51 protein-coding genes and 1 riboswitch (2 of these 52 only partly in view) are annotated in these 55,166 nt (G+C 67.8%); of the genes, 22 read left to right on the top strand and 29 right to left on the bottom strand.

All coding sequences use genetic code 11. The features are described from left to right. The 6 genes from ACF8LI_RS15445 to ACF8LI_RS15420 all read left to right on the top strand — a co-directional run. Positions 1-141: the final stretch of a CaiB/BaiF CoA transferase family protein gene (locus tag ACF8LI_RS15445; protein ID WP_392413236.1), read on the top strand. The gene continues 1,074 nt to the left of window position 1, outside the view; only the last 141 of its 1,215 coding nucleotides appear in the window; the start codon falls outside the window, past its left edge; it ends in the stop codon at positions 139-141. A gap of 39 nt (positions 142-180) precedes the next feature. Continuing rightward, the gene (locus ACF8LI_RS15440; protein WP_016450240.1) at positions 181-1,545 is read left to right on the top strand and encodes an MmgE/PrpD family protein; all 1,365 of its coding nucleotides are present in this window, start codon (positions 181-183) and stop codon (positions 1,543-1,545) included. A 103-nt stretch (positions 1,546-1,648) separates the two neighbouring features. Next, positions 1,649-2,656 carry a tripartite tricarboxylate transporter substrate binding protein BugD gene (locus ACF8LI_RS15435; protein WP_154833075.1) on the top strand — a complete coding sequence of 336 codons (1,008 nt, stop codon included), beginning with the start codon at positions 1,649-1,651 and terminating at the stop codon, positions 2,654-2,656. Positions 2,657-2,679: 23 nt separating this feature from the next. Beyond that, entirely contained in the window at positions 2,680-3,552 is an 873-nt protein-coding gene (locus ACF8LI_RS15430) for a CoA ester lyase (protein ID WP_012202141.1), read from the top strand. A 187-nt stretch (positions 3,553-3,739) separates the two neighbouring features. Beyond that, positions 3,740-4,819: a Bug family tripartite tricarboxylate transporter substrate binding protein gene (locus ACF8LI_RS15425; RefSeq protein WP_392413233.1), complete on the top strand. Its 1,080-nt coding sequence runs from the start codon at positions 3,740-3,742 to the stop codon at positions 4,817-4,819. 138 nt (positions 4,820-4,957) lie between these two features. After that, positions 4,958-5,503 (top strand): hypothetical protein, encoded by a 546-nt coding sequence (locus ACF8LI_RS15420; protein ID WP_012202143.1) that lies wholly within the window; start codon positions 4,958-4,960, stop codon positions 5,501-5,503. A 58-nt stretch (positions 5,504-5,561) separates the two neighbouring features. Here ACF8LI_RS15420 and ACF8LI_RS15415 read toward each other — a convergent pair whose 3' ends face one another. The 5 genes from ACF8LI_RS15415 to ACF8LI_RS15395 form a co-directional block, all read right to left on the bottom strand. Then, the gene (locus ACF8LI_RS15415; RefSeq protein ID WP_047218582.1) at positions 5,562-6,014 is read right to left on the bottom strand and encodes a PaaI family thioesterase; all 453 of its coding nucleotides are present in this window, start codon (positions 6,012-6,014) and stop codon (positions 5,562-5,564) included. Positions 6,015-6,208: 194 nt separating this feature from the next. Continuing rightward, positions 6,209-7,198, bottom strand: a complete 990-nt coding sequence (locus tag ACF8LI_RS15410; RefSeq protein WP_392413399.1) for a tripartite tricarboxylate transporter substrate binding protein — start codon at positions 7,196-7,198, stop codon at positions 6,209-6,211. A gap of 20 nt (positions 7,199-7,218) precedes the next feature. Continuing rightward, positions 7,219-8,799 (bottom strand): class I adenylate-forming enzyme family protein, encoded by a 1,581-nt coding sequence (locus ACF8LI_RS15405; RefSeq protein ID WP_392413231.1) that lies wholly within the window; start codon positions 8,797-8,799, stop codon positions 7,219-7,221. 38 nt (positions 8,800-8,837) lie between these two features. Then, positions 8,838-9,806 carry a tripartite tricarboxylate transporter substrate binding protein gene (locus tag ACF8LI_RS15400; RefSeq protein ID WP_012202149.1) on the bottom strand — a complete coding sequence of 323 codons (969 nt, stop codon included), beginning with the start codon at positions 9,804-9,806 and terminating at the stop codon, positions 8,838-8,840. 324 nt (positions 9,807-10,130) lie between these two features. Continuing rightward, on the bottom strand, positions 10,131-11,435 hold the full coding sequence (locus tag ACF8LI_RS15395) for a Glu/Leu/Phe/Val dehydrogenase (protein ID WP_016450234.1): 1,305 nt from the start codon (positions 11,433-11,435) through the stop codon (positions 10,131-10,133). 176 nt (positions 11,436-11,611) lie between these two features. On the opposite strand from ACF8LI_RS15395, the gene ACF8LI_RS15390 reads away from it, so the two are divergent. Next, on the top strand, positions 11,612-12,430 hold the full coding sequence (locus ACF8LI_RS15390) for a fumarylacetoacetate hydrolase family protein (protein ID WP_392413228.1): 819 nt from the start codon (positions 11,612-11,614) through the stop codon (positions 12,428-12,430). 24 nt (positions 12,431-12,454) lie between these two features. Here ACF8LI_RS15390 and ACF8LI_RS15385 read toward each other — a convergent pair whose 3' ends face one another. From ACF8LI_RS15385 to ACF8LI_RS15370, 4 genes are all read right to left on the bottom strand, one after another. Beyond that, on the bottom strand, positions 12,455-13,333 hold the full coding sequence (locus ACF8LI_RS15385; protein WP_133072648.1) for a PPK2 family polyphosphate kinase: 879 nt from the start codon (positions 13,331-13,333) through the stop codon (positions 12,455-12,457). Positions 13,334-13,360: 27 nt separating this feature from the next. Further along, positions 13,361-13,765, bottom strand: a complete 405-nt coding sequence (locus tag ACF8LI_RS15380; RefSeq protein ID WP_061287487.1) for a hypothetical protein — start codon at positions 13,763-13,765, stop codon at positions 13,361-13,363. A 5-nt stretch (positions 13,766-13,770) separates the two neighbouring features. Further along, complete coding sequence (locus ACF8LI_RS15375) at positions 13,771-15,420, bottom strand: hemagglutinin (protein ID WP_154833090.1); 1,650 nt, start codon at positions 15,418-15,420, stop codon at positions 13,771-13,773. Positions 15,421-15,570: 150 nt separating this feature from the next. Continuing rightward, complete coding sequence (locus ACF8LI_RS15370; RefSeq protein WP_017404947.1) at positions 15,571-16,482, bottom strand: LysR family transcriptional regulator; 912 nt, start codon at positions 16,480-16,482, stop codon at positions 15,571-15,573. A gap of 74 nt (positions 16,483-16,556) precedes the next feature. Here ACF8LI_RS15370 and ACF8LI_RS15365 point away from each other — a divergent pair, with 74 nt between their 5' ends. Beyond that, positions 16,557-17,051, top strand: coding sequence for a PACE efflux transporter (locus ACF8LI_RS15365; RefSeq protein WP_016452173.1), 495 nt, complete (start codon positions 16,557-16,559; stop codon positions 17,049-17,051). On the opposite strand, the gene ACF8LI_RS15360 is transcribed toward ACF8LI_RS15365, so the two are convergent. Continuing rightward, positions 17,024-17,971 (bottom strand): response regulator, encoded by a 948-nt coding sequence (locus ACF8LI_RS15360; RefSeq protein WP_017404948.1) that lies wholly within the window; start codon positions 17,969-17,971, stop codon positions 17,024-17,026. The genes ACF8LI_RS15365 and ACF8LI_RS15360 overlap by 28 nt on opposite strands. Before the next feature lie 19 nt (positions 17,972-17,990). Next, on the bottom strand, positions 17,991-21,494 hold the full coding sequence (locus tag ACF8LI_RS15355) for an ATP-binding protein (RefSeq protein ID WP_392413225.1): 3,504 nt from the start codon (positions 21,492-21,494) through the stop codon (positions 17,991-17,993). Between the two features lie 214 nt (positions 21,495-21,708). Here ACF8LI_RS15355 and urtA point away from each other — a divergent pair, with 214 nt between their 5' ends. From urtA to ACF8LI_RS15320, 7 genes are all read left to right on the top strand, one after another. Next, a complete protein-coding gene (urtA, locus tag ACF8LI_RS15350; protein WP_012202159.1) occupies positions 21,709-22,974 on the top strand; it encodes an urea ABC transporter substrate-binding protein in 1,266 nt (421 codons plus the stop codon). Positions 22,975-23,084: 110 nt separating this feature from the next. After that, positions 23,085-23,999: an urea ABC transporter permease subunit UrtB gene (gene urtB / locus ACF8LI_RS15345; protein ID WP_016450224.1), complete on the top strand. Its 915-nt coding sequence runs from the start codon at positions 23,085-23,087 to the stop codon at positions 23,997-23,999. 72 nt (positions 24,000-24,071) lie between these two features. Then, positions 24,072-25,262 carry an urea ABC transporter permease subunit UrtC gene (gene urtC / locus ACF8LI_RS15340; protein WP_374006508.1) on the top strand — a complete coding sequence of 397 codons (1,191 nt, stop codon included), beginning with the start codon at positions 24,072-24,074 and terminating at the stop codon, positions 25,260-25,262. Between the two features lie 19 nt (positions 25,263-25,281). Next, complete coding sequence (gene urtD, locus ACF8LI_RS15335) at positions 25,282-26,025, top strand: urea ABC transporter ATP-binding protein UrtD (RefSeq protein ID WP_016450222.1); 744 nt, start codon at positions 25,282-25,284, stop codon at positions 26,023-26,025. A 20-nt stretch (positions 26,026-26,045) separates the two neighbouring features. Further along, positions 26,046-26,735: an urea ABC transporter ATP-binding subunit UrtE gene (urtE, locus tag ACF8LI_RS15330; RefSeq protein WP_392413222.1), complete on the top strand. Its 690-nt coding sequence runs from the start codon at positions 26,046-26,048 to the stop codon at positions 26,733-26,735. A 181-nt stretch (positions 26,736-26,916) separates the two neighbouring features. Next, on the top strand, positions 26,917-28,146 hold the full coding sequence (fmdA, locus tag ACF8LI_RS15325) for a formamidase (protein WP_392413220.1): 1,230 nt from the start codon (positions 26,917-26,919) through the stop codon (positions 28,144-28,146). A gap of 46 nt (positions 28,147-28,192) precedes the next feature. Next, the gene (locus ACF8LI_RS15320; RefSeq protein ID WP_016452169.1) at positions 28,193-28,552 is read left to right on the top strand and encodes a zinc ribbon domain-containing protein; all 360 of its coding nucleotides are present in this window, start codon (positions 28,193-28,195) and stop codon (positions 28,550-28,552) included. A 72-nt stretch (positions 28,553-28,624) separates the two neighbouring features. Here the strand turns inward: ACF8LI_RS15320 and ACF8LI_RS15315 are convergent, their stop codons facing one another. From ACF8LI_RS15315 to ACF8LI_RS15295, 5 genes are read right to left on the bottom strand one after another with little or no spacing between them, the layout of a single operon-like run. Next, a complete protein-coding gene (locus ACF8LI_RS15315) occupies positions 28,625-29,371 on the bottom strand; it encodes an amino acid ABC transporter ATP-binding protein (RefSeq protein ID WP_016448706.1) in 747 nt (248 codons plus the stop codon). Beyond that, the gene (locus ACF8LI_RS15310; protein ID WP_392413218.1) at positions 29,358-30,011 is read right to left on the bottom strand and encodes an amino acid ABC transporter permease; all 654 of its coding nucleotides are present in this window, start codon (positions 30,009-30,011) and stop codon (positions 29,358-29,360) included. Before ACF8LI_RS15310 ends, ACF8LI_RS15315 begins: the two co-directional genes overlap by 14 nt. Continuing rightward, on the bottom strand, positions 30,008-30,736 hold the full coding sequence (locus ACF8LI_RS15305) for an amino acid ABC transporter permease (protein ID WP_070080794.1): 729 nt from the start codon (positions 30,734-30,736) through the stop codon (positions 30,008-30,010). Before ACF8LI_RS15305 ends, ACF8LI_RS15310 begins: the two co-directional genes overlap by 4 nt. A gap of 31 nt (positions 30,737-30,767) precedes the next feature. After that, complete coding sequence (locus ACF8LI_RS15300) at positions 30,768-31,574, bottom strand: transporter substrate-binding domain-containing protein (RefSeq protein WP_088166526.1); 807 nt, start codon at positions 31,572-31,574, stop codon at positions 30,768-30,770. Then, positions 31,571-32,377, bottom strand: coding sequence for a FadR/GntR family transcriptional regulator (locus ACF8LI_RS15295; protein WP_070080795.1), 807 nt, complete (start codon positions 32,375-32,377; stop codon positions 31,571-31,573). Before ACF8LI_RS15295 ends, ACF8LI_RS15300 begins: the two co-directional genes overlap by 4 nt. Positions 32,378-32,654: 277 nt before the next feature. Beyond that, positions 32,655-32,781: riboswitch (S-adenosyl-L-homocysteine riboswitch) on the top strand. Positions 32,782-32,808: 27 nt separating this feature from the next. Between ACF8LI_RS15295 and metH the strand changes: the two genes are divergently transcribed. Further along, positions 32,809-35,565, top strand: a complete 2,757-nt coding sequence (gene metH / locus ACF8LI_RS15290) for a methionine synthase (protein WP_392413215.1) — start codon at positions 32,809-32,811, stop codon at positions 35,563-35,565. A 102-nt stretch (positions 35,566-35,667) separates the two neighbouring features. On the opposite strand, the gene ACF8LI_RS15285 is transcribed toward metH, so the two are convergent. The 4 genes from ACF8LI_RS15285 to ACF8LI_RS15270 form a co-directional block, all read right to left on the bottom strand. Beyond that, entirely contained in the window at positions 35,668-37,011 is a 1,344-nt protein-coding gene (locus ACF8LI_RS15285) for a glycerophosphodiester phosphodiesterase family protein (RefSeq protein WP_392413213.1), read from the bottom strand. Positions 37,012-37,182: 171 nt separating this feature from the next. Further along, positions 37,183-37,869 (bottom strand): GntR family transcriptional regulator, encoded by a 687-nt coding sequence (locus ACF8LI_RS15280; RefSeq protein WP_392413211.1) that lies wholly within the window; start codon positions 37,867-37,869, stop codon positions 37,183-37,185. Next, the gene (locus tag ACF8LI_RS15275) at positions 37,866-39,209 is read right to left on the bottom strand and encodes a C4-dicarboxylate transporter DctA (RefSeq protein ID WP_392413397.1); all 1,344 of its coding nucleotides are present in this window, start codon (positions 39,207-39,209) and stop codon (positions 37,866-37,868) included. The genes ACF8LI_RS15280 and ACF8LI_RS15275 overlap by 4 nt, the downstream gene beginning before the upstream one ends. Before the next feature lie 300 nt (positions 39,210-39,509). Beyond that, positions 39,510-40,823 (bottom strand): MFS transporter, encoded by a 1,314-nt coding sequence (locus ACF8LI_RS15270; protein ID WP_016448697.1) that lies wholly within the window; start codon positions 40,821-40,823, stop codon positions 39,510-39,512. Between the two features lie 164 nt (positions 40,824-40,987). Here ACF8LI_RS15270 and argE point away from each other — a divergent pair, with 164 nt between their 5' ends. Next, positions 40,988-42,151, top strand: coding sequence for an acetylornithine deacetylase (argE, locus tag ACF8LI_RS15265; protein ID WP_046984422.1), 1,164 nt, complete (start codon positions 40,988-40,990; stop codon positions 42,149-42,151). Positions 42,152-42,295: 144 nt separating this feature from the next. Here argE and ACF8LI_RS15260 read toward each other — a convergent pair whose 3' ends face one another. The 3 genes from ACF8LI_RS15260 to ACF8LI_RS15250 form a co-directional block, all read right to left on the bottom strand. Then, positions 42,296-43,327 (bottom strand): cyclase family protein, encoded by a 1,032-nt coding sequence (locus ACF8LI_RS15260; RefSeq protein WP_016448695.1) that lies wholly within the window; start codon positions 43,325-43,327, stop codon positions 42,296-42,298. Between the two features lie 92 nt (positions 43,328-43,419). Continuing rightward, complete coding sequence (locus ACF8LI_RS15255) at positions 43,420-44,142, bottom strand: DsbA family protein (protein ID WP_154833108.1); 723 nt, start codon at positions 44,140-44,142, stop codon at positions 43,420-43,422. A 94-nt stretch (positions 44,143-44,236) separates the two neighbouring features. Then, complete coding sequence (locus ACF8LI_RS15250) at positions 44,237-45,130, bottom strand: LysR family transcriptional regulator (RefSeq protein WP_392413209.1); 894 nt, start codon at positions 45,128-45,130, stop codon at positions 44,237-44,239. A gap of 139 nt (positions 45,131-45,269) precedes the next feature. Here ACF8LI_RS15250 and ACF8LI_RS15245 point away from each other — a divergent pair, with 139 nt between their 5' ends. Further along, positions 45,270-45,626, top strand: a complete 357-nt coding sequence (locus ACF8LI_RS15245) for a zinc ribbon domain-containing protein YjdM (RefSeq protein ID WP_016452161.1) — start codon at positions 45,270-45,272, stop codon at positions 45,624-45,626. A gap of 2 nt (positions 45,627-45,628) precedes the next feature. Further along, positions 45,629-46,651 carry a hypothetical protein gene (locus tag ACF8LI_RS15240; RefSeq protein WP_392413208.1) on the top strand — a complete coding sequence of 341 codons (1,023 nt, stop codon included), beginning with the start codon at positions 45,629-45,631 and terminating at the stop codon, positions 46,649-46,651. On the opposite strand, the gene ACF8LI_RS15235 is transcribed toward ACF8LI_RS15240, so the two are convergent. Both ACF8LI_RS15235 and ACF8LI_RS15230 read right to left on the bottom strand, forming a co-directional pair. Next, complete coding sequence (locus ACF8LI_RS15235) at positions 46,648-47,283, bottom strand: pseudouridine synthase (protein ID WP_192368641.1); 636 nt, start codon at positions 47,281-47,283, stop codon at positions 46,648-46,650. The two genes, ACF8LI_RS15240 and ACF8LI_RS15235, sit on opposite strands and share 4 nt — an antisense overlap. 4 nt (positions 47,284-47,287) lie before the next feature. After that, positions 47,288-48,196, bottom strand: coding sequence for a LysR family transcriptional regulator (locus tag ACF8LI_RS15230; RefSeq protein ID WP_123695008.1), 909 nt, complete (start codon positions 48,194-48,196; stop codon positions 47,288-47,290). 76 nt (positions 48,197-48,272) lie between these two features. Here ACF8LI_RS15230 and ACF8LI_RS15225 point away from each other — a divergent pair, with 76 nt between their 5' ends. The 3 genes from ACF8LI_RS15225 (at position 48,273) to ACF8LI_RS15215 (ending at position 50,637) form a co-directional block, all read left to right on the top strand. After that, positions 48,273-48,746 (top strand): CidA/LrgA family protein, encoded by a 474-nt coding sequence (locus ACF8LI_RS15225; RefSeq protein ID WP_012202183.1) that lies wholly within the window; start codon positions 48,273-48,275, stop codon positions 48,744-48,746. A 5-nt stretch (positions 48,747-48,751) separates the two neighbouring features. Next, positions 48,752-49,444 carry an LrgB family protein gene (locus tag ACF8LI_RS15220; RefSeq protein ID WP_013800125.1) on the top strand — a complete coding sequence of 231 codons (693 nt, stop codon included), beginning with the start codon at positions 48,752-48,754 and terminating at the stop codon, positions 49,442-49,444. Between the two features lie 878 nt (positions 49,445-50,322). Further along, complete coding sequence (locus ACF8LI_RS15215) at positions 50,323-50,637, top strand: hypothetical protein (protein WP_392413204.1); 315 nt, start codon at positions 50,323-50,325, stop codon at positions 50,635-50,637. A 924-nt stretch (positions 50,638-51,561) separates the two neighbouring features. On the opposite strand, the gene ACF8LI_RS15210 is transcribed toward ACF8LI_RS15215, so the two are convergent. The 4 genes from ACF8LI_RS15210 to ACF8LI_RS15195 form a co-directional block, all read right to left on the bottom strand. After that, a complete protein-coding gene (locus ACF8LI_RS15210) occupies positions 51,562-52,038 on the bottom strand; it encodes a hypothetical protein (RefSeq protein ID WP_392413203.1) in 477 nt (158 codons plus the stop codon). A gap of 226 nt (positions 52,039-52,264) precedes the next feature. Next, positions 52,265-53,713, bottom strand: coding sequence for an aldehyde dehydrogenase family protein (locus tag ACF8LI_RS15205; RefSeq protein ID WP_392413202.1), 1,449 nt, complete (start codon positions 53,711-53,713; stop codon positions 52,265-52,267). Between the two features lie 36 nt (positions 53,714-53,749). Next, the gene (locus tag ACF8LI_RS15200) at positions 53,750-55,087 is read right to left on the bottom strand and encodes an enolase C-terminal domain-like protein (RefSeq protein ID WP_034397726.1); all 1,338 of its coding nucleotides are present in this window, start codon (positions 55,085-55,087) and stop codon (positions 53,750-53,752) included. A 44-nt stretch (positions 55,088-55,131) separates the two neighbouring features. Beyond that, positions 55,132-55,166: the 3' portion of a 2-hydroxyacid dehydrogenase gene (locus tag ACF8LI_RS15195; protein WP_392413200.1), read on the bottom strand. The gene runs 952 nt beyond the window's last position; 35 of the gene's 987 nt are visible here — the last part of the coding sequence; the start codon falls outside the window, past its right edge; it ends in the stop codon at positions 55,132-55,134.

Genomic DNA, 55,166 nt, shown 5'->3' with positions numbered 1-55,166 from the left:
GGCGCCAACAGCGCCTTCGACTACCGCATGGAGGCCGTGCCCGCCGTGGGCGAGCACAGCGCCGCCATCCTGGCCGAGCTGGGCTGGAGCGCAGAGCGCATCCAGGCTTTGTGCCCGCAGTCTGGAAAACCCACTCCCTGAAACCTGGGCGCATGCGCAGAATGCGCCGGAGACCCCCTCATGAAACATGATCCGCAAGTGAGCATCCATCCGCTGGCCCAGTTCGCCGCCACGCTGCGCTGGGACGACGTTCCCGCCGCCGTGCAGCAGCGCGCCGAAGACCTCTGGGTGGACTGGTTCGGCTCCGTGCTGGCAGGCCAGGGCGCGCGCCCCGTGCAGAGCATCACGCGCTTTGCGCTGTCCCAGGGACCGGCGCAGGGGCCTAGCGAGATCCTGGGCAGTGCCGACACCACCTCGCCCATGATGGCGGCCCTGGCCAATGCCGCGGCCTCGCATGTGGCCGAGCAGGACGATGTGCACAACGGCTCGGTCTTCCACCCCGCCGCCGTGGTCTTCCCGCCCGCGCTGGCGGTGGCGCAGAGCATCGGTGCCAGCGGCGCCGAGCTCATGGCCGCCTGCGTGGCCGGCTATGAGGTCGGCATCCGCGTGGGCGAGTTCCTGGGCCGCAGCCACTACCGCATCTTCCACACCACGGCCACGGCCGGCACCCTGGCTGCAGCCGCTGCCGTGGGCCGGCTGCTGGGCCTCACGCCCGCGCAGATGCAGCATGCCTTCGGCTCGGCCGGCACGCAGTCGGCAGGGCTGTGGGAATTCCTGCGCACCGCGGCCGACAGCAAGCAGCTGCACACGGCCCATGCGGCCGCGGCGGGCCTGATGTCGGCCTACCTGGCCAAGGACGGATTCACGGGCGCGCAGGACATCTTCACGGGACCGCAGGGCCTGGCGGCAGGCATGTCCACGGATGCAGATCCCACGCGCCTCACGGACGGCCTGGGCACGCGCTGGGCCACGGCCGAGACCTCGTTCAAATGGCATGCCTCCTGCCGCCACACGCACCCGGCCGCCGACGCGCTGCTGCAGGTCATGCAGGACCACGGCCTGGCCCCCGCCGACCTGGCGCAGGTCACCTGCCACGTGCACCAGGGCGCCATCGACGTGCTGGGCCCCGTGGTCGATCCGGCCAGCGTGCACCAGAGCAAGTTCTCCATGGGCACGGTGCTGGCGCTGGCCGCACGCCACGGCCATGCGGGCCTGGACGAGTTCGACAACGAATACCTGGCCGCCACCACGGTGGCCCTGCGCGAGAAGGTGGGCATGGTGCTGGACCCCGAGGTCGATGCCGCCTACCCGCAGCGCTGGATCGGCAAGGTCACCGTGCTCACCACCGATGGCCGCACGCTGCATGGCCGTGTCGAGGAGCCCAAGGGCGATCCGGGCAACACGCTGTCGCGCGAGGAGATCACGGCCAAGGCGCTGCGACTGATCGCCTATGGCGGTGCCCTGCAGGACGACCCCGCCCAGGCCGCCGTAGCGCGGCTGTGGCAGATCGCGCACTGGCCGCGCGTGCAGCGCCTGCTTGACTGAGTTCTTGACTGAGTTTTCGCGCCGGCCCCGGCCGGCGAATCGATGGGAAAGGCGCCACCACAGAGCGCCTCCCGCTTCCACCCAAGTGCACAGGAGACAAACCATGCAACGCACCACTTCTTTCCGCCGCCGCCTCGTTTACGCAGCGGCCGCCGCCTGCGCCCTTGCCGCCGGCGGGACGACCACCGGCGCCCTGGCCGCGGCCTGGCCCGACAAGCCCGTCGTCCTCGTCGTGCCCTACAGCGCTGGCGGCCCCACCGATGTGGTGGCGCGCCTGCTGGCCGTGCCCATGGGCCAGGTGCTGGGCCAGAGCGTGCTGGTCGAGAACACCGTGGGAGCGGGCGGCACCATTGCGCCCAACCGCGTGGCCAAGGCCAAGGCCGACGGCTACACCATCCTCATCCACCACATGGGCATGGCCACGGCGCCTGCGCTGTACAAGAAGCTGCCCTATGACCCGCTCAAGGACTTCGAGTACATCGGCCAGGTGCTGGACGTGCCCATGACCCTGCTGTCGCGCAAGGACTTCCCGGCCAACAACTTCGCCGAGCTGCTGGACTACGTGAAGAAGAACCAGGACAAGGTCTCGCTGGCCAATGCCGGCATCGGCGCCGTCTCCCAGCTGTGCGGCATGCTGTTCATGCACCAGGCGGGCGTCAAGCTCACCACCGTGCCCTACAAGGGCGCAGGCCCGGCCATGAACGACCTCATGGGCGGCCAGGTGGACCTGCTGTGCGACCAGACCACGCAGACCGTGCCCGTGATCAAGGACGGCCAGCGCGCCAAGGTCTTCGGCGTGACCACGCCCAAGCGCCTGTCCTCGCTGCCCGACATCCCCACGCTGGACGAGCAGGGCCTCAAGGGCTTCGACGTCAAGGTCTGGCACGGCATGTACGCGCCCAAGGGCACGCCCAAGGAGGTGGTCATGGCCATCAACAAGGCGCTGAACGTGGCCATCAAGGACGAGAACGTCAAAAAGCGCATCGCCGAACTCAGCTCCGACCTGGTCACGCCCGACAAGGCCACGCCGGAAGGCCTGCGCACCCACCTGCAGGCCGAGGTGGCGCGCTGGGACAAGGTCATCAAGGCCGCAGGCGTCTCGGCCGAATAAACCGCTCTCCCAAGGACATCCGCATGCACGATCTGGCGCGACAGGCCACTTCCTTTCTCTTCGTCCCCGCCACGCGGCCCGAGCGCCTGGGCAAGGCCCTGGACAGCGGCGCCGACATGGTCATCGCCGACTGGGAGGATGCCGTGGCCCCGGCCGACAAGGACGGCGCCCGCCAGGCGCTGGCCCAGGCCGTGGGTGCGCTGGAAGGCCCGGCCCGTGCCCGCCTGCTGGTGCGCATCAACGCCGAAGGCACGCCCTGGCATGCGGATGACCTGCGCGCGCTGGCGCAGCTGGTGGAGCAGGGCGTGGCCGGCGCCATGGTCTCCAAGGCCGAGCGCGCCCAGACCCTGCATGCGGTGGCCCAGGCTGCGGGCGCACGGGCGGCCGTGCTGCCCCTCATCGAAAGCGTGGCCGGCCTGGATGCGGCCGACGCCCTGGCTGCCGCGCCCCAGGTGGTGCGCCTGGCCTTCGGCCACCTGGACTTCCAGGTCGATGCGGGCATGGCCTGCGAGCAGGGCGAGGAAGAGCTACTGCCCATGCGCATGGCCCTGGTCCTGGCCTCGCGCCGCGCCGGCATCGGCGCGGCCGTGGACGGCGTGACGGTGGACACGCGCAACCCCGAGCGGCTGGCCCAGGACGCGGCACGCGCGCGGCGCATGGGCTTTGGCGGCAAGCTGTGCATCCACCCGGCCCAGGTCCAGCCCCTGCACGCCGTCTTCGACCCCGATGCAGCGGCCGTGGCCCACGCGCAGCGCCTGCGCCAGGCCCTGGCCGAGGCCGGAGGCGGCGTCTGCGTGCTGGACGGCCGCATGGTCGATGCGCCCGTGCTCAAGCAGGCCGAACAGGTGCTGCTGCGCCATGCCTGGGCGCAACAGAGATCTGCAGCACGATCTTGATGAAAATGAGACTGAAAGGCCGATTTGCAATCAGAGTTTTCTGATTCTGGTGCAAACAGTCCAATGATTTCCCTGATGGTGAATCCATCTGCCTCGAATACGCTTGACCAACTCGATTGATTTCGAGACGTCGGTTTCTTGATCCGGTATCTCCACCCATGGAGGCACCCAGGCAAAGGAGCGTGTGATGGCAGTGATCTCGGGGACGACATCGAACAGCGGATTCAACGGCCAATTGAATGACCGACTTGAAGACCGAATGGATGACCGACTGGATAACCGATTGAATCGGCGCCAGGCGCTGGCCCTGGCGGCCGGCGCCGTGGCGGCAGGGCCCGCCAGCGTGCTGGCGCAGGCCGGCTTTGCCACGCGGCCCGTGCGCATCGTCGTGCCCTTTGCGGCAGGCGGCGCCACCGACGTGATTGCGCGCATCCTGGGCGAGCGCATGGCCCAGCAGCTGGGCCAGACCGTGGTGGTGGACAACAAGCCCGGCGCGGCCGGACTGATCGGCGGCGAAATGGTGGTCCGCTCCGCGCCGGACGGGCTCACCCTGCTGCTGGGCACCACCTCCACCATGCTCACCAACAAATACCTCTACAAGAAGACCGCCTACGACCCGCTGACCGACCTCACGCCCCTGTCGCGCGTGTGCATGGCGCCCATCGCCCTGGTGGTCACGGCCGACGTGCCCGCCAACAACCTGCGCGAATTCATGGCCTGGGCCCAGGCCAACGTGGGCAAGCTCTCGTATGGCTCCTACGGCATAGGCTCGCACGGCCACCTGGCCTGCGCCGTGCTCAGCGACATGGCCGGTGCCGGCATGGCGCATGCCGCCTACCGGGGCGAGGCGCTGATGGTGCAGGACATGCTGGGCGGGCGCATCCCCATCGGCATGGGCAGCCTGCTCACGCTCAAGCCCCACATCGATGCAGGCAAGCTGCGCGCCCTGGCCGTCACCGGCACGCGCCGCGTGCCCCTGCTGCCCGAGGTGCCCACCTTTGCCGAGGCCGGCTACCGCCACGAGGCCATGGAACTGTCCGGCTGGCTGGCCATCGCCGGCCCCAGGGGCCTGCCGGCCGACCTCACGCGGCAATGGGGCGAGATCTCCAACCGCGCCGTGGCCAGCCGCGAAGGCACGGCCCGCATCATCGCGGCCGGTTTCGTCCCTGTCGATGACGACAGCCCTCAGCGCTTCGGCAAGGCCTGGGCGCAGGAGGCTCCGGTCTGGGGGCGGCTGCTGCAGTCGGCGGGGGTGCAACCCGGTTGATGGCGCACAGCGGCCCTGGTTGCCCAAGGCTGCACTCATGCCCTGTGCTGTAATCGCCCCTCCTCAGGCGGCCCCGGTGGTGCAATGCCATGGCGGGACAGCCCGTGGTTTCTCAAACATTCAAGAGAGGGTATTACCGTGAGTGCATTGGTCATCAAGGCCTGGAAGGCCAGCGAGCAACCCATAGACGACAAGGGCAACCACATTGCCATCACAGGCCGCGAAGGCGGCCTGGTCGCCTGGATCCTGTCCAAGGTCAACATCGATCCCACCACCACCATCCGCGTGGGCAGCGAGCGCCTGGAGTTCAGCAGCGCCTCGCTGTCGGGCACCCAGTCGCGCCTGATCCCGCTGCAGGGCATCTGCTCCACCTACTACGGCTATCACAAGCCCTGGAAGACGGCGCTGGGCATCGGTGCCCTGTCGCTGTTCATGGGCGGGTCGATGATGGCCCAGAGCTTCTTTGCAGGCCTGGTGGTCATGCTGATCGGCTGGGGCATCGCGGCCGTCATCTACTTCCTGAACCGCACCCTGACGCTGGGCTTCATCGAGAACAGCGGCGCAGTCAACGGCATCCAGTTCAAGCGCTCAGTGATCGAGAACATCGACATCACCCAGGAGCAGGCCAGGCAGGTCTGCGAACTGATGCAAAAGCTGATCGAGGCCAAGGAAAAGCGGCTCTGACGACGCGGCGGCACGCAAGTGCCGTCCGGCGCCATCCGGCGCCGCGCGTGCCCTGCGCTCAGGCCTGAGCCCCGCCACGCGCCATCAGCTTGAAGGTGCCGGTGGCCAGGGCCACCAGGGTGCCGTCCTCGGAACGCACTTCGCCGCGCGCGAAGCTGATGGAGCGGCCGCGCCGCTCGCAGTGGGCGGTGGCGATGAGATCGCCGCTGCCGGCCGAGACGTAGTGCAGCGTGAGATCGATGGTGGCCACGCCGAAGGCCGTGGGGTCGTGCGAGCGGCAGGCCGAGGCCAGGGCGCAGTCCAGCAGCGAGGCGATGGCGCCGCCGTGCACGTCGCCGCGGCTGTTGGCCTGGTCCGGTTGAAAGCCCATGCGGATCTGGGCGCGGTCATCGCCGATGCGTTCACCGCTGAGCTTCATGGCGCGGGCCATGGGCATGGGCAGGCCGAAGAGGATGCCGGGCGCCTCGCCTTCGAAGGGGTTGGCCGGGTGTTCTTTGATGGGTGTATTCATGGACATGATCATCGCATTGGGCGCGGCGCTCGAGACTGGCGTGTACCGACTCCGGGGCACCGAGGAAGGGCCTACGCCGGCCGCGCCGCCCCGCACCGAGGGTGCCGCCGGTTGCCCGGATGCCCCCCTCCCGCGAAGCGAGAGAGGGCGCCGTGCACACGGGGGAAGCGGCGCAGCCGCTCAGGGGGTGACTTTCAATCCACCCGTGCACCTGTCGATTTGACGACAGTGGCCCAGCGCGTGATTTCCTTGTCGATATGCGCCTGCAGCGCCTCGGGCGTGGAGCCCACGGGCTCGTAGCCGCCGGCGGCCAGCTGGGCCTGCAGCGCGGGCTGGCGCAGGGCGGAGGCGATCTCGCGGCTCAGGCGCTGGGTGGCTTCGGCGGGCGTGCCGGCCGGCGCGATGACGGCGTACCAGCCGGTCACGTCGAAGCCTGCGATGCCCTGCTCCTGGATGGTGGCCACCTCGGGCGCCAGCGCCGAGCGCTGCGGGCTGGTGACGGCCAGCGCGTGCATGCGCCCGCTGCGGATATGGGGCATGGAGGTGGAGATGCTGTCGAAGGTCAGGTCGATGTCGCCAGCCAGCATGGCGTTGACCACGCCCGCGCTGCCCTTGTAGGGCACATGGGTCATGCGCACGCCTGCCATGGAGCCGAAGTACTCGGCCGCCAGATGCCCCGTGTTGCCGTTGCCCGCCGAGCCGAAGGTGAGCTTGCCGGGGTTGGCCTTGGCGGCCTGGATGAGTTCCTGGATGTTCCTGGCCGGCAGCTTGCTGCTGGCCGCAACCACCATGGGCAGGTTGGCCACCAAAGACACGGGCGCGAAGTCGCGGCGGGTGTCGTAGGGCAGCTTGGGATAGAGGCTGTCGTTGATGGCATGGGCGGCCAGCACCATGAGCACGGTGTAGCCATCGGGCCTGGCGCGCGCCACGTATTGCGAGGCCAGCGTGCCGCCCGCGCCGGGCTTGTATTCCAGCACCACGGGCTGGCCCAGCTGCTGCTGCAGTTGCACGGCCAGAGGGCGGCCCAGCAGGTCGGCACTGCCGCCGGGTGGATAGGGAATGACCAGCTGTATGGGCTTGGCAGGCCAGGCCTCGGCAGCATGGGCGGCCGGGGCCAGCAGGGCGCAGGTCGCCAGGGCCAGGCAGGACAGCAGGCGGCGGCGCGGGAGTGGGTGCATGGGCATGGGCATGGGGGGACTCCGTTTCATGAAGAGGACAGGGCGCCGGCCTGGTACTGCTCGCGCAGCGCGCGCTTGAGCACTTTGCCGATCTCGCTGCGCGGCAGGCTGGCGGCCAGCCGCAGCTCGGCCACGCGCTGGGTCTTGCCCACGCGGGCGTTGAGCCATTCGCGCAGCTCGGCGGCCGAGGGTGTGGCATCGGGGCGCGCCACGGCGTAGGCCACGGGGGTCTCGCCCCAAGCATCGGAGGGCACGCCGATCACCGCGCATTCGGCCACCTGCGGGTGCTGCAGCAGCACGGACTCGATGTCGCTCGGGTAGACGTTGAAGCCACCCGTGATGATCATGTCCTTCTTGCGGTCGCCCAGCACGATGAAGCCGTCCTCGTCCAGACGGCCCACGTCGCCGCTGCGGATGAAGCGCAGGCCCTGGGCATCGAACCATTCGGCCTCCTGCGTCTTGTCGGGCAGGCGGTGGTAGCCGCTCATCATCCCGGCCGAGCGGCCCACGATCTCGCCCTGCTCGCCGGGCGGCAGTTCGCGGCCCTGCTCATCGATGAAGCGGATGTCGGCGCCCGGTCCCGGCCTGCCCACGGTGTGCAGCTTGTCGGGGAAGTCATGGCAGTGCAGCTCGCAGCGCACGCCGCCTTCGGTCATGCCGTAGTACTCGATGAGCCGTCCGGGCCAGCGGCGCAGCACCTCGGCCTTGAGCGCGGGATGGAACGGTGCGCTGGTGCAGAACTTGTGCTGCAGGCGGCTCAGGTCGGCGCTGTCGAACCCCGGGCACTGCATCAGCCGCTGGTACTGCACGGGCACGAGCATGGTGTGGGTGGCACGGTGGCGCTCGGCCAGTTCCAGGTAGTGCGCCGCGTCGAACTTGCGCATCAGCACCAGGGTGCCGCCCAGCCCCAGGGTGGGCAGGGCCGCGACCAGGGTGGTGTTGGAGTACAGCGGCGTGGCGCACAGCGAGACGGCATCGGGCCCGTAGCCGTTGTGGATGGCGCGCTGCACATGGGCCCAGCGCATGGCCCAGGACTGGACGATGCCCTTGGGCACGCCCGTGGTGCCCGAGGAGTAGATGACGTTGAAGGGCCAGTCGGGCTGGGGGTGGATGGGCGTGGGTGCGGTGCCATGGTCCGCTTCGTCCGCAGCCAGCCATTGCTGCCACGGCATGCCGGCTTCGACAGCGCCGTCCAGGGCCACGCATTGCAGATCCTGTCCGGCCTGCAGCGGCCATTGCGCGGCGGTGTCCGCGTCGCGCAGCACCAGCCGGGCGCCGCAGTTGTCCAGCATGGCGCTCAGGTGGCCGGCCGTGGCCGACGGGGCCAGCGGCGCCACGGCCACGCCCGCGCGCAACGCACCCAGGAAGGCCAGCACGTACTCGGGCGAGCTGCCCGCGCAGATGGCCACTACGTCGCCGGGGCCCAGGCCCTGGCGTTGCAGGCGCAGGGCCACGCGGTCCATGCCCAGGCGCAGCGCGGCGTAGTCGAGGCTGCGGCCGTCCATGGCCAGGGCGGTGTGGCGGGGGCGCTGGCTGGCCTGCAGCGCGACGAGTTCGGGCAGCGAGCCAAAGGGCTGGCGCAGCAGGGCGGCGATGTCTTCTTGCATGGGAGGGGCGGGAGGGACGGGAGGGACGGGAGGGACCACTATTCCAGCGACAGGCCTGCGGCCTTGACGATCTGGGCCCAGCTCTTGCGTTCCTGGGCGATGAAGGCGTCGTACTCGGCCGGTGTCTCGCCACCGGGCACGCCGCCCAGGTCGGCAAAGCGCTGGCGCACCTCGGCCGTCTGCATGGCGCGCCGGGCCGACTGCTGGATGCGCTCGACCACGGCATCGGGCGTGCCGGCAGGGGCCAGCAGGCCGAACCAGGCCGTGACCTGCATGGGCACGCCGGCCTCGGTCATGGTGGGCACCTCGGGCAACTGGGCCGAGCGCGTGGCGCTGGTGATGGCCAGCGCGCGGAACTTGCCGCTCCTGATGTGCGGCATGGAGCTGGGCAGGTTGTCGATCATGTAGTCCACCTGCTGGCCCAGCAGCGCCGTGACCGCAGGCGCGGCCCCGGGAAAGGGCACGAGCGTGACCTCGATGCCGGCCTTCTGGCGGAACATCTCCGAGGACATGTGCGGCGACTGGCCCACGCCCGACGTGGACACGTTCAGGCGCCGGGTCCTGGCCAGCTCCACCAGCTCGCGCACGCTGCGCACGGGCGAATCGGCATGGACCACGAGGATGTTGGGCACGGAGATCACATTGGTGATGCCGCGCAGATCGCTTTCCTTGTAGCTGAGCTGCTTGTACAGGCTGAAATTGATGGCCACCGGGCCGATGTTGCCCATGAGCAGCGTGTAGCCATCAGGCCTGGCGCGCGCCACCTGGGCCGTGCCGATGCTGCCGCCGCCCCCGCCCTTGTTCTCCACCACCACCGACGTGCCCAGGTCCTTGCCCATCTTCTCGGCCAGCACGCGCGCGGCAATGTCCGTGGTGCCGCCAGCGGCGGCCGGCACCACGATGGTGATGGGGCGTTCAGGCCAGGCCGCCGCCAGCGCGGCGGCAGGAGCCAGGGAGAAAAAAGGCAAAGCGGCCAGCAGGGCCAGCAGGCTGCGGCGGACGGTCATGGGCAGTCTCCAGTTCACTGCCCGCAACGATAGAAAACCCTGGGCCACAGGGCACCAGGGTTTGACTGGAGATCCGCTTCGCCATTCGGAAACCCGCGCTTAGGCCTACTGGAACGGGTGCTAACCCCTTGCCAGCACCAGAAAAGAGCCCAAGAAAAAAGGCGCCGAAGCGCCTTTCATTGACCGTGTGGTGCACAGCGCCAAAAACTGGCGCGGCCCAAGTCAGGGACACCGAGCAAGGGCAGCCCCGCCGCGAGGGTGTCGTCCCCCTCCCTTGCGAAGCAAGCAGAGAGGGGGAAGGCGCGTCAGCACCTCAGGGGGTGATCAGGGATACAGTCCCCGCATTTCGCGGGCATGCAGGATGCGCTGGCAGGCCACGATGAAGGTGGCGGTGCGCAGCGTCACGCCGTGCTGCTGGGCCACCTGCCAGATGGCCGCGAAGGCGTCCTGCATGATGCGCACCAGGCGGGCGTTGATCTCGTCCTCGCTCCAGAAGAAGCTGGAGAAGTCCTGCACCCATTCGAAGTAGCTCACCGTCACGCCGCCGGCATTGGCCAGCACGTCGGGCAGCACCAGCACGCCCTTTTCGGTCAGGATGTCGTCGGCCTCGGTGGTGGTGGGGCCGTTGGCACCCTCGATCACCATCTTGGCCTTGATCTTGCCGGCGTTGTCCTTGGTGATCTGGCCTTCCAGTGCGGCGGGGATCAGGATGTCGCAGTCCACGCCCCAGAAATCGGCAGCGTCCATGGCCTCGGCGCCGTCAAAGCCGCCCACGCCGCCCTTGGCGGCCACGTGGGCCAGCAGGGCGGTCACATCCAGGCCGTTGGCGTTGCGGATGGTGCCGGTGTGGTCCTGCACGGCCACGACCTTGGCGCCCGCGTCGGCGAACAGCTTGCCGGCCGTGCCGCCCACGTTGCCGAAGCCCTGCACGGCAATGCGCGCGCCCTGGACCGACAGGCCGGTCAGCTTGGCCGCTTCCACGCCCACGGTGAACACGCCGCGGCCGGTGGCCTCGACGCGGCCCAGCGAGCCGCCCAGGTCCACGGGCTTGCCCGTGACCACGCCGGTGGCGGTGGCGCCGGTGTTCATGGAGTAGGTGTCCATCATCCAGGACATGATCTGGCCGTTCGTGTTGACGTCAGGCGCTGGAATGTCCTTGGAGGGGCCGATCAGCAGGCCGATCTCGCTGGTGTAGCGGCGCGTCAGGCGCTCCAGCTCACCGCGCGACAGCGTCTTGGGATCGACACGGATGCCGCCCTTGGCGCCGCCGTAGGGCACGTTGACGGCCGCGTTCTTGACCGACATCCAGGCCGACAGGGCCATGACTTCGGACAGGGTCACGTCCTGGTGGAAACGCACGCCCCCCTTGCCGGGGCCGCGGCTCAGGTTGTGCTGCACGCGGTAGCCTTCGTAGTGGGCGATGGTGCCGTTGTCCAGCTCGATCGGCACATCGACGATCAGGATGCGCTTGGGGCGCTTGAGGGTTTCGACCCAGCGGGCGAGATGGCCCAGGTAGGGGGTGACGCGATCGACCTGCTGCAGGTAATTGCCCCAGGGGCCGAGGTGATCGGCCTGCAGGTAGGAAGGGATGGCGTGGTTGGTAACGCCGGCCGAAGCGGGTTGCTGCATGGTGGTTCCACACAAGAGTTGTCTGAGGGTTTTGAGCTTATTCCCGGGGCTATGCGCTGTCCAACGCCTTATGCGCGAGAGCCTTATGCATTTAATGCATAACCATGGGATCGCCTTGTCCAGCGGACAATCGGGGCCGCTTGCGACCCTCCGATGCACTCCAAGAAAGCCGCTCCATGACGAACAACCCCCGCACTCCCACAGCCTTGGCCCATGCGCTGCTCCAGGCACGCCACAGCGGCGAATTGCTGGATGCCGACGACTGGGCCGACGTGGTGCGCGCGCCCGCAGATGCGCAGGCCGTGCAGGCCGCCATGGCGCCCGCCCTGGGCTGGCGCGTGGCCGGCAGCCAGCAGGGACCGGGCCGCGTTCCGGGCTACTGGAAGTCTGGCGCGCCGCGCCGCGATGCCCCGCTGACCCATGCGCCGCTGCCCGAAGAAGGCGTCTGGGCCAGTCCTTCGGTGGCCGGTGGCGCGCCGCTGCACCTGCGCGGCATCGAAGCCGAGATCGCCCTGCGCCTGGGCCGCGAGGTGACGGCCGAGATGGCCGCCGCGCTGCAGCCCGGCGATGGGCTGGAGCTGATCGACGGCATCACCGCCGCCATCGAGGTGGTGGATACGCGCTGGCGCCAGCACCTGAAGGCGCCGCCGCTGCTGCTGGCCGCCGACGGCCTGTGCCATGGCGCCCTGGTGCTGGGGCCGTGGCAGGACGCTTCGCGGCTGCTGCCGCGCGAGTCGCCGCGGGACTGGTCTGCCCAGGTCTGCCGGTTGCGCGTGGGTGCGGCGCCGCTGCAGGCGTTCACCGGAACGCATCCGCTGGGCGATCCGCTGTGGCTGCTGGCCGGCTGGTTGCAGGAGCTGGTGCGCCGCTATGGCAGCGTGCCCGCAGGCACGGTGGTGACCACGGGCGCATGGAATGGCCTGGCCTTTGCCCAGGCCGGCGACCTGGTGGTGGCCGAGCTGGACGGCATCGCCGAAGCCCGCCTGCAGCTGTGAGGCTTCAGGCAGGACATCGAGTGATCAGGTGATCTTGTAGTCCTTGAGGGCCGGATCGCCGGGCGGAAAGCGCAGGTCAAGGTTGCGCAGCACCTCGCGCAGCAAGGTGGCGATCATGAGGTTGCGGTGCGTCTTGGAGTCGGCCGGCACGATGGTCCAGGGCGCCCAGGGCGTATGCGTGGCGCCCAGCAGCTGGCCGTAGGCCTGCTGGTAGTCCTTCCACTGCGTGCGCACCTTCATGTCGTTCTCGTCGAACTTCCAGTGCTTGGCCGGGTCGTCCAGGCGCTCCTGCAGGCGCATGCGCTGTTCGTCGGCGCTGATGTGCAGCAGGAACTTGACGACCACGGTGCCCGTCTCGCTGAGCATGCGCTCGAAGTCGTTGATGTGGGCAAAGCGCTGGCGCTGCTGCTCGGGTGTGATCCAGCCGTTGACCACGGGCACCAGCACGTCCTCGTAATGGCTGCGGTTGAAGACCGTGATTTCGCCAGCGGCAGGCACCTGCTGGTGGATGCGCCACAGGTAGTCATGGGCGCGCTCGGCCTCGGTGGGGGCCTTCCAGCCCACGGCGTGCACGCCCAGCGCACTCATGCGGCCGAAGACGCCACGGATGGTGCCGTCCTTGCCCGCCGTGTCCGTGCCCTGCAGCACGACCAGCAGCTTGTAGCGGCGGTCGGCGTACAGCAGGTTCTGCAGCGCATCCAGCTCCTCGGCCAGGGCCTCGACGGCGACCTTGTCCTCGGCCTTGCCGTTGCCATTGGAAAAGGGCTTGGCGCCCGGGTCGAAGTCGGCCAGGGCAATGGGTTTGTCCTTGTCCTTGTCGGACCTGGCGGAGCGCGGCTGCCATTGTTCCCAGAGCTTTTGCACGGCCGCATCGCGGCTGGAGAAAGGGTTGGAGGCGTCCATGGATAGAGCGGTGGATGAGGTGGAATGTCAGGGCCGGGCGCGAATGGATTGCACCTGCAGTTGCGGCTGCGCCATCGAAGGCGCGGCGCCAGCGGCGGGCCTGGGGCCGGGCTGGCCCCGGACTTCCACGTTCTGCCGCTGCCACTGCGTGATCTGCTCGGCGCTCAGGCCCTGGAGCTGCCAGGTCTCGCCGGAGGTGGTCTGCAGCACGGGCTGCTCATGGGGCGCATTGCCGCGCAGCACCAGACGGCCTTGCAGGGTCAGGGGCTGGCCGGCATCCGGCGCGGCGGGCGCGGCCGATGCCGAAGCGGGCGCCGGTGCGGTTGCAGGAGGTGGAGGTGGCGCGGCGCAGGCCGTGGCCAGCAGCGACAGGCTGCCGGCCAGCAGCAGGGGCAGGGCCCGGGCAACTGCGGTATGGGATGTCTGGGTCATGGCGGTCATTGCACGATGGCGGTGAGGGTGGTGCCGGCGGGAACGCGCAACTGCTCCTGGTACAGGCCCTGGGCGTCCGGCTGGCGTACGAAGGGAAAGTGGCCGCGCGCCGCGAGCTGGGCGGGCACGGTGGCGGGCAGGCGGCGTGCCGCCGCATAGCGCTGGCCGTCGATGCCCACCAGGGTGAAGCCCTGGTCCGTGCGTGCGGGCCAGCCGTAGCCGGCCGGGCCGCTGGAAGGCAACAGGGCGATGTTGGACCCCCATCGCTGCAGCGTGACGGGCAACGAGGGGCCACCGGCCTGTGCAATGGCGTTGCCGAGCACCTGCAGCGAGTCGGGCGAGGAGGTGTTCCTCAGCATTTGCTGGTAGAAGCCCACGCCGTGCTGGCGCAGCAGATAGGCGCCCAGGCTGCCCGTGACGTTGTAGCCGAAGCAGGTGGCATTGACATCCGAGGCCCAGCTGGCCAGGTCGCAGTTGAAGCCGGGCTTGGACATCCAGCCGGTGATGCGGCCGTCACGCATGGGATTGGTGCCGGGCGTGAGTCTTTCGGCCAGGATGTCTTCGGACATCAGGGCCGACATCTCTTCCAGGAAGGTGTCGAACATGTAGTCCGAGCCCTTGAGCGCGCCGCGCTGGTAGAAGTTGATCATGTGGATGAACTCGTGCGACAGCGTGCTGATCTGCGTGGTCAGCCCGTTGGCGCCGCCCAGGTACAGCGTTTCCGTGTCCATGTAGAACGACAGCGATTCGTTGCTGTACTGGAACTGCGAGCTGCCGGCCGTGCGCTTGAAGTTGTTCACGGCCCAGAAGTAGCCCAGCAGGCCGTAGGGCTGGCTGTCGGGCGTGAAGTTCACGAACACGATGTCGATCGGCTGGTCGGCCGCGATCAGCTCGCTGTGGGCCTGGGCTCCCCAGGGCTGGCCCGCCAGCCCCGTGACCAGGGCGTGCACGGAATCCGGCCCGCTGGCGAAGCGCTGTATCACGGTGTCCAGCAGGGCGTCGCTGACCTTGGCGCTGCCGTACTCGCTGTCTTCCAGCCACAGATTGATGGTGCGGGTGCCCGTGGGCGTGGGCGCGGTGGTCTGGCGCCGCAGCGTGGCGCTGCGCGTCTCGACCGTGGGGCTTTCCGTGTTGACGAACCAGCTGCGCTGGCTGCCCACGGGCAGCACGGCCGCCGACACCGCGCGCGAGGGCTGCACGCTCTGCCCTGCAACCGGGGCGGGCAGGCTTGGCTTGAAGTCACGTACGCGCTGGGGGATCTGGTTGACCAGCTGCGCAGCGCTCAGCGACTGTTGCGCCGCAATGCCCTGCGCCGCTGCGGCTGGCGGCGTGAGCGTGATGGGCGGCAGGGCCACGGCGGCATCGCCGGTGTTGGTATAGATCAGCGTCACGGGCCGGGTGCCCAGATTGCGCAGGCCCACGGCAACGGGCTGCTCTGCGGCGGTGGCGTTGGTGTAGCTCCAGACGCCGACGCCCTGGCCGGAATAGGTGGTGGCGTCGGTCGCGCCGCACGAGGCGCCCGTGCAGGCGGGGGTCAACTGTGTCGTGATGGAGTCGCCCGGCGTGGAGCCGCCGCCCCCGCCGCCGCAGCCTGCCAGTCCCGCACCCAGTACCAGTGCAACAAGGGCCTTGCCCCCAAAGTGATCTTGAAACATGGGTTCCTCTCGATGGTCCATGTCCAGCCAGAAGAAGGAGGGCGGCCGGACGCTTGCGCCACTATCCCAGGCCTGCCTGCAGGCGGCAAGCACCGGCCGGTTTCCCGCGTGTAGGCGCAGGGCTTGCCTGCAGGTCGCAAGCCGCAGGCCTCACCTGGGCTCCAGCCGCACCGGCACCTGCAACTGCTCCACGAACCGCCGCGCCGCCAGCCCCAGCGGGCGCTCCTTGGACCACACCCAATCGACGAACAGCTGGGTGCCGTTGCTGATGTTGCACAGCGGGATGCGCAGCAGCGCGCCCGTTTGCAGCAGGGGCTCGGCGACGCTGAAGGGCAGCCACCCCCAGCCCAGGCCGGCCGAGATCAGCGACAGGGCCGCCAGGTGGCTGTCCGTGCGCCACAGCTGGTGCGAGAACACGAAGCGCGGATCGGTATGGGCTAGGTCGCGGCTGGCCAGCAGGATCTGGCGCGCGCCGGCCAGCTGGCCCACGTCCAGGCGCTGCTGCCCGTCCACGCCCAGTTGCCGGGCCAGCGGGTGCCTGGCCGCCATCACGGCGACCATGGTTTCCTGGCCCATCTCCTGGAAATCCTCGCGGCCGTCGATGGCCGGGCGCTCGAAGACCAGGGCCAGATGCGCGCGGCCCGAATGCAGTTCCTTGAGCGCATCGACCTGGGCGGCCACCAGCACTTCCACCTCCAGACCCGGGAATTCCTCGACCAGCGGCTGCAGCGGCGCGGCCCAGGCCGTGGACAGCAGTTCGGGCGCGATCACCAGGGTCAGCCGCTCCTCCAGTCCCTGGTGCAGGGCCAGCGCCTGGTGGTTGAGCTGCTGCAGCTGGGCGGCCAGCAGCCGGGCCTGGGGTTCGAGTGCGCGTGCCGCCGCTGTGGGCCGGGGCTCGCGGCCGCTGCGGTCGAACAGCTGCAGGTCCAGCTCGGCCTCCAGCTGGGCGATGGCCATGCTCACGGCCGAGGGCACGCGGCCCAGCTGGCGCGCGGCGGCGGAAAACGAGCCGTGGTCCAGCACGGCAATGAACAGCGGCACCTGGTCGGCTGGAAAGGACATGGTGGGGACCTGTCAGATTTATTGAAAGAATCTGACTTTAACGTTCAATTGCCGGCATATAGACTGCGCTCCCTATGACCTTGCAGACACACAAAAAGGGCCTCCAGGGGCCCAAGCGCAAAGTGGTCTTCGTGACCCTGTATGAATTGATCGCCATCCTCGCCTCCAGCCTGCTGTTCATGGCCATCGGCCAGAGCGCCGGGCATTCGGGCGGCATGGCGATTGCCGCCTCCACGCTGGCCATCGTCTGGAACCTGACCTTCAACCACCTGTTCGAGCAGTGGGAGTCGCGCCAGAGCGTCAAGGGCCGCTCGGTGCTGCGCCGCGTGGTGCACGCCCTGGGCTTCGAGGGCGGGCTGGCCATGGTGCTGATCCCGCTGATGGCCTGGTGGTTCGGCGTCACGCTGTGGGAGGCCACGGTGATGGAGGCCGGCCTGCTGGTCTTCTTCCTGGTCTACACCTATGTCTTCAACTGGTGCTTCGACCATGTGTTCGGCCTGCCGGCCTCGGCCTCGGCATCCGCTGCGGTGGCACCCCGCGCTCAGGGCGAGCCGGCCTGCAGCAGCTGACCGGCCACGGCGGCGGCGGCCGTGCGGGTCTCCACGCCGAGTTTCTCGAAGATGTGCTCCAGGTGCTTGTTGACCGTGCGCGGGCTCATGCCCAGGATGTCGGCGATGTCGCGGTTGGTCTTGCCCTTGCTCAGCCATGACAGCACCTCGGTCTCGCGCGGGGTGAGCGCCACCTGCTGCAGCCGGCGCGCGGCGGGCGCCTGCGGCGCCTCGTGGCTGAGCAGCACCATCGACTCCCCCAGGCCGCTGGCGCCCATGTGGCGCGCCAGCAACTGGCGGCCATCGGCCAGGGCCAGCGCCAGATCCTGGTGACCGGCCTGGTCCGGCTGGTGGGCACCGGCCAGCCAGTCCCCGGCCGCCTCCATGGGGAAGGGCTGGTCCGCAAAGGCCTCCTCCAGCCAGCGCGCTGCCTGGGGAGAGCGCCAGGCCACGCGGCCCTGGCCGTCGAGCACCACCACGCCCAGCCCCGCCACGTCCACGGCTTCCTGCGCCTGGCGCGTGGCGCGGGCATTGCGCACATGGGTGGCCAGGCGCACCAGCACCTCGGGGATGCGCAGCGGCTTGACCACGTAGTCCACGCCGCCGCTGGCAAAGCCGCGGATGATCTGGTCCGTGTCCGACAGGCCGGTCATGAAGACCACGGGCACGTGGGCCCAGGCCGGCGTGTCCTTGAGCCGGCGGCACAGCGTGAAGCCGTCCATGCCGGGCATGACGGCGTCCAGCAGCACGCCATCGGGCACGGTCAGGGCAAAGCGCTGCAGCGCCTCGTCGGCATCGCGCGCGGCGAGCACGACGTAGCCTTCGGCGGCTAGGGCATCGCACAGCATGCGAAGGCTGTCCAGCGCGTCGTCCACCACGAGGATCACATGGGCGCTGTTGCCATGGCTGCTGCGGCTGTTGGCGGTGGTGGTGGCGGTCATTTCCTGCCCTCCTGGATGTTCATTCATCTGTCTCCTCCTGTTCCTGTTCGTCTTCTTCCCGGGGCTGCGGCAGCAGGCGCGCCAGCGCATCGAAGTCGAAGCGGTCGGCGCAGGCCTGCAACGCATCGAGCAGCGCGGCGTGGCCCGATGCGCCGCCCGCCTGCTGGCGCGCCTGGCGCAGGCGCTCGCGCAGGGCCGTGGCCTGGCCCGAGCGCGCCAGCCGGGCCAGGTCTTCGCGCAGGTTGGGCGGGAAGGGGGCGGCTGCCGGCGCCTGCGCTGCCTTTGCCTCTGCCTGCTCCGCGCGCGGCGCCGGCAGCAGCAACGGGCGGTTGTCATGCACCCATTCGATCCGCAGCACGCGCTCGAGCACCTGCAGCAGCTCGGACTCGATCACCGGCTTGGCGACAAAGCCCTGGCAATGCGCATCGGCCAGGCGCGGCGGGTCGTTGTCGAACAGGTTGGCCGAGACGAAGACCACGGGAAGCTGCTGCGCATCCCGGCGCGCGCGCAGCAGGGCGGCGGTCTGCCAGCCGTCCAGGTCGTCCATGCTGATGTCCAGCAGCACCAGGTCGGGCAGGCTTTGCTCCACGATCTCCAGGCACTCGCGGCCGCTGGCGGCCTCGCGGATCTCGAAGCCCAGCGGCAGCAGCAGGCCGGCCAGCAGCTGGCGCTGCAGCGGCTGGTCGTCCACCACCAGCAGGGTGCGCCGGGGCGGCAGATGGCCGATGACGGTGTGCAGCGTGGCGGCTGCGCCGGGGGGCACCCAGGACGCGTCGGGCGCCATCTCGGGCAGGTACAGGCGCACGGTGAAGCAGCTGCCCTCGCCGGGCGTGCTGCTCAGGGTGAGCTGCCCGCCCATCAGCTCGGTCAGCAGGTGGGTGATGGTCAGCCCCAGGCCCGTGCCCGCCTCGCTGACGCGCCGGCCCGCGCTGCCGCGCTCGAAGGGCACGAAGATGCGCTCCATGTCCTGCGGTTCGATCCCGATGCCGGTATCGATGACCTCGATGCGCGAGACATGGGGCCGGAAATCCATGCGCAGCCGCACCTCGCCGCGCTGGGTGAAGCGCACGGCGTTGGACAGCAGGTTGATCAGGATCTGGCGCAGCCGCTTGGCGTCGGCACGCACCCAGCGCGGCATGGTGCCCAGCGTCTCGACCGAGAACTGCAGCCCCCTGGCCTGGGCCTGGGGCCGCATCATGGCCTCGATGCCGTCGATCAGCGCGGGCAGGGGCAGGGGGGCGAGGTCCAGGCGCAGGCGGCCGGCCTCGATGCTGGCCAGCTCCAGCGATTCGTCGATCAGCGCGCGCAGGTGCTGGCCGCTGTGCTGCATGGTGGACAGGGTCTCGCGCACCCAGCCATCGACCTGCGGGCTCTTGAGCAGGATCTGCGTATAGCCCAGCAGGCTGTTGAGCGGCGAGCGCAGCTCGTGCGTCATGCCCGCCACATAGCGGGTCTTGGCCTGGCTGGCCTGCTCGGCATGGTCCTTGGCGGCCTGCAGCTCGGCATCGGTGCGCTTGTGGGCGGCAATCTCCTGCAGCAGCAGCTGGTTCTGGCGCTCGGACTCGTCCTGGGCCATGCGCCGGCTGTCCGTGCTCAGCACCACCCACCAGGCGGCCACGGCGCACAGCAGGGCCAGCAGCGCGAAGACCTTGAGGAAGGGGATGCGCAGCGCGCCGCCATCGACGCTGCCTGCCTGCAGGCTTTCCTGCATGTAGACCACGCCCACCATGAAGGCCGTCACCGCGCAAAGCGACAGCATCACCACCAGGTACTGGCCCGCGCGGAAGTTCACCTTGGTGGCCCAGTGCGGCGGCAGCATGGCCGAGGCCAGCGCGCGCAGCTGCTCGCCCGCGCGCGAGCCGGTCTTGCAGCGGTCATGGCAGCGCGACTCCAGCGAGCAGCACAGCGAGCAGATGGGCGCGCCGTAGGCCGGGCAGCGCGCCATGTCCTCGGACTCGAACTGGTTCTGGCAGACGGCGCAGCGCACCGTCTCGCCGGGCTTCCACAGATTGCCTGCGGGCCGTGCCAGGTAGTAGCGCCCGCCCGTCAGCCAGGCCAGCAGCGGCGACAGCAGCATGGACAGCGCCAGCGCGATGAAGGGCGAGAACGCGGCCGCCGTCTCGCCCAGCAGGCCCGCATAGGCGCAGCAGGCCACGGCGGCGGCCAGCAGCATGGCGACGGGGCCCACGGGGTTGAAGTCGTACAGATGGGCGCGGCGGAATTCGATGCCCGGCGGGCTCAGCCCCAGCGGCTTGTTGATGACCAGGTCGGCCACCAGCGCGCCCACCCAGGCGATGGCCACGTTGCTGTAGATGGTCAGCACCTTCTCCAGCGCGCCGAACACGCCCAGCGTCATCAGCAAGGTGGCGATGACCACGTTGAACACCATCCAGACCACGCGCCCCGGATGGCTGCGCGTGATGCGCGCGAAGAAGTTGGACCAGGCAAGCGACCCCGCATAGGCATTGGTCACGTTGATCTTGACCTGCGAGATGACCACGAAGACCACGGTCACCGCCACGGCCAGCCCCGGCAGGCCCAGGGCCTGCAGCACCTGCTGGAAGCCTGCCAGGAACATCTGCGTGGGCTCGGCCGCGCGCGTGGCGTCCACCCCCTGCAGCTGCATGGCCGCGAACGCGAGAAAGGCGCCGCCCGCCATCTTGAGCATGCCCATCACGGCCCAGCCCGGGCCGGCCACCAGCACCGCGCCCCACCAGCGCAGCCGGTTGGCCTGGGTGCGCGGCGGCAGAAAGCGCAGGAAGTCCACCTGCTCGCCGATCTGCACCACCAGCGCGAAGATCACGGCTGCCGCCGCGCCGAACATCAGCGGATCGAACTGGCTGCTGCCCGAGCGCAGGCCGGTGAGGCTGGCGAAGTCGCGGTACAGCTGGGGCTGGGCCAGCGCCATCCACACGAAGGGCAGCACCAGCAGGAACAGCCACAGCGGCTGCGTCCAGGCCTGCAGGCGCGAGATCAGCGTGATGCCGCGCATGGCCAGCGGCAGCACCACCAGGGCCGACAGCGCATAGCACCACTGCAGCGGCCAGTCCACCACCAGCTGCAGGGCCAGCGCCATGATGGCCGCCTCCAGCGCGAAGAAGATGAAGGTGAAGACGGCGTAGATCAGCGAGGTGATGGTCGAGCCCAGGTAGCCGAAGCCCGCGCCGCGCGTCAGCAGGTCCATGTCCAGCCCGTAGCGTGCGGCGCAGACGGCGATGGGCAGCCCCGTCAGGAAGATCACCAGCCCCACGGTGACGATGGCCCACATGGCGTTGGCGAAGCCGTAGTTCAGCGCAATGGCGCCGCCGATGGCCTCCAGCGCCAGGAAGGACAGCGAGCCGAAGGCCGTGTTGGCCACACGGAACTCGCTCCAGCGCCGGAAGCTGCGCGGCGTGTAGCGCAGCGCGTAGTCCTCCATGGTCTCGTCGGCCACCCAGGCGTTGTATTCGCGCCGGAACCGGAAGATGGTCTGCGGCGCGGCTGCGGTGCCGGTGGGGCTGTCGGGCGGGGGGGCGGAGTGCATTCCCAGGTCTAGCAAGAAACGTGCGGGGCCAATGCTGGCGCGGCTTGCAAGAGGGGTAGCCGGGGTGCGTACGCAGGTGGCTACGTCAATTGACGTATGGGCGGTTTCAAGGGTTCTTCCTAATCTTGGACCCAGCGCGGAAACAAGCCGTAACCGCAACGCCAGTTTTCAGCCACTTGCAGATCACCCAACCGATCCTTACAGGAGAGTCACCATGAGCCACCCCTCCGACCCCCGCACACCTGGTTCCCCCGGCACGGAAATGGGCCGCCGCCGCGTCCTGCAGGCGCTTGGCGCCGCCTCGGTGGCCGGGCTGCCGGCCTGGTCCTTCGCCCAGCCCACGGCCCAGGTCAACACCACCAAGCTGGCCGTGACCGATACCGAAGTCGTCGTGGGCCAGCTGCACTCGGCCACGGGCACCATGGCGATCTCCGAGACCGGCTCCATCCAGGCCGAGCAACTGGCCATCGACCAGATCAACGCCATGGGCGGCATCCTGGGCCGCAAGATCCGCGTGATCAAGGAAGACGGTGCCTCCGACTGGCCCACCTTCGCCGAGAAGTCCAAGAAACTGCTCATCAACGACCGCTGCGCCGCCGTCTTCGGCTGCTGGACCAGCGCCTCGCGCAAGGCCGTGCTGCCCGTGTTCGAGAAGGAAAACGGCCTGCTGTACTACCCCACCTTCTACGAAGGCCTGGAGCAGTCCAAGAACGTGATCTACACGGGCCAGGAAGCCACGCAGCAGATCCTGTACAGCCTGGACTGGGCCAAGGCCGAGAAAAAGGCCAAGACCTTCTTCCTGATCGGCTCGGACTACATCTGGCCGCGCACCTCGATGAAGATCGCGCGCAAGCACATCGAGAACTTCCAGAAGGGCAAGGTCGTCGGCGAGGAGTACTACCCGCTGGGCAGCACCAACTTCGGCTCGCTGGTCAACAAGATCAAGCTGCAAAAGCCGGACTGCATCTTCGTGGCCGTGGTGGGCGGCTCCAACGTGGCCTTCTACAAGGCGCTCAAGGCAGCGGGCATCACGGGTGACAAGCAACTGCTGGTCACGCTGTCGGTGACCGAGGACGAGATGACCGGCGTGGGCGGCGAGAACTTCACGGGCTTCTACTCCTCGATGAAGTACTTCCAGACGCTGGACAACGAGAACAACAAGAAGTTCGTGGCCGCCTTCAAGGCCAAGTACGGCCCCAACGCCGTCATCGGCGACGTCACCCAGGCCGGCTACCTGGGCCCCTGGCTGTGGAAGGCCGCCGTGGAAAAGGCCAAGAGCTTCGACGTGGACAAGGTGGTGGCCGCATCGCCGGGGCTGGAACTCAAGACCGCGCCCGAAGGCTACGTGAAGGTGGACGCCAACCACCACCTGTGGAGCAAGTCGCGCATTGCCGTGGGGCAGCCGGACGGCACGTTCAAGGTGGTCTCGGAGTCGCCTGAACTCATCAAACCCGATCCCTTCCCCAAGGGTTACCAGTAAGCCCTGATCCGTTCAGGCAGGTGATGCGCGGCGGCCTGCGGCCTGGTGGGCGGGCTGCCGCGTGAATCGTTTCCCCCTCTCCCGATTGGCTTGCGCGCAGGAGCAGCACCATGAGTTTTTCCGACATGATGAACATCGGCCTGATGCAGGGCTTCGCGGGGCTGAGCCTGTTCGCCGTGCTGCTGCTGATGGGCCTGGGCCTGGCCATCATCTTTGGCCAGATGGGCGTGATCAACATGGCGCATGGCGAGTTCATGACCATCGGCGCCTACACCATCTACCTGGGCTCCACGCTCACGGCGCAGCACGCGCCCGAGTTCATGCCCTACTACTTCCCGCTGGCCATCGTGGCCGCCTTCCTGTTCGCCTTCGTGGCCGGCTGGCTGGTGGAATGGGGGCTGATCCGCCACCTCTACAAGCGGCCGCTGGACACGCTGCTGGCCACCTGGGGCGTGAGCCTGGCGCTGCAGCAGTGCTTTCGCACCTTCATCGGCCCCAAGGAAGTCAGCCCCACCCTGCCTGACTGGCTGATGGGCTCGTGGGCGCCGGCCGAGGGGCTGGACATTCCCATCAACGGCCTGTTCGTGCTGGCGCTGACCATGGCCGTCACGGCCGGCGTGCTGATCGCGCTGCACAAGAGCCGCTGGGGCCTGCGCGTGCGCGCCACGGTCAGCAACCGCGTGATGGCCAACGCCATCGGCATCGACACCAAGAAGACCGACCGCCTGACCTTTGCCATCGGCTGCGGCATCGCGGGCGTGGCGGGCGCGGCCTTCACCACCATCGGCTCCACCGGCCCCACCTCGGGCTCGCTGTACATCGTGGACGCCTTCCTGGTGGTCACCTTCGGCGGCGCGGCCAGCCTGCTGGGCACCGTGGTCTCGGCCTTCGGCATTGCGCAGACGCAGTCCATCACCGAGTTCTTCCTCGCGGGCTCCATGGCCAAGGTGATCACGCTGTCGCTGATCGTCTTCATCCTGATGCTGCGTCCCCAGGGCCTGTTCGCGTCCAAGGTGCGGCGCTGATCCCGGCGCCGGCCCTGTCCACGAATTTCCCCGCGTTCCCCCGATTTCCCCTGAGTTCACCGGAGTCATTCCATGCAAGCCCTCAAAGCCTGGATACAGCGCTACCAGCTCGCCAGCCTGGTGCTGCTCACCGTCCTGCTGGCGGTGGTGCTGCCCCTGGCGCTGGACATCTTCCGCCTCAACCTGGTCGGCAAGTACCTGACCTATGCCTTCGTCGCCATCGGCCTGGTCATGGTCTGGGGCTATGGCGGCGTGCTCAGCCTGGGCCAGGGCGTGTTCTTCGGCCTGGGCGGCTACGCCATGGCCATGTTCCTGAAGCTGGAGGCGTCCGACCCCATCAGCACCAAGATCCAGTCCACGCCCGGCATCCCCGACTTCATGGACTGGAACCAGCTGACCGAGCTGCCCTCGTTCTGGCTGCCCTTCAAGAGCCTGCCGTTCTCGCTGGCCGCCGTCATCGCCGTGCCCACGCTGCTGGCCTGGCTCATCAGCTTCGCCATGTTCAAGCGCCGCGTGGGCGGGGTGTACTTCGCCATCATCACGCAGGCCGTGGCGCTGATCGTCACCGTGCTCATCATCGGCCAGCAGGGCTACACGGGCGGCGTCAACGGCATGACCGACCTCAAGACCCTGTGGGGCTGGGACACACGCACGGACAGCGCCAAGTACATCCTCTACTACGTCTGCGTGGCCCTGCTGATCGGCGCCATCGTGCTGTGCCGCTGGATTCAGACGGGCAAGGTGGGCACCCTGCTGCTGGCCATGCGCGACAAGGAAGACCGCGTGCGCTTTTCCGGCTACGACGTGGCCAACTTCAAGGTCTTCGTGTTCTGCCTGGCCGCTGCGCTGTCGGGCGTGGGCGGCGCGCTGTTCACGCTGCAGGTGGGCTTCATGTCGCCCAGCTTCGTGGGCATCGTGCCCTCCATCGAGATGGTCATCTACGCCGCCGTGGGCGGGCGCATGAGCCTGGTGGGCGCCGTGTACGGCACGCTTCTGGTCAACGCGGGCAAGACCTATTTCTCGGAGAGCTTCCCGGACCTGTGGCTGTTCCTCATGGCGGGCCTGTTCATCGGCGTGACCATGGCCTTCCCGATGGGGCTGGCCGGCCTGTGGGAAAGCCGCATCGTTCCCTGGTGGAACAACCGCCGCAAGGGCGCGGCACCGGCCGCAGCGCAGGGAGCCCAGGCAGCACCTGCCCAGGCCCCGGCCGCCACCAAGTCCACGTCCGCCCTGTCCGAAGGCATGGGCCGCCAGGGCGCCTGAACCACAGCGGGAGCACACCATGAGCAATACCGACTTCACGCTGGCCGTGGAAGACCTGACGGTCTCCTTCGACGGCTTCAAGGCCATCGACGCGCTGAACCTGTACATCGACAGGAACGAGCTGCGCGTCATCATCGGCCCCAACGGCGCGGGCAAGACCACGCTGCTGGACCTGATCTGCGGCAAGACCCGCGCCACGGCCGGCAGCATCAAGTTCAAGAACGAGGAACTCACGCGCATGGCCGAGCACAAGCGCGTGCGCCTGGGGATCGGGCGCAAGTTCCAGACGCCGTCCATCTACGAGAACCTGTCGGTCTTCCAGAACCTGGAGGTCTCCTACCCCGAAGGCCGCTCGGTCTTCGGCGCGCTGGCCTTCAAGTGCACGGAGGCGGTGCGCGATCGCGTGCAGGCCGTGGCCGCCGACATCGGCCTGGACGAGCGCCTGGACACCGAGGCCGGCCTGCTCAGCCACGGCCAGAAGCAGTGGCTGGAGATCGGCATGCTGCTCATGCAGGAGCCCGAGCTGCTGATGCTGGACGAGCCCATCGCCGGCATGAGCGCCCGCGAGCGCGAGCTGACGGCCGAGCTGCTGCAGCGCATCTGCAAGAACCGCTCCGTCATCGTCATCGAGCACGACATGGAGTTCGTGGCGCGCATCGCGCACAAGGTCACCGTCATGCACCAGGGAAAGATCCTCGCCGAGGGCCCCATGGACAAGGTGCAGGCCGACCCCAAGGTCATCGACGTCTACCTCGGCCACTGAGGCACGCACAAGGAATTCACATGCTGCAAGTCAAGGATCTGTACGTGGCCTATGGCCAGAGCGAGGCGCTGCACGGCATCAGCTTCGAGGGCCGCGAGAACGAAACCGTGGCCATCATGGGCCGCAACGGCATGGGCAAGACCACGCTGTTCAAAAGCCTGATGGGCGTCATGCCCGCCAAGAGCGGCCAGATCACCGTGGCCGGCCAGGACGTCACGAAGGACGAGAGCTTCCGGCGCGTGGCCAAGGGCATTGCCTACGTGCCCCAGGGCCGCATGATCTTCCCCACGCTGACCGTGGAAGAGAACATACAGACGGGCCTGGAGAACGCGAAGACGCGCCAGGTGCCCGAAGACATCTACGCCCTGTTCCCCGTGCTCTGGGACATGCGCCGGCGCAAGGGCGGCAACCTCTCGGGCGGGCAGCAGCAGCAGCTGGCCATTGCGCGTGCCCTGGTCACCGACCCCAAGGTGCTGCTGCTGGACGAGCCCACCGAGGGCATACAGCCTTCCATCATCAAGGACATCGCCAAGGCGCTCAACGAGATCCGCAAGCTGCGCCGCATCACCATCGTGGTCAGCGAGCAGGTGCTTTCCTTCGCCATGGATGTGGCCGACCGGCTGTTCGTCATCGAGGGCGGGCGCCTGGTCCATGAGACGGCCAGAGCAGATACCGACGAGCAGCGCATCAAGTCCTACCTCTCTGTATGAAGCACCCCCTGAGCGGCTGCGCCGCTTCCCCCTCTCTCGCACGCGGGAGGGGGACGACACCCTCGGTGCGGGGCGGCCCTTCCTTGGTGTCCCTGGGTTGTGCCGTGCCGGTTTCATTCACCGCGGTCGATGCAGGCGCCGAGTTCCTCTCTTTTTCCACTGCCATCGCAAGGAGCACACCATGGCCGAAACCCTGATCAAGGTCGATCTCAACCAGTCCCCCTACGACAACCCGCAGGTGCACAACCGCTGGCATCCCGACATCCCCATGGCGGTCTGGGTGGAGCCGGGCGCGGAGTTCAAGCTGGAGACCTATGACTGGACCGGCGGCGCTATCAAGAACGACGACAGCGCCGAAGACGTGCGCGACGTGGACCTGTCCACCGTCCACTTCCTGTCCGGCCCCGTGGGCGTCAAGGGCGCCGAGCCCGGCGACCTGCTGGTGGTGGACCTGCTGGACATCGGCGCGCGCGACGACAGCCTCTGGGGCTTCAACGGCTTTTTCTCCAAGCAAAACGGCGGCGGCTTCCTGGACGAGCATTTCCCGCTGGCCCAGAAGTCCATCTGGGACTTCCACGGCATGTTCACCAAGAGCCGCCACATCCCCGGCGTCAACTTCGCAGGCCTCATCCACCCGGGCCTGATCGGCTGCCTGCCCGACCCCAAGATGCTGGCCAGCTGGAATGAGCGCGAGACCGGCCTCATCGCCACCGACCCCGACCGCATCCCTGGCCTGGCCAACCCGCCCAACGCCACCACCGCCCACATGGGCCAGATGCAGGGCGAGGCGCGCGACAAGGCCGCCGCCGAAGGCGCGCGCACCGTGCCGCCGCGCGAGCACGGCGGCAACTGCGACATCAAGGACCTCTCGCGCGGTTCGCGCGTGTTCTTCCCCGTCTACGTGGACGGCGCGGGCCTGAGCGTGGGCGACCTGCACTTCAGCCAGGGCGATGGCGAAATCACCTTCTGCGGCGCCATCGAGATGGCCGGCTGGGTGCACATGAAGGTCTCGCTGATCAAGGGCGGCATGGCCAAGTACGGCATCAAGAACCCCATCTTCAAGCCCAGCCCCATTACGCCCAACTACAAGGACTACCTGATCTTCGAAGGCATCTCGGTGGACGAAAAGGGCAAGCAGCACTACCTGGACGTGACCGTGGCCTACCGCCAGGCCTGCCTGAACGCCATCGAGTACCTGAAGAAATTCGGCTACAGCGGTGCCCAGGCCTACTCGCTGCTGGGCACGGCGCCCGTGCAGGGCCACATCAGCGGCGTGGTGGACGTGCCCAATGCCTGCGCCACGCTGTGGCTGCCCACGGAGATCTTCGACTTCGACATCAATCCCACGGCCGAGGGACCACAGAAGATCATCACGGGCGGGGTGGACCTGCCCATCGCCCAGGACAAGTAAGCCCGGCACACGACACCCGCCATCCACCATCCGCCAGAGGCCGCCCATGCCCACCTATGACTACCACTGCGCCGCATGCGGCGGCTTCGACGCGCTGCGCAGCCTCTCGCAGCGCAACGAGCCCGCGCCCTGCCCCATCTGCGAGGCGGCCTCGCCCCGCGTCTTCGTCAGCGCGCCGCGCCTGGCCTGCACCAGCCCCGAGCAGCGCCGCGCCCACGACACCAACGAGCGCGCACGGCACGAGCCCAGGCGCTCACGCGATGTGGCCGAGGGCAGCTACGCGCGCATGCGCCACCCTTCGGGCTGCGGCTGCTGCAGCGGCGCCAGCAAGCGCGGCTCCACGGTCACGGCGCCCAACGGCGCCAAGACCTTCCCGACCAAGCGGCCCTGGATGATCAGCCACTGACCGCGGCCCCTGCGCCGCACCGATGCAAAAAAGGCCCGCGATGCGGGCCTTTGTCCTGCCTGGCCGTACCGCTCAGTGCACGGCGCCGATGAAGCCGGCCAGCTCCGGCGTCTGCGGGCTGGCGAACAGCTGCTTGGCCGGGCCGCTTTCGTGTATCAGGCCCTGGTGCATGAACACCAGCTGGTCGCCCACGTCGCGGGCAAAGCGCATCTCGTGCGTGACCATGATCAGCGTCATGCCCTCGGCGGCGAGCTGCTTGACCACGGCCAGCACCTCGTTGACCAGCTCCGGGTCCAGGGCCGAGGTGATCTCGTCGCACAGCAGCACCTTGGGCTGCATGGCCAGCGCGCGTGCAATCGCCACGCGCTGCTGCTGGCCGCCGCTGAGCTGGTCGGGGTAGCTGTCGTACTTGTCGCCCAGGCCGACCTTGGCCAGCATCTGGCGCGCCAGCGCCGCCGCCTCGGGCTTTTTCACGCCCTTGACCACGGTGGGCGACAGGGCCACGTTCTCGCCCGCCGTCAGGTGGGGGAACAGGTTGAACTGCTGGAAGACCATGCCCACGTTCAGGCGCAGCGCGCGCAGCTGGGCGGGCGAGGGCGCGCTGCCCTCCGAGCCCTTGAGCACGGCGTCGTCCACCACGATCTGGCCGGACTGGATGGCCTCCAGCCCGTTGATGGAGCGCAGCAGCGTGCTCTTGCCCGAGCCGCTGCGGCCGATGATGGCGACCACCTGGCCGCTGTCCACGCTCAGGTCCACGCCCTTGAGCACATGGTTGTTGCCGTAATGCTTGTGAACGGCGCGCACATCAACGAGTGGCATAGAGTTTCTTCTCCAGATGGGATGCGTAGAGGGACAGGGGCCAGCACAGCAGGAAGTAGCCTGCGGCGACCAGGCCGTAGATGAGGAAGGGCTGGAAGGTGGCGTTGGCCAGCATGGAGCCGAGCTTGGTCAGCTCGCTGAAGCCGATGATCGAGGCCACGGCCGTGCCCTTGATGATCTGCACCGAGAAGCCGACCGTGGGCGCTATCGACAGGCGCAGCGCCTGCGGCAGCACCACATGGCGCATCTGCTGCAGGTAGCCCATGGCCAGGCTGGACGAGGCTTCCCACTGGCCGCGGGGGATAGCCTCCACGCAGCCGCGCCAGACCTCGGCCAGGTAGGCGCTGGTGTACAGCGTCAGGCCGATGGCGGCCGCCGTCCAGGGCGAGATGTCCAGGCCGGCCATGGACGAGCCGAAGAAAACGATGAACATCTGCATCAGCAGCGGCGTGTTCTGGAAGGCCTGGATATAGGCCTTGGCCAGGCGGCGCAGGTTCTGGCTGCGGCCCACGCGGGCGAACAGCACCAGCAATCCGGTGGCGCCGCCCAGCACGAAGGCCAGCAGCGACAGCGCCAGCGTGGCCAGCAGGCCCTCGGCCAGCTTGGCCAGGATGGGCAGCAGGGGAATGTCGGCAATCATGCGGCGTCTCCGGCAGTGGTTGCAGGTGCAGCGGGTGCAGCGGGCCTGGCTGCACGCGGCGTGCGGCGGCCCACCACGAAGCGCTGGCCTATCCAGGCCAGCAACTGGCGCAGTGCCAGGGCCAGCACGAAGTACGCCGCCGTCACCACCAGGTAGGTCTCGAACGCGCGGAAGTTGCGCGACTGGATGAAGTTGGCCGCAAACGTCAGGTCCTGGGCCGCGATCTGCGAGACCACCGAGGTGCCCAGCATCACGATCACGATCTGGCTGCTCAGCGAGGGCCAGACCCGCTGCAGCGCAGGGCGCAGCACCACATGGCGGAAGATCGCCCAGCGGCCCATGCCCAGCGCGCCAGCGGCTTCCAGCTGGCCGCGCGGCGTCTCCTGGATGCCGGCGCGCACGATCTCGGTGATGTAGGCGCCCAGGTTGATCACCGTGGTCAGCAGGCAGGCCTGCCATTCGTTGATCTGCACGCCCAGCGAAGGCAGGCCGAAGAACACGAACATCAGCTGCACCAGGAAGGGCGTGTTGCGTATGCCCTCCACGTACACCTTGAACAGCCAGTGCAGCGGCGCAATGCGCCAGGCGCGGCTGACGCCGCCGGCCACGCCGATGGCGCCGCCCAGCACGGCGCCCGCCGCCGTCAGCGCCAGCGTGAAGCCCGCGCCCTGTGCCAGCAGGCCGCTGTAGTCGAACACGGCGCCGAAGTCGAATTGATAGGCCATGGAAGGATTTCCGGGAGCAGGGGCGCAGCGGTTACAGGGTGGCGGGCAGCGGCATCTTCATCCAGCGCTGGGACAGGCCGGTCAGGCGGCCGTCGGCCTTGAGCTTGGTGATGATGGCGTCCACCTTCTGCAGCAGCGCCGGCTCGCCCTTGGCCACGCCGATGTAGCAGGGCGTGTCCTCGACCGCGAACTTCACGTCCAGCTGGCGCAGCCTGGTGCGCTCGTTGACGGCGTTGGCCACGATGTTGCCCAGCGTCACCAGCTGCACCTGGCCCGTCAGGTAGCTTTGCGCGGTGGCGTTGTTGTCCTCGTAGCGCTTGATGGTGGCCGAGGCCGGCGCCACCTGCGTGAGGGCCAGGTCCTCGGTGGAGCCGCGCGTCACGCCCACGGTCTTGCCGGCCAGGTCGGCAGGGGCCTTGATGCTCATGTCCTTGGGGCCATAGACGCTCTTGGGGAAGGGGGCATAGGCCTGGGTGAAGTCGATCACCTTGGCGCGCTCGGCGTTCTTGCCCAGGCTGGAGATGACGATGTCGGCCTTGCCCGTGGTCAGGAAGGGGATGCGGTTGGTGCTGGTCACGGGCACCAGCTCCACCTTCACGCCCAGCTCCTGGGCCACCAGGGCCGCCATGTCGATGTCATAGCCCTGCAGCTTCAGGTCGGTGCCCAGCGAGCCGAAGGGCGGGAAGTCCTGCGGAATCGCCACGCGAAGCACGCCGGCCTTCTGGATGTTGGCCAGCATGTCGGCATGGGCGGCGCCGCCCAGGCCGGCAGCGGCCAGGGTGGCGGCCGCCAGGGCGGTGCGGATGAATGCGCGGCGGGGTGTCAGGGGGGAAGTCATGCGAAAGCTCCTTCAGAAGGTGGGATGAGGCGAAAGGAAAGCGGGTCAGGGTCGGGCGCAGATGTATCGGGCGCTGTTGCGTCGGGCGCCGTCGCGTCGGGCGCCGCCGCGTCGTCCGGTGTGTCGAGATCGATGCCGCTGCGCCTGGCGGCCGACAGCAGGTGGGCGCGCATGGCGCCCGCCGCACCCGGCGCATCGCCTGCGCAGACGGCCTGCACGATGGCGTCGTGCTCGCGTACCGGCTGGTCGTCGGCGCCGCTCCAGGCAAAGGGCAGGCGCAGGCTGTGGCTGATGGCCAGCTCCAGCTGGCGCGCCATGGCCACCAGGCCCGGGTTGCCCGACAGCTGGGCCAGCAGCAGGTGGAACTGCAGATCGGCGTCGGCGGCGGCCAGCAGGTCGCTGCGGTCCAGGGCGTGGGCCAGCTGGGACTGGGTCCATTGCAGCTGGCGCAGGCCGCTGTCGTCGGCGCGCACGGCCGCCAGCGCGGCCCAGCCCGGCTCCAGCACCAGGCGCAGCTCGATCAGCTGGCGCGGCGACAGCGTGCCCAGCGCCGGGGTGGCATAGGCGCGGTGCATGCGTGCACGGCCGCTGTGCGGGCCGTTGATGCGCACGCCCTTGCCCGGCTGGATCTCGACCAGGCCCAGGGCCTCCAGCATGGACAGCGCCTCGCGCAGCGAAGCGCGGCTGATGCCCAGCTGCCGGGCCAGCTCGCGCTGCGGCGGCAGCTGGCTGCCGCCGGGGTAGTGGCCGCTCAGGATGTGCTGCTGCAGCGTCTGGGCCATCGAGATCGGAATGCTTTGCATGGGCTGGCGCGGGTGGAGGGTTTTGGCCTGACTGGTCAGACCACGTACCCAGCAGATAGCGAATTGCGTGCCAGATGCAAAAAAAGGAGCGTTGTCCTCAGGCGCTGCAAAGAATCCGGGGCGATGGGGTATCGACCATCCGCTCCGAAGGCGGCGCCGGCGGCCCGCGCTGCCGCGCTTTGGTGCAGTGCCGCATGGCTTTGTGCAGGCCTGCCCCGAATGCGGGCGTAAAACCCGCACTGCAGGCCGCCGCCAGCCGCCGTAGAATCCCGGGCTTTGGCCCGAGGAGCGTTGCAGCGCGGCACCCGCCCATCCGTACACCGGATCGCGTGCCGCGTCAGGCTTGGGCCAGGTGCAGGTTCCCGGCCGGACCGCGCCCACGGTGCCAACGACGCTCACCTGTTGCCATGCCGTTTTTGCAGGTGAGCTTGATGTCGTCCTCTTTCACTCCCCCTCCCATGCGTCTGTCGGGCCTGGAGCCCGTCTCCATCGGCGAGGGCACGCTGTTCGTCAACGTGGGCGAGCGCACCAACGTCACGGGCTCCAAGGCCTTTGCACGCATGATCCTCAACGAGCAGTACGAGGAAGCGCTGTCCGTGGCACGCCAGCAGGTGGAAAACGGCGCCCAGGTGATCGACGTGAACATGGACGAGGCCATGCTCGACAGCAAGGCCGCCATGGTGCGCTTCCTGAACCTCATCGCCTCCGAGCCCGACATCGCCAAGGTGCCGGTCATGGTGGACAGCTCCAAGTGGGAGGTCATCGAGGCCGGACTGCGCTGCCTGCAGGGCAAGGGCATCGTCAACTCCATCTCCATGAAGGAAGGCCTGGATGAATTCAAGCGCCAGGCCCGGCTGATCAGGCGCTACGGCGCGGCCGCCGTGGTCATGGCCTTCGACGAGAAGGGCCAGGCCGACACCTACCAGCGCAAGATCGAGATCTGCGAGCGCGCCTACCGCATCCTGGTGGACGAGGTGGGCTTCCCGCCCGAAGACATCGTCTTCGACCCCAACATCTTCGCCGTGGCCACCGGCATCGAGGAGCACGACAACTACGCCGTGGACTTCATCGAGGCCGTGCGCTGGATCAAGCGCAACCTGCCCGGCGCCAAGGTCTCGGGCGGTGTCTCCAACGTGAGCTTCAGCTTCCGCGGCAACGACCCCGTGCGCGAGGCCATCCACACCGTGTTCCTGTACCACGCCATCTCGGCGGGCATGGACATGGGCATCGTCAACGCCGGCATGGTCGGCGTCTATGACGACCTGGAGCCCCAGCTGCGCGAGCGCGTGGAAGACGTGGTGCTCAACCGCCGCCCTGACGCCGCCGAGCGCCTGCTGGAGATTGCAGACGCCGCCAAGGGCGCCGCCAAGGACGACAGCAAGAAGCTCGAATGGCGCGGCACGCCCGAGAACCCGAAGACCGTGGGCGAGCGCCTGTCGCACGCCCTGGTGCACGGCATCACCGACTTCATCGTCGTCGACACCGAAGAGGCCTACCAGCAGATCGTGGTGCAGGGCGGCGGCCGCCCGCTGCACGTGATCGAAGGCCCGCTCATGGACGGCATGAACATCGTGGGCGACCTGTTCGGCGCCGGCAAGATGTTCCTGCCCCAGGTGGTCAAGTCGGCGCGCGTGATGAAGCAGGCCGTGGCCCACCTCGTGCCCTACATCGAAGAGGAAAAGCGCCAGCAGGAAGCGGCGGGCCTGGACGTGTCCAGCAAGGGCAAGATCGTCATCGCCACCGTCAAGGGCGACGTGCACGACATCGGCAAGAACATCGTCACCGTGGTCCTGCAGTGCAACAACTTCGAGGTCATCAACATGGGCGTGATGGTGCCCTGCCACGAGATCCTGGCCCGGGCCAAGGCCGAGGGCGCGGACATCATCGGCCTGTCGGGCCTGATCACGCCCAGCCTCGAAGAGATGCAGTACGTCGCCGGCGAGATGCACAAGGACGACTACTTCCGCATCAAGAAGATTCCGCTGCTGATCGGCGGCGCCACCTGCTCGCGCGTGCACACCGCCGTCAAGATCGCGCCCAAGTACGAAGGCCCCGTGGTCTACGTGCCCGATGCCTCGCGCAGCGTCAGCGTGGCCCAGAGCCTGCTGGGCGAGAACAAGGGCAACTACCTGGCCGAGATCCAGGCCGACTACGACAAGGTCCGCACCCAGCACGCCAACAAGAAGAAGACACCGCTGTGGCCGCTGGACAAGGCCCGCGCCAACGCCACGCCCGTGGACTTTTCCCAGGCCCCTGTGGCGCCACGCGCCCTGGGCCGGCGCGTGTTTCGCAACTTCGACCTGGCCGAGATCGCCGAATACATCGACTGGGGCCCGTTCTTCCAGACCTGGGACCTGGCAGGCCCCTATCCGGCCATCCTCGACGACGAGATCGTGGGCGTGCAGGCCCGCCAGGTGCTGGCCGACGGCCAGGCCATGCTCAGGAAGATCATCGAAGGCCGCTGGCTGCAGGCCAACGGCGCCATCGGCCTGTTCCCTGCCAACCGCGTGGGCGATGACATCGAGTTCTACGCCGACGAGTCCCGCAGCCAGGTGCTGATGACCTGGTACGGCATGCGCCAGCAAACCGAAAAGCAGATGGTGGAAGGCCCGGATGGCCAGCCCGTGATGCGCCCCAGCCGCTGCCTGTCCGACTTCGTGGCCACCAAGGAATCGGGCATCCAGGACTACGCGGGCCTGTTCGCCGTCACGGCCGGTATCGGCGCCGAGAAGAAGGACAAGGAGTTCCAGGACGCGCTGGACGACTACTCCGGCATCATGTTCAAGGCCCTGGCCGACCGCCTGGCCGAGGCCTTCGCCGAATGCCTGCACCAGCGCGTGCGCAAGGACCTGTGGGGCTATGCGCCCGACGAGGACCTCAGCAACGAAGCGCTGATCAAGGAACAGTATAAGGGCGTACGCCCCGCGCCCGGCTACCCGGCCTGCCCCGACCACAGCGCCAAGACCGACCTGTTCGCCGTGCTCAAGGCCGACGAGATCGGCATGAGCCTGACCGAAAGCCTGGCCATGAACCCGGCCTCCAGCGTCAGCGGCTTCTACATCGGCCACCCCGACTCCGTCTACTTCAACGTCGGCGAGATCGGCGAGGACCAACTGGCCGACATGGCCGCGCGCCGGGGCATGGACATCGAGGAACTGCGCCGGTTGCTGGCGCCGAATCTGGGGTGAGAACGTTTGTCCGCGCGGACTGGTGCCGCGCGTTGCAAGTAAAAAGCCAGGGCATGCCCTGGCTTTTTTATGGACGCTGCCGCAGCGGCATTCAGCGCTCGATCAGAGCCCGATTTCCTTGTTGTACGCCTTGCGCGCCGTCACGGCCGTGTCCGTGAAGTCGGTGAACACGCCGTCGATGCCCAGGCGGTAGTAGGCCAGGTATTCCTGCACGGGGTCGCCCTTGTACAGGCCGGCCAGGCGGCCCGGCTCGTTGCGGAAGGTGAAGCTGTGCACGATCAGGCCGGCCTTGTGGGCGTCGCGGATCAGGCCCGTGTCCTTGACGGTGTTCACGTCCTTGAGGCCGGCGCCGTCCTTGTAGGGCACGACGGAGTGGGCCAGGACCTGGGGCTTCCAGGGGCCGATGCCGTCGGCATAGGTCTTGATCTCGGCCAGGCCTGCGGGCGTGAGCATGGTGGCGAAGGTGCGCGCGTCGCCGGCCAGGGTCCAGCTGTAGGGGCGGCCGCTGATGAAGGTCCACTCATCGTTGGTGATGTAGACCATGGAGCCGTCGCGCAGATTGAAGTCGTTGCCGTCGATCAGCTGCACGCCCTTGGCCTTCATGCCGGCCTGGCGCAGGTACTTGAGGCTGGCCGGGTCGAAGCTCTGGATGTAGATGGGCGAATCCTTGGCGTTGAGCTTGTTCTGGTCCAGCAGCTTGATCACCGCGTCTTCAAACGGGCGCGATCCGGGCGCGCCGCAGCCGTTGGCGATCGCCTGCTGGTTGTTCCAATACGGGTTCTTGGTCTCGGCGTAGACGGGGATGGTGCGGCCCAGGGCCTTGCCCTTGGCGGCGGCGATGTCCAGCACGTCCTGGGCGCTGATCAGGGGCAGCTTGCCGTTCCACTCGGTGGGGCGCTCGCTGCGGTTGTCCAGGATGGTGCCGGTCAGCCAGCTGCGCAGCTCCTGCATCGTGAAGTCGCTGATGGACCAGTCGTTGCGGTGGTCCTCGCCATCGACCACCAGGGCCTTGAGCACGGACTTGGGATCGTTGGCATCGAGCTGGTCGCTCAGGTATTGCGAGGGGCCGTTGGCAGGCACGGCGGGGTACTTCACGTTGACCAGCACGCCGGCCGCAGTGCGCTGGCGGCGCGCCACTTCGGCATTGGTCTTGGCCACGTCGGCCACGTTGGTGCTGTCGCTGAGCCAGGCGTTGTGGCGGGCGACCAGCTGGCAGTCCTTCGTCATGTGCATGTCGAGTTCGAGCATGTCCGCGCCCGCGTCGGCGGCGGCCTCGTAGGCCATGCGCGTCTGCTCCGGGAACTTGCCCGAGAAGCCGCGGTGGGCGATCACCTGGGGCTGCTTTCCGTCGAGCGTGAGGTAGAACGAGCCGCCGTCGCCGCCGCAGGCCGTGAGGACTGCAGCCGCGCACAGGGACGCGAGCAGGGGAGTGCGGGAAAAGGACATAGGACGTTGGGTCATATCCGAAGCAGGGGTGGGTTGATGAACGGCGCGCAATGCGCCAGCTCAGCAGCGTATGCAGTCAGCCGTGTCGGCACCATGACAGTGCGCCCCGTAGGGCCCGGATTGGCGTTTTAGCGACGGTCGGTGGAAATTTGCCGACCCACCGACACAGGGTTATCCCCCGAACAGGGGCGCCAGCGTGGCACGCAGGCGGTCGCCGGCGTCGGGCGCCTCGCTCGGGCGGATCTCCAGCGAACGCTCCACCGTGCCGATGTGCTCCAGCAGCAGGGCCTTGGCGCCCTCGGTGTCGCCGTGCTCCAGGGCCTCGACGATGCGCTCGTGCTCGGCGCAGGACTGGCTGGCGCTGTGGGTGGACTGGAACAATGTGGCCGCCAGCGTGGTGCGCGCCGTGAGGTCGCGCAGGGTGAGCGCCAGCAGGCGGTGGCCCATCTGCTCGGCCAGGCAGACGTGGAAGTCGGCCAGCAGGAAGGCGCGCGTGGCGGCGTCGGCGCCCGCAATGGCCTCCTGCTCCTGGGCGATGTGGCGGCGCAGCTGGCCGATCACGCTTTGCAGGGGGCGCCCGGCCTCGCCCAGGATGCCGGTCTCGATGATGCGGCGCGCCGCGAAGGCGTCCTGCGCCTCCTCGGCCGAGGGCTGGACCACGTACCAGCCGCGCCGGGGCTGCACCTGCACGAAGCCGCGCGCCTGCAGCTGCATCAGCGCCTCGCGCACCATGGTGCGGCTGACCTCGAAGTTGTCGGCCAGCTCCTGCTCCCCCAGCCGTTCACCGGGCGCCAGTTTCTGGGCCAGGATGGCTTCGACGACGCGCTCGGCGATGTGCTGGGGGCTTACAGGTGTCATTGCGTTGCAGGGTGGGCAGGAGTCACGGTTGCGGGGACGGCGGCTGCGCCGGAGGGCTCGGCGTCGGGCCCCTGATTGTCGGCCAGGCCGTTGAGCACGGCATGGGCGCGCTCGCGGTCGATGTCACCTTCCCAGGCCGCGATGGCCACGGTGGCCACGCAGTTGCCGATCAGGTTGCCCAGCGCGCGGGCAATGCCCATGAACCAGTCCACCGACAGCACCAGCACCAGGCCGATGGCGGGGATGGCCGGAATCGCATGCAGCGTGGCCGCCAGCACCACGATGGCCGAGCCCGGCACGCCGTGGGCGCCCTTGGAGGTCACCAGCGCAATCGCCAGGATGGTCAGCAGGTCGGCCATGCCGATGGGCGTGTTCGTGGCCTGGGCGATGAACACGGCCGCCAGCGTGATGTAGATGGAGAAGGCGTCCAGGTTGAACGAGTAGCCCGTGGGAATCACCAGGCCCACGGTGGAGTCGCGCACGCCCAGGTTGCGCAGCTTGGCCATGATCTGGGGCAGCACGCTGTCCGAGGAGGTGGTGGCGAAGACCACCATCAGCTCCTCGCGCAGGTAGCGTAGCAGCTTGATCAGGCTGAAGCCCGAAAAGCGCATCACCAGGCCCAGCACCACGAAGACGAAGAAGATCACGGCCACGTAGAACAGCAGCACCAGCATGCCCAGCTGCTTGAGCGAGCCTATGCCGTACTGGCCCACGGTGAAGGCGATGGCGCCCAGCACGCCCAGCGGCGCCAGCTTGATGAGGATGCCCATGATCTTGAACAGCACGTTCGACAGCGTGTCGATCAGCGCATGCACGGGCGCGCCGCGCTCGCCCAGCATGGTCAGCGCGCAGCCGAACAGCACGGCGAACAGCAGCACCTGCAGCACGTCGCCCGTGGCAAAGGCCTGCACCACGGTGGTGGGGATGAGCTTCATCAGGAAGTCCACCGTGCCGCCGCTGGTCAGCTTGTCGGCGTTGCTGGCATAGGCGCTCATGGCCGAGGCGTCGAGCTTGCTCGGGTCCACGTTCATGCCCGCGCCGGGCTGGAACACGAAGGCCAGCACCAGGCCCAGCACCAGGGCGATGGTGGTCAGCACCTCGAAGTAGATCAGCGACTTGACGCCGACCCGGCCCACGCGCTTGAGGTCGCCCGCGCCCGCGATGCCGTGCACCACCACGCAGAACACCAGCACGGGAATGATCATCTTGATGAGCTTGATGAAGCCATCGCCCATGGGCTTGAGTTTCACGGCCCATTCAGGGGCCAATATTCCGGCGAGCACACCCAGGATGAGTGCGATCACCACCTGTCCGAACAGTGATCTGGCAAAGCGGCGCATAGTCGTCTTTCGCAAGTTGTGGAATCTTGTATGCAAGTGGCTCTGCAACTTGCATGCAAGAATGTAGACAAGCGAAACGCGTGCCAGCAGAGGGTATTCCCTGCGGATTTGCGGCACTCCAGAGAAGTTCAGCCCTGACTTTTTCTGCATGAAATCGGCAGATGCGGGCGGGCCTCCCCGCCGTGGTGCAGGGCGGGGGCCGGCATGCCCGCGCATGGTGCGCGCGGCGTGCGGCAAGGCTGCGCAGGCCCCGTGCCGGGGCATGCGCGAGGGCGGCGCAGGGCGCGCCGCCCGGGGGGATCAGCGCAGGTTGCGCTCCATCGCGCGGTCCTTGATGAAGAAGGCCGCCAGCAGGCCCAGCGTCACGCCGAACATCACATAGAAGGCCGGCGCCATGGGCGAGCCCGTGGAGCGGATCAGCCAGGTCACGATGAACTGCGCGAAGCCGCCGAAGATCATCACCGCCACGTTGTAGGCCATGGACATGCCGGCCGAACGCACCTGGGGCGGGAACAGCTCGGCCATCACCGTGCTGAACACGCCGAAGAACACGGCCACGAACACGCAGACCACCAGCTGGGTGATCAGCAGCTTCTGCACCGTGGGGCCGTCGGTCAGCCAGGCATACAGCGGGTAGAGCACCACCAGGTAGCCGATCAGCGAGCCGATGGTCAGCATGCGGCGGCCCACGCGGTCCGACAGGGCGCCGAAGAACGGCATGATCACCACCATCAGCGCGGCGCCGGCCATCTGCACCATGAAGGCATCGCGCATGGGCAGCTTCAGCGTCACCGTGGCATAGGTCACCAGATAGGTGAAGGTGATGTAGATGGACACCGTGGCCGTGACCACCAGGCCCATGCCCACCAGCGTCTCGCGCGCATGCGTGCGCAGCATCTCCATGATGCCGATCTGGCGCGCCTTGCCGCTGGCCTGCGCGGCCTGCATTTCCTTGAAGACCTCGGGCTCCTCCACATGGCGGCGGATGTACAGCGCCACGGGAACGATCAGCAGGCCCACGGCGAAGGGCACGCGCCAGGCCCAGGCCATCAGCTCTTCCTCGGTGAAGATCTCGGTGATCAGCGTGCCCGTGGCTGCGCCGATCAGCAGGGCCAGCATCTGGCCGGCCATCTGCCAGGAACCATAGAAGCCGCGCTTGCCGGGCGGCGCCAGCTCGATCAGCAGTGCCGTGGACGTGCCGAACTCGCCGCCGGCCGCAAAGCCCTGCAGCAGCCGTGCCAGCACGATGAACAGCGGCGCCAGGATGCCCACCGCCGCATACGTGGGCGCCAGCGTGATCAGCGCGATGGCCACGGCCATCAGGCCGGTTACCATCACCATGGCCGCCTTGCGGCCCTTGCGGTCCCCGTACAGGCCCAGCAGGATGCCGCCCACGGGCCGCATGAAAAAGCCCACGCCGAACACGGCCGTGGTCATCAGGATGCGGTTGATGTTGTCGTCCGGATTGTCGGGATTGCTGGGGAAGAACAGCTTGGCGACGATGGGTGTCATGAAGGCGAACACCAGGAAGTCATACCACTCCAGCGCGTTGCCGATGACGGCAGCCACGATGTTGCGGGTCGAGACGGTTTGCTTGGTCAAAGCAGGGTCCATTTCCGAAAAGGGATTGAAAAGACGGCAGTCACGCCCGGGGCATGGGTCGGCGTGCCTGCCCGGGCCGCAACCCGGGCGTACACTGCTTCGCCATATGCAATGCCTATGCCATGGCCTGCGTCGTCCACGAAGGGCGGCGCAGGCCATGGCGCAGATGGAACCACATGACTACCTGGAAAAACACCCGCGACTGGCTGGAAACACTGGTCGCATTCGACACCACCAGCCGCAACTCCAACCTGGCGCTGATCGAGTGTGTACGCGATGAGTTGGCCACGCTGGGCGTGAGTGCCCGATTGTTCCACTCTCCGGACGGCGCCAAGGCCAATCTCTTCGCCACTTTGCCGGCCAGCAATGGCGAAACGCAGGGTGGCATCGTGCTGTCCGGCCATACCGACGTGGTGCCGGTCGATGGCCAGCAGTGGAGCACCAACCCCTTTGCGCTCACCGAAAAGGGCGGGCGCCTCTATGGTCGCGGCAGCTGCGACATGAAGGGCTTCATCGCCGCCTCGCTGGCGCTGGTGCCTGAATTCCTGGCCACGCAGCGCGCCAGGCCCGTGCACCTGGCCTTCTCGTACGACGAGGAAATCGGCTGCGCGGGCGCGCCCGTGATGATCAACCAGCTCAAGGCCGAGGGCGCGCGCTTCGACGGCTGCGTGGTCGGCGAGCCCACCAGCATGCAGGTCGTGGTGGCGCACAAGGGCATCAACCTTTACCGCTGCCGCGTGCACGGCAAGGCCGCGCATTCGTCGCTCACGCCGCGCGGCAGCAATGCCATCGAATACGCGGCGCGGCTGATCTGTCGCATCCGGGACATCGCCGACCACTTCAAGGCGCACGGCCCCTACGACGAATTCTTCGACGTGCCCTTCACCACCATGACCACCAACCAGATCCAGGGCGGCATCGCGGTCAACACCATCCCCGAGCTGTGCGAATTCGCCTATGAATTCCGCAACCTGCCCGGCATGTCGGTGGACGGCATCCAGGCCCAGGTCGAGTCCTATGTGCGCGACGAACTGCTGCCGCGCATGCGTGCCGAGTTCGCCGACGCGCGCATCGAGATCGAGACCGGCGCCAGCGCGCCCGCGCTGGAAGCCTCGGAAGAAGCCGCCATCACCCAGCTGGTGCGCGCGCTGACCGCCGACCAGGAAAAGCGCAAGGTGGCCTACGGCACCGAGGCCGGCCTGTTCCACAACGCCGGCATTCCCACCGTGGTCTGCGGCCCCGGCTCCATCGAGCAGGCGCACAAGCCCGACGAGTTCGTCGAGCTGGCCCAGCTCGACGCCTGCGAGCGCTTCCTCAGCAAAATGGGCACGAGTCTGTGATCACCCCCTGAGTCGCTTCGCGCCTTCCCCCTCTCTTCGGAGGGGGACGACACCCTTGCTGCGGGGCGGCCCTTGCTCGGTGTCCCTCGCCTTGGGGGCGCGGGAGTTTCGAGGTCAAGCTCAAGAAATCTCGTCTTGCCCCGCTCAGCGCACCGGGATGGCGATGGGCCGCAGCGGCGCGGCGTCGCCGCCGCGGATCTTGAGCGGGCCGCCGATGAAGGCGAACTCGTAGACCTTGTCGCGCGACAGGTCGTCCAGCGCCACCAGCTCCATGATGGGCACGCCCTTTTGCGCCAGCAGGTAGCTGTGCAGCGGTACGTAGTCGTCGTCCACCTCGGACGGGAACGTCTCCAGGCTCAGGTTGTCGGCGCCCACGATCATGGCGCCGCCTTCCTCCACCAGGAAGCGCGCGGCATCCAGGCCCAGGCCCGGCGGCTTGGCCATGTAGGCCTGGGGCTGGCCGTACAGCTTCATGCGGCCCGTGCGCACCAGCACGATGTCGCCCTCCTGCAGCGTCACCTTCTGGCGTGCCAGCGCATCCTTGAGGTCCTGGCGCGTGATGCGGTACTGGTCGGGCAGCATCTCCAGACCCTTGGCGGCCGCCACGTCGATCAGCACGCCGCGCGCCACCAGCGGCGGGAATTTCTCGATGCCCGTGCGCTGCCAGCCCCGGTCGCCCAGGTGCTGGTCGGCGCTGAAGCCGTTCCAGATCCTGCCGCGGATGCCGAAGTGGTTGAGCGCATCGATGTGCGTGCCCGTGTGGCTGTACATGGAAAACGCCGTGCCCGTGTAGCTGCGCGTGGCGTTCATGTCCTTGCCCACGTTCATCGGGTCGTCCACCACGGTGCCGCGCGGCGTGTGCGTCATCCAGAACTGGTAGTGCGGATCGCCCGCGTCCTGCCAGCTGGGCATGCCCACGTAGTACTCGGTGGCCAGGTCATAGACCTGCCCGCCCGTGATGCGCTGCAGGATGGCCGCGCGCGAGGCCGGCGTGATCAGGTTCAGGCGGCCGATCTCGTCGGCCGGCCCCCAGGGGCTGGTGCCCACGTCCTGGCGTGCGCCGGCCGGGGGCTCGTGGCCGCCATGGGCCTGGGCCGCGGTGCCCGCGAAGGCGGCGGCCAGGGCGATCACGAGAGAGGGCAGCGCCATGCGGCGAGCGAAGCGTTGGAGAGTCATGCAAGAGTCCTTGGTCTGCTGAAAAAGGGCGCGCATGCCGCGCGCGAGGGAAGGCGGAAAACGCCGATGAAAAAAAGCAAAGACGGGGGCGCTCAGGCCGCCAGGAAGTGCAGCCGTTCGCGCAGCGCAGCCAGCGACTGGGTCTGCAGCGGAGGCAGGCCCGGCGCGATCAGCGTGGGAATGGAGCGCAGGCCCATGCGCTGCGCCAGAGCGCGGTCCTGGCGCACCTGCTCCAGCGCCTGGGCGCCTTCCATGCAGCCTGCGAAGGCGTTGCGCTCGAAGCCCGTGCGCGTGGCGATGTCCAGCAGCACTTCGGCGTCGCCGATGTTGCGGTGCTCGCTCATGTGGGCATGCTGGATGGCGTCGAACAGATCCCAGTGCGCGTCATCGCCGCCCAGGATCTGGGCCGCCTGGCAGGCCAGTGCGCCGGCCATGCCGCTGGGGTACTCGAAGGCCTCGCGGCGCATGCCCTCGATGTCGATGCGGTCCTCGTCGTCATGCTCCGCGCAGGCCTGCCAGTGCTCCAGGATGACCTGCTTGGCGCGCTCCATGGAGCCGAAGGCCGCCACCATCTCGGCGCGCGAGGCCTGCAGCACGAAGCTGCGGTGGCGCACGCGCAGGCCCAGCTCGCGCGCCACCTGGCGCAGGCGTGGCGACATCACGTAGCACCAGCCGCAGACCACGTCATGGAAGAAGTCGATGGCGGGGGCGACCGCAGGCGCCGCTGCGGGCGCCGCCTGCAGGGCCTGCTGCGGCGAGGCGGCCGCCGCATCCTGCGCGGGCAGGGCGCAGGAAAAATCATTGCATTGCGTCATGCTTGTGTCCTTCATGGCTGTGATGGACGGCAAGCGTAGGCCGCAGGCCCGGCGCGAAAAAGGGGCGCGCGCTTGAGGAACTCTTAACGCGGCGTCAACAATCCTCGCCCATGGCGGCGGGCAGCTCCTCGGCCAGGAAGTCCACGAAGGCGCGCACCTTGGGCAGCAGGTGGCGCTGCGTGGGATAGACCGCGTAGACATGGCGGGCCTGCGCGGCCTGGTCCGCAAGGTCCAGTGCGACCAGCTGGCCTGCCGCAATCGCCGGCCGCGCCAGGAACGAGGGCAGGGCGCCAATGCCCAGGCCCGCCACCAGCAGGTCGCGCAGCATCAGGCTGTTGTTGACGTTGGCGCGCGCCTCGGACGGCGCCTGGGGAATCTCGCCCGCTTCGCGGGGCGCATGCGCCAGGCTGTAGTTCAGCAGCGCATGGCCGCGCAGCCCGGCGGCACTGGCCGGGCGGCCATGCGCCTGCAGATAGGACGGGGCCGCGCACAGCATCTGCGACAGCGAGGCCAGGCGCCGCGCGATCAGCGAGGAGTCCGCCAGCTCCGCGCTCAGGCGGATGGACACATCGAAGCCCTGGCCCACCGCATCCACCAGCCGGTCTTCCATGGACAGGTCGATCTGCAGCTGCGGATGGCGCTGCATGAAGCGCGCCAGCAGCGGCGACAGCGTGCTCAGCGCAAACGACAGCGGCGCATTCACGCGCAGCCGGCCGGTCACCTGCTGCGACTGCGCGCGCACCGACTGCTCCAGCGCATCGAATTCATCGAGCAGGCGGCAGCACTCGGCGTAGTAGGCCTGGCCCGTATCGGTCAGGCTCATGCGGCGCGTGGTGCGCTGCAGCAGCACGGCGCCCAGATGGGCTTCGAGCGCGCGCAGCTGCTTGCTCAGCGCGGCCGAGGACAGGTCCAGCGCGTCGGCCGCCTTGGCGATGGAGCCCAGTTCTACGATGCGCCGGAAGGCGCGCAAGGGGGTCAGCGTATCCATGGGGAAAAAGCAAAGAGTGGCGCGCAGCGTAGCAGGCCGCTCGGGTTTGCCGGGGCATGCCTGCGGGGGCAGGGGCGACAATCGCCAGGTACGGCGCGCCCGCCGCGCCCCTTTGTCTTTACCGAATCTGTTCAATCCCATGCCCCAGACCACTCCCGCCTGCCCCCAGTGCGGCCTTGAAAACACCTATCCCGACGCCGCCAGCTACATCTGCCCCGACTGCGCCTTCGAATGGCCCATGCAGGCCGAAGAAGAGGCCGGCGAAGCCGCCGCTGGCGACGGCATCGTGCGCGACGCCAACGGCAATGCGCTGGCCGACGGCGATGCCGTGATCCTGGTCAAGGACCTCAAGGTCAAGGGCTCGTCCACCGTGCTCAAGAAGGGCAGCAAGATCAAGGGCATCCGCCTGGTCGATGGCGCCGACGGCCACAACGTGGACTGCAAGACCGAACTGGGCTCCATGCTGCTCAAGTCGGAGTTCCTCAAGAAGGCCTGAGCATGCTGGCGCTGTCGCTTGCGGTATCGGCGGTCCTCGGGCTGCTGGCGCTGTGGGTGTTTGCGCCCCTGTTCATTGGGCTGACCGCTGGCGCGGTGGTGGCCCTGCTGCTGCTGGCACTGGCGGGCCGTACGGGTCTCACGGGCCGCACCGCGCGCACCCTGCCCGTGGCGGGCTGGTGGGCCATCGCGCTGTGCGCCGGCGCGGCCTGCGTGGCCATGCTGGTGCTGCTGCCCGACCGGCTCGATGGCGCGCCCTTCCTCGCCTTCGGCATGGGCCTGCTGGCGGCCACCTGCGCGGGGACGCTGGTCTGGTTGACGGGCTGGCTGATCGCCGGGCGGCAGCCTGTGCAGGTGTCCTGGTGGACCGGCTCGGCCCTGGCCGGCCTGGGCGCCTTCTTCGCCCTGCTGCTGGGCGGCCCCGACACGGCGGGCTGGATGGCCTGGCGCGACCAGCTGCGCGGCTACGAGGCCGTGCCGCTGCGCATCACGCTGGCCGAAGCGCCCACGGCGCAGCGCGAGCAGGCCCTGGCCGAACTGCTGCAGCCCTTGCTGGAGCAGGGCAGCCGTGCCGTCCGCCATCGCCAGTCCACGCGCTTCGGCAACTCGGTAGAGCACGCCGTGGTGCCCGCCCGCTGGCGCATCGATGGCAAGCTGCTGGAGGTCATGCTGGCCGAGAAGCCACCCGCGCCCCTGCTCAGCGCCCATGTCGCTTTGCTGGAGCAGTTCGCCGCCAGCGGCCCCGCCCAGGCGGGCCAGGCACCGTCCTGGCTGATGCTGGCCAGCGCCCAATGCCTGCCGCCGCCGCGCCTGCGCGAGCTGTCGCGCCTGCTGGGCCAGGGCAGCGAGCTGCTGGCCCGCGCGCGGCGCTGCACGCAGCAGCGCTCGGCGCAATTGCAGCGCCTGTGGCCGCTGCTGGCCGGCAGTGTGGAGCGGGTGGAAGTGGGCGAGGCGCGGCGCTTTCATCCGTGGCTCGGCCTGCAACGCTGGCAGGCTGTGGCACTTCCCGACAATCCGGAGCCTTAGGCGGGCTCCACGTCCTTCCACTGGCCGGGCTCCAGGCCGTCCAGCGTGTAGGGCCCGATGGCTGCGCGCACCAGCCGCAGCGTGGGGTGGCCAATGGCCGCCGTCATGCGGCGCACCTGGCGGTTGCGGCCCTCGCGGATGACCAGTTCGATCCAGCAGTCGGGAATGTTCTGGCGCACGCGGATGGGCGGGTCGCGCTGCCACAGCACGGGCGGCGGCTCCAGCCGGCGCGCCTGCGCGGGCAGCGTCATGCCGTCGTTGAGCTGCACGCCCTGGCGCAGCGCCTGCAGCGCGGCCTCGTCGGGCAGGCCCTCGACCTGTACCCAGTAGGTCTTCTCCATCTTGAAGCGCGGATCGGCGATGCGCGCCTGCAGCGGGCCGTCATTGGTCAGCAGCAGCAATCCTTCGCTGTCGGCGTCAAGCCGGCCTGCCGCATGCACGCCCGGCACGTCGATGTATTCCTTGAGGCCACGCCAGCGGCCCTCGGGGGTGAACTGGCTGAGTACGCCGTAGGGCTTGTTGAAGCACAGCAGGCGTGAGGGGCCGGTGTCGGGCCGGTCGACGAAGGCGGGCCGGGCGCGCAGGGCCGGGCCTGCAAAAGGGCGCAAGGGTGGGCGTTTTCTGGGTTGCATGGACTCAGCGATTGTCGTCGGGATAGACCGCACGCACGCACTCCAGCCAGGCCCTCGCCGCGCGCGACAGATAGCCGCTGCGCCACAGCTGCACCACGTCCCAGTGCAGTTCAGGCCCCACCAGCGGGCGGCTGGACACGCGCCGCGGGTCGAACCGCGCGATCACGTGCTCGAACATCACGGCCACGCCCACGCCTTCTGCCACCAGGTCGCCGATGAAGTCCCAGTAGCGCGTCTGCAGCCGCACCTGTGGGCTGAAGCCTGCCGCCGCGCAATGCTCCAGCACGGCCTGGTGCAGGGCGAAGTCCGAGGTGTAGAACACAAAGGGCCGCTGGGCCAGCTCGCTCCAGTGCACGGGTGCGTCCGGGTCGGGCACCTCGTGCGCGGCAAAGGCCACGCGTGTCTTCTGGTGGGCGATGGTGCAGTACTCCAGGCCCTCTCCGGCCAGGTCGCCACCCGCCTCGCCCGCGCCGTGCAGGCCCAGCGCCATGTCCAGCTTGCCGTCCAGCAGCAGCTGGCGCTGGGCGCGTGCGCCCTGCTCCTGCACATGCAGTTCCACGCCCGGATGCAGTTGCTGAAAGCGCGCGATCACGGGCGCCATGTAGTGCCCGGCCGTGGGCATGATGCCCACGCTCAGGCTGCCGCGCGCAATGCCGTCCACCTCGGCCACCTCCTGCAGCAGCTGGCGTGACTGCTCCAGCACCTGCAGGCCGCGCGCATGGACCACCTGGCCTGCGTCGGTCAGTTGCACACCGCGCCCCTCGCGCAGCAGCAGCGGGCCGCCCAGCTCCTCCTCCAGCGCCCGCACCATCTTGCTGATGGTGGGCTGGGTCACATGCAGCGCCTCGGCCGCACGCGTGAAGCTGTTGCAGCGCACCACCTCGACAAAGTAGCGCAGCGCGCGCAGGTCCATGAGGATTCCTTTTGTGCATGGGAAAAATGGAAATTATTCATTTTACGAATCTGAGTGCAAACCCTAGGATTGCCCCATGTCAAAGATTTCCGCCATGCCCGTCCTGCGGCCGCAGGTGTTTCAGGGCCTGCTGCATCGCTGCTGGCCGCTGCTGCGCGGCGTGCTGCAGGTGGGGCTGCTCAGTGCGCTGTGGGTGGCCATGGAGGCCGTGCGCGCGCATTTCGGCTGGGGCATGCCGGCCGGGCTGATCGGCTTCGCGCTGCTGGCCACGGGCCTGTTCAGCGGGCTGGTCAAGGCGCGCTGGCTGCAGGGCGGCACCAACTGGCTGCTGGCCGAGATGCTGCTGTTCTTCGTGCCCGCCATGCTGGTCGTCACCGAATACACCGACCTGATCCAGCACCAGGGCCTGCGCATCCTGGGCGTCATCGTGGCCAGCACGGCCTGCGTGATGGCCGCCACGGCGCTGGCCGTGGACCGCGTCTACCGGCTGGAGCTGTGGCTGGCCCGGCGCCGCTCCACGCGCGCCGGGCTGCACAGGGAGCAGGAATGAACGCCATGTCCGACCAGGCCATAGGTCTGCTGTCGCTGCTGGCCACGCTGGCCTGCTATGCGGCCAACAAGCGCGTGTACCGCCGCCATCCGCATCCGCTGCTCATGCCCATCGTCGCCACGCCCATGGTGCTGATCGCGCTGGCGCTGCTGACCCATGTGCGCTACCCGCAGTACATCGCCCAGACTCACTGGCTGGTTTGGCTGCTGGGCCCCACCACGGTGGCCTTTGCGCTGCCCCTGCACGAAAACCGCCACTTGCTGCGCAAGCACTGGATGTCGATCGCCACCGGCGTGCTCGTGGCCAGTGGCGTGTCCATTGCCACCACCATCTGGTTCGCACAGGCCTTCGGACTGCCCGTGGACCTGCAAAAGGGCCTGGCCGTGCGCTCGGTGACCACCCCCTTCGCCATCGAGGCCGAGCGCGTGCTGGGCGGGCCCACCGACCTGGCCGCGCTGTTCGTGCTGCTCACGGGCGTCAGCGGCATGCTCATGGGCGAGACCATCCTGCGGCTGCTGCCGCACGTGCGCAGCAAGCTGGCTGCGGGCGCCATTCTGGGTGGTGCCGCGCATGGCAGCGGGGTGGCGAAGGCGCGGCAGTTTGGGGATGTGCAGGCGGTGGTTGCTTCGTTGGTGATGATGATTGCGGGGGCGTTGAATGTGGTGGTGGCGCCTTGGGTGAGGGTGCTGTTTTTCTGAAGTGATTTGCTGAAGTGATGCGGGAGCTACTATCCGTGACCGAGGTTTGATGGCTGGGGTTTTTGGGGACCCGGCTGTCTTTGGGTTTGGGGCGGGATGGGGCTACCCGTGAGGGCGTCCGCATGCCTTGCACATGTTCTTAACTCCCGCCCACCTTGTTTGCTTTTGGCTTAGGTGCAATCTTTTGCCCCTGCCGGGTGGTTGTTTTTCGAGGCCGGGTCTCGGCCCGGCGGCCGACTCACTTTCTTGTCTCGCTACAAGAAAGTGAGCAAAGAAAAGCGCCCGAATGTCCGCGACCCCTTCGCTTCGCTGCGGGGCAACCTGCGCCGTGGCGGTTGCGGGGTTCGCCGTGAAACTCACTTCGCTCTGCGAGCTACGTTCAAACAATCACGGCGAGTCAGATGACGAAGCAGTCCTGTCCTGCGGCAGGACTGCAACCCCGCAACCGCCACGGCGCAGGCGCGGACATACGGGGAGTGGGCGCGGGCCTTCGCTGCGCTCGGCCTGGGGCGCTTGCCATCTTGAAAGCCTCTATCATCGCGGCAGCCCCCTGTTCCGGGGCCGGTGCGTAAGAACACCCAAAACGAAGCGGTGCGGCCTCGCCGTCAAGGAGGCCTTGTCACGTCTGATTTCCGGAGCGTGGGCGCAAGCCTGCGTTCCTGCGGTTACGGACGGGATGGGGCTACCCGCAAGGGCGTCCGCACGGCTTCGTTCGTGTTCTTAACATCCCGTCCACCTGTCTGTGCGTAAGAACACGGGCCGGTGGTTTTTGTTCTCACGAAGGAGTACGAAACCATGCACGGCATTTCTTCTTTTGCATTCCCCTCTGCCACCCAAGCGCCTCACTCTCGCGCATCTGCCGTGGGAAGGGTGGCGCCATGAGTACCGCTTCCACAACCCTGGCCCAGCCCAGCCCGCAGCAGTTGAGCCATGCCGTGACCGAGATCGGCCGGCTGACGCTGCAGGGCAGCAGCGAGGTGTACTCGCTGGGCCAGCTGGCGCTGGCCTGGCTGGAGCGGCCCGAGGGCTACCGCAATCTGGAGGTGGTGGCCAATGCGCTGCAGGCCATTTGCGGGGTTGCGCAGCGGATGGAGGAGCTGGTGGAGGACGAGGTCAACCACGTGCATTGCCTGCAGGAAGACCCGGCGTATCTGCGGCGGATAGCGGCTGCGGCGGCGGCGTTCCAGCGCTGATTCAGGCTTTCTTGTGACAGGCCTGCCGGGGCATTGCGCCCCGGGTTTCGGTAAATCACTTTTAGGCTTTGTGAATCTAGATGTATGTAGTCTGCATGGGTGTGTGCACAGACCGTGATTCAATGAGACTTTTGATGACCCAGAGAATTCCTGTCATGGGATATTGTTCCGTAAACCAGCGGCAGTCCCCCTATTCGCCACCGGCCTGTTCATCCTTGTTTAGGAATGTTTGGTAGATCAGATATGGAATCAACGAAACTACCAGCCACCACCAGCTAGATTGTATGTAGGCCAGAACCCAGCAAGTCCAGGCGAATATTACGGCACACCAACCAAAAATGATCGAAAAGCGAGGAATTTTCATTAGGGTGCCTTCACGCCACTGAAACCCCATCGGACGTGCACAACATAAGGCAGTATACGTACGGTGCCGGCAGGTGTTGGTAGATAGATGGGGATTTTAGCGGGTTCTTTGATCATTAAGTTCAGCGGGCGACCGAGTCTTGCCATGTATACGCCGGGTCCGAAGAGCCCATTCAGACCAAATTTGCTGGAATTGATGACGCCTGTACCAGCGATGCCTGCAGCGCCTGCCTTGGTGGTGAAGTGTGTCAAACTTCTTGGCAGCGCTGCAAAGCCATATCCAGCCGTACTCAATACTGCTGCTGTGGTAGGTGCAACCTCAGGGGTCCACAGCGCAGCGAATGCTCCTGGTACATGTGCTAGCGGGGCCAAAGGGCTCTGCGATTGCGTTGCAACATCGGCCCAGTATTGGGTAGCTTCATCTGCCGCCTGCGTGGATTGCACGTAGAGTTGGCATAGTTTGAGCATTAGCCGGTTGAGGGTATTCTTATCGGAGATGTTGAAGGATTCTTTCCCTCCTCCCACACTGCAGGTAATTATTGTGCTTGCCATATCTGATGATTAACTTATGGTTAATGTTGCATAAATGGCTGTCTTGTTTTTCGATAAAGATTCATGCGAATCATCCTGGTTGCCCAGTCTCTTGAATTTTCCCGTTATTTCCCATCCGCTTCCCTGGGCACATAAGACCTGTAGATAACCCAAGTCTTTTCTGATGGTGGGTTTTTTGCTTATTGCGCAAATTTCACCCTTTTTTATAGTAAAGGCGATCGTCAAGGGATGGTCGTTTGTAGTGTAGACGTACAAATCTTCTGTTGCCTCCCATTGCCCTGTAGGTGTGTATTCCTCGGGGTTGCTGCATGCGCTCAGTACGGTGGCAACGCAGGCTGTTGTACATGTTGAAAGAGCTTTTAGCAGTTTACGGCAGGGATCGCGCTGCATATGTCCGTTGAGCAATTGCTGGACAGTGAACACGTCTTTGGGATGGTTCATTGCCGCACGCCCCACGGGGCCGGAAATTCTTGCAGTTGTTGCCATGGTCTCCCTCCGGTATGGACGCCGGCCGGCTGAAGCCGGCTCTCACGTTGAGGAAGATGCTATGCAAGGCCCTGGTGCAATGGAAGGGGCGGTTTGCACTTTCGCGCACGGGATTTGACTGTGGGCGCAACGACGAATGAAAAAACGCCATCCGCATCGTTTTGTTGCGGATGGCGTCAGGGATGAAAGCAGTCGCCAGGTCCTGGCGGCTGCTTTGGGGCCTGCCTCAGGCCAGCGTGTAGGCGGTCTTAACCGTCGTATAGAACTCCTGCGCATAGCGGCCCTGTTCGCGCGGGCCGTAGCTGCTGCCCTTGCGGCCGCCGAAGGGCACGTGGTAGTCCACGCCGGCCGTGGGCAGGTTGACCATGACCATGCCGGCCTGGCTGTGGCGCTTGAAGTGGGTGGCGTGCTTGAGGCTGGTGGTGGCAATGCCTGCGGCCAGGCCGAAGGGGGTGTCGTTGGCCACGGCCAGGGCTTCTTCATAGTCCTTGACGTGGATGACGCTGGCCACGGGGCCGAAGACTTCCTCGCGGTTGATGCGCATGGCGGCCTGGGTGTCCACGAACAGGGTGGGCGCCATGTAGTAGCCCTTGTTGCCGCTGCCGGTGTGGCAGGCGGCGGCTGCGCCGCCGGCAGCCAGCACGGCGCCTTCGGCCTTGGCGATTTCCACGTAGCTCAGGTCCTGCTCCAGCTGGGCCTGGCTGACCACGGGGCCCATGTCGGTGCCTGCGGCGCGGGCGTCGCCCACCTTGATCCTGGCCATGCGGGCCTGCAGGGCCTCGATGAAGGCGGGGTAGATCCTGTCGGTGACGATGAGGCGGCTCGATGCCGTGCAGCGCTGGCCCGTGGAGTAGAAGCCGCTTTGCGCGGACAGCTCCACGGCCTGGGTGAGGTCGGCGTCGTCCAGCACGATCTGCGGGTTCTTGCCGCCCATCTCCAGCTGCACCTTCTTGCCGCTTTCCACGCAGGCGCGGGCAATGCCGCGGCCCACGCCCACGGAGCCGGTGAAGCTGATGGCGGCCACGTCGCTGTGGCGCACCAGGGCATCACCGATGACACGGCCCGGGCCCATGACGAGGTTGAAGACGCCGGCCGGAATGCCCGAGCGGTGAATGATGTCGGCCAGCGCCCAGGCGCTGCCGGGCACGAGGTCGGCGGGCTTCAGGACCACGCAGTTGCCGAAGGCCAGGGCCGGGGCGATCTTCCAGGCGGGAATGGCGATGGGGAAGTTCCACGGCGTGATCAGGCCCACCACGCCGACGGGCTCGCGCGTGATTTCCACGCCGATGCCGGGGCGCACGGAGGGCAGGGTTTCGCCGGCCAGGCGCAGGCATTCACCCGCGAAGAACTTGAAGATCTGGCCTGCGCGGCCGACTTCGCCAATGGCTTCGGGGCGGGTCTTGCCTTCCTCGCGCGCCAGCAGGTCGCCCAGCTCTTCCTTGCGGGCCAGGATTTCGTTGCCGATCCTGTCCAGGGCGTCGTGGCGGGCCTGGATGCCCGAGGTGCTCCAGGCGGGAAAGGCCGCGGCCGCCGCGGCGATGGCGGCTTCCACATCGGCGGCATTGCCCTGGGCGTACTCGCCGATCACATCGGACAGGTCGCTGGGGTTGGTGTTGGCGCTGTAGCCGTCGGCGGCCTTCCATTGGCCGTTGATGAGGTTGTCGTAGCGGGACATGAGGTGCTCCGGGAAAGGGGTAACGGAAGGAAGGGGTCAGCGGACCATGCAGGGGCGCTTGTTGTCGAAGGTCCAGCCGGGAATCAGGTACTGCATGGCCATGGCGTCATTGCGGGCGCCCAGGCCGTGCTCCAGGTACAGGGCGTTGGCGCGCTGCAGCGCGGCGCGGTCCACGGTGACGCCCAGGCCCGGGGTCTTGGGCACTTCGACGAAGCCGCCCTTGATCTGCAGCGGGTTCTGGGTGAGGTACTGGCCGTCCTGCCAGATCCAGTGCGTGTCGATGGCCGTGACCTTGCCGGGCACGGCGGCGGCCACGTGGGTGAACATGGCCAGCGAGATGTCGAAGTGGTTGTTGGAGTGCGATCCCCAGGTCAGGCCCCAGTCGCGGCAGGTCTGGCCCACGCGCACGGAGCCGGCCATGGTCCAGAAATGCGGGTCGGCCAGCGGGATGTCCACGGACTGCAGCGACAGCGCATGCACCATCTGGCGCCAGTCGGTGGCGATCATGTTGGTGGCCGTGGGCAGGCCGGTGGCGCGGCGGAATTCGGCCATGACTTCGCGGCCCGAGAAGCCGTTCTCGGCGCCGCAGGGGTCTTCGGCATAGGCGAGCACGCCGTGCATGTCGCGCATGAGGCGGATGGCGTCCTTGAGCAGCCAGCCGCCGTTGGGGTCCAGCGTGACGCGCGCCTGCGGGAAGCGCCTGGCCAGCGCGGTGACGGCCTCCACTTCCTGCTCGCCGGCCAGCACGCCGCCCTTGAGCTTGAAGTCGTTGAAGCCGTAGCGCGCATGCGCCGCCTCGGCCTGGCGCACGATGGCGGCCGGGTCCATGGCGGTCATGTGGCGCACCTGCGTCCAGTCGTCGCTGCCGCTTTGGTCTTCGCCGGGCTGGACGTAGGGCAGGTCGGTCCTGTCGGTGGGGCCGGTGAAGAACAGGTAGCCCAGCATCTCCACGCGGTCGCGCTGCTGGCCTTCGCCCAGCAGGGCCGCCACGGGCACGCCCAGGTGCTGGCCCAGCAGGTCCAGCAGGGCCGATTCCACGGCGGTGACGGCATGCACGGCAATGCGCAGATCGAAGGTCTGCAGGCCGCGCCCACCCGTGTCGCGCCCGGCCAGGGCCTGCTGCAGGTTCTGCAGCAGCTTCAGGTGGTTGCCCACGGACTGGCCGATGAGCAGCGCCTTGCTGTCCTCCAGCGCCTGGCGTATGCCTTCGCCGCCAGGCACTTCGCCCACACCGGTGTGGCCCGCGCTGTCGTGCACGAGCACGATGTTGCGCGTGAAGTAGGGCGCATGCGCGCCGCTGAGGTTCATGAGCATGCCGTCGCGGCCGGCGACGGGAATGACTTCGATCTCGGTGATGGTCGGGGTGGAGGACATGGCGTGCTCTTGGATCGTTTGGATCGGTCTCTGGGAAAAAACGGCTATGCGGCGGCGGTGGCCGCCTGCTGCGCGGCGG

Origin of the sequence: Delftia sp. WSY_12 (assembly GCF_043104645.1) — a bacterium.
Lineage (GTDB): Bacteria > Pseudomonadota > Gammaproteobacteria > Burkholderiales > Burkholderiaceae_C > Comamonas > Comamonas tsuruhatensis.
This window is presented reverse-complemented; position numbering and strand designations above follow the sequence as displayed.

What these genes read in the sequence shown, in the direction of transcription:
- ACF8LI_RS15230 (WP_123695008.1), bottom strand. Translation starts at nt 48,196, where the DNA reads ATGGACCTGCGCGCGCTGCGCTACTTTGTCGAGGTGGTGCGCTGCAAC.
- ACF8LI_RS15355 (WP_392413225.1), bottom strand. Translation starts at nt 21,494, where the DNA reads ATGCACTCCGCCCCCCCGCCCGACAGCCCCACCGGCACCGCAGCCGCG.
- urtE (WP_392413222.1), top strand. Translation starts at nt 26,046, where the DNA reads ATGCTGCAAGTCAAGGATCTGTACGTGGCCTATGGCCAGAGCGAGGCG.
- ACF8LI_RS15405 (WP_392413231.1), bottom strand. Translation starts at nt 8,799, where the DNA reads ATGCAAGAAGACATCGCCGCCCTGCTGCGCCAGCCCTTTGGCTCGCTG.
- ACF8LI_RS15210 (WP_392413203.1), bottom strand. Translation starts at nt 52,038, where the DNA reads ATGGCAACAACTGCAAGAATTTCCGGCCCCGTGGGGCGTGCGGCAATG.
- ACF8LI_RS15395 (WP_016450234.1), bottom strand. Translation starts at nt 11,435, where the DNA reads ATGCAGCAACCCGCTTCGGCCGGCGTTACCAACCACGCCATCCCTTCC.
- ACF8LI_RS15205 (WP_392413202.1), bottom strand. Translation starts at nt 53,713, where the DNA reads ATGTCCCGCTACGACAACCTCATCAACGGCCAATGGAAGGCCGCCGAC.
- urtA (WP_012202159.1), top strand. Translation starts at nt 21,709, where the DNA reads ATGAGCCACCCCTCCGACCCCCGCACACCTGGTTCCCCCGGCACGGAA.
- ACF8LI_RS15240 (WP_392413208.1), top strand. Translation starts at nt 45,629, where the DNA reads ATGCTGGCGCTGTCGCTTGCGGTATCGGCGGTCCTCGGGCTGCTGGCG.
- fmdA (WP_392413220.1), top strand. Translation starts at nt 26,917, where the DNA reads ATGGCCGAAACCCTGATCAAGGTCGATCTCAACCAGTCCCCCTACGAC.
- ACF8LI_RS15380 (WP_061287487.1), bottom strand. Translation starts at nt 13,765, where the DNA reads ATGACCCAGACATCCCATACCGCAGTTGCCCGGGCCCTGCCCCTGCTG.
- ACF8LI_RS15385 (WP_133072648.1), bottom strand. Translation starts at nt 13,333, where the DNA reads ATGGACGCCTCCAACCCTTTCTCCAGCCGCGATGCGGCCGTGCAAAAG.
- ACF8LI_RS15315 (WP_016448706.1), bottom strand. Translation starts at nt 29,371, where the DNA reads ATGCCACTCGTTGATGTGCGCGCCGTTCACAAGCATTACGGCAACAAC.
- ACF8LI_RS15415 (WP_047218582.1), bottom strand. Translation starts at nt 6,014, where the DNA reads ATGAATACACCCATCAAAGAACACCCGGCCAACCCCTTCGAAGGCGAG.
- ACF8LI_RS15220 (WP_013800125.1), top strand. Translation starts at nt 48,752, where the DNA reads ATGTCCGACCAGGCCATAGGTCTGCTGTCGCTGCTGGCCACGCTGGCC.
- urtC (WP_374006508.1), top strand. Translation starts at nt 24,072, where the DNA reads ATGCAAGCCCTCAAAGCCTGGATACAGCGCTACCAGCTCGCCAGCCTG.
- ACF8LI_RS15320 (WP_016452169.1), top strand. Translation starts at nt 28,193, where the DNA reads ATGCCCACCTATGACTACCACTGCGCCGCATGCGGCGGCTTCGACGCG.
- ACF8LI_RS15245 (WP_016452161.1), top strand. Translation starts at nt 45,270, where the DNA reads ATGCCCCAGACCACTCCCGCCTGCCCCCAGTGCGGCCTTGAAAACACC.
- ACF8LI_RS15270 (WP_016448697.1), bottom strand. Translation starts at nt 40,823, where the DNA reads ATGGACCCTGCTTTGACCAAGCAAACCGTCTCGACCCGCAACATCGTG.
- ACF8LI_RS15390 (WP_392413228.1), top strand. Translation starts at nt 11,612, where the DNA reads ATGACGAACAACCCCCGCACTCCCACAGCCTTGGCCCATGCGCTGCTC.
- ACF8LI_RS15435 (WP_154833075.1), top strand. Translation starts at nt 1,649, where the DNA reads ATGCAACGCACCACTTCTTTCCGCCGCCGCCTCGTTTACGCAGCGGCC.
- ACF8LI_RS15310 (WP_392413218.1), bottom strand. Translation starts at nt 30,011, where the DNA reads ATGATTGCCGACATTCCCCTGCTGCCCATCCTGGCCAAGCTGGCCGAG.
- ACF8LI_RS15430 (WP_012202141.1), top strand. Translation starts at nt 2,680, where the DNA reads ATGCACGATCTGGCGCGACAGGCCACTTCCTTTCTCTTCGTCCCCGCC.
- ACF8LI_RS15365 (WP_016452173.1), top strand. Translation starts at nt 16,557, where the DNA reads ATGACCTTGCAGACACACAAAAAGGGCCTCCAGGGGCCCAAGCGCAAA.
- ACF8LI_RS15260 (WP_016448695.1), bottom strand. Translation starts at nt 43,327, where the DNA reads ATGACTCTCCAACGCTTCGCTCGCCGCATGGCGCTGCCCTCTCTCGTG.
- ACF8LI_RS15295 (WP_070080795.1), bottom strand. Translation starts at nt 32,377, where the DNA reads ATGCAAAGCATTCCGATCTCGATGGCCCAGACGCTGCAGCAGCACATC.
- ACF8LI_RS15255 (WP_154833108.1), bottom strand. Translation starts at nt 44,142, where the DNA reads ATGACGCAATGCAATGATTTTTCCTGCGCCCTGCCCGCGCAGGATGCG.
- ACF8LI_RS15285 (WP_392413213.1), bottom strand. Translation starts at nt 37,011, where the DNA reads ATGTCCTTTTCCCGCACTCCCCTGCTCGCGTCCCTGTGCGCGGCTGCA.
- urtD (WP_016450222.1), top strand. Translation starts at nt 25,282, where the DNA reads ATGAGCAATACCGACTTCACGCTGGCCGTGGAAGACCTGACGGTCTCC.
- ACF8LI_RS15440 (WP_016450240.1), top strand. Translation starts at nt 181, where the DNA reads ATGAAACATGATCCGCAAGTGAGCATCCATCCGCTGGCCCAGTTCGCC.
- ACF8LI_RS15300 (WP_088166526.1), bottom strand. Translation starts at nt 31,574, where the DNA reads ATGACTTCCCCCCTGACACCCCGCCGCGCATTCATCCGCACCGCCCTG.
- ACF8LI_RS15375 (WP_154833090.1), bottom strand. Translation starts at nt 15,420, where the DNA reads ATGTTTCAAGATCACTTTGGGGGCAAGGCCCTTGTTGCACTGGTACTG.
- ACF8LI_RS15410 (WP_392413399.1), bottom strand. Translation starts at nt 7,198, where the DNA reads ATGCCCATGCACCCACTCCCGCGCCGCCGCCTGCTGTCCTGCCTGGCC.
- ACF8LI_RS15235 (WP_192368641.1), bottom strand. Translation starts at nt 47,283, where the DNA reads ATGCAACCCAGAAAACGCCCACCCTTGCGCCCTTTTGCAGGCCCGGCC.
- metH (WP_392413215.1), top strand. Translation starts at nt 32,809, where the DNA reads ATGTCGTCCTCTTTCACTCCCCCTCCCATGCGTCTGTCGGGCCTGGAG.
- argE (WP_046984422.1), top strand. Translation starts at nt 40,988, where the DNA reads ATGACTACCTGGAAAAACACCCGCGACTGGCTGGAAACACTGGTCGCA.
- ACF8LI_RS15400 (WP_012202149.1), bottom strand. Translation starts at nt 9,806, where the DNA reads ATGACCGTCCGCCGCAGCCTGCTGGCCCTGCTGGCCGCTTTGCCTTTT.
- ACF8LI_RS15200 (WP_034397726.1), bottom strand. Translation starts at nt 55,087, where the DNA reads ATGTCCTCCACCCCGACCATCACCGAGATCGAAGTCATTCCCGTCGCC.
- ACF8LI_RS15425 (WP_392413233.1), top strand. Translation starts at nt 3,740, where the DNA reads ATGGCAGTGATCTCGGGGACGACATCGAACAGCGGATTCAACGGCCAA.
- ACF8LI_RS15305 (WP_070080794.1), bottom strand. Translation starts at nt 30,736, where the DNA reads ATGGCCTATCAATTCGACTTCGGCGCCGTGTTCGACTACAGCGGCCTG.
- ACF8LI_RS15275 (WP_392413397.1), bottom strand. Translation starts at nt 39,209, where the DNA reads ATGCGCCGCTTTGCCAGATCACTGTTCGGACAGGTGGTGATCGCACTC.
- ACF8LI_RS15225 (WP_012202183.1), top strand. Translation starts at nt 48,273, where the DNA reads ATGTCAAAGATTTCCGCCATGCCCGTCCTGCGGCCGCAGGTGTTTCAG.
- ACF8LI_RS15280 (WP_392413211.1), bottom strand. Translation starts at nt 37,869, where the DNA reads ATGACACCTGTAAGCCCCCAGCACATCGCCGAGCGCGTCGTCGAAGCC.
- ACF8LI_RS15360 (WP_017404948.1), bottom strand. Translation starts at nt 17,971, where the DNA reads ATGACCGCCACCACCACCGCCAACAGCCGCAGCAGCCATGGCAACAGC.
- urtB (WP_016450224.1), top strand. Translation starts at nt 23,085, where the DNA reads ATGAGTTTTTCCGACATGATGAACATCGGCCTGATGCAGGGCTTCGCG.
- ACF8LI_RS15370 (WP_017404947.1), bottom strand. Translation starts at nt 16,482, where the DNA reads ATGTCCTTTCCAGCCGACCAGGTGCCGCTGTTCATTGCCGTGCTGGAC.
- ACF8LI_RS15250 (WP_392413209.1), bottom strand. Translation starts at nt 45,130, where the DNA reads ATGGATACGCTGACCCCCTTGCGCGCCTTCCGGCGCATCGTAGAACTG.
- ACF8LI_RS15215 (WP_392413204.1), top strand. Translation starts at nt 50,323, where the DNA reads ATGAGTACCGCTTCCACAACCCTGGCCCAGCCCAGCCCGCAGCAGTTG.